Below are 57,671 nucleotides of genomic sequence, written 5' to 3'. Positions count from 1 at the left end.
TGGAGGGTAATGACATTCGCTTTTTATCGCCGGGACAACACGGCCTTTTTGCAGTAGTGGAAAAAGTAATTCCGTTTCAATCCATGCATTTTGTGCATTTCGGACTGGTGCTCGACGGGATTTCCCAGGGAAAAACTTTCTCTGAAAACTCTATTGAATACTACGATTTATATGAAACGGAGCAGGGCACCAAATTAACGGTGACCATCAATACCGAAGAAGAATACGTTACCTATTTTTCCAACAGTTTCCCGCGCGCATTGCATGCAGTTAAAGAACTCGCAGAATCTTAGTGATTACCTTCATCCTTTTTTATTTGCTCCATAACCCATTCTAACTGGAGGTCTTTTTTCTGTAAAACCTGCTGTAAAGTCGGGATGATTTCGTAGTCGGGAAGAACGCCTTTTTTTGTTTCTGTAAACTGAATATTGGGCTGAACCAGCATTAGTCCAATAGGTAATTTTAATTTTGAGTGTGGTAATTTTTCAGTAGAATATCTTCCGGCGACCGTTCCGTCATTGGCGCCACCGGTTTCTTCACCTACCAGGAAAGCTCTTTTTGCATCCTTTAATTTTGAGGAAATTATTGACGATGCCGAGAAACTGCTTCCATTAATCAAAACATAGATCTTTCCATCGAAGTGGTTTTTTTTTGGTTTTTTTAGAGCGAAAATTCCATTGTTTTTTAAATAAAAGTGATCATCTTTCTTTTTAACAGATAAAGCGGTTCCCAGTAAATAAACAGGATAAGTAACTGCAGCTAAAGGTTGAACTAGTATTGGGATTTCATTGAAATAATTCGCATGAAACATCGATGTACGCGAGGTTACTTCCATGTCATTAATGAATTTAAAATCTTCAGAAACGAGGTAGGAATATAAATTATTAATTTCAGATAAAGAACCGCCGAGATTATCCCGGACATCTAAAATCAAATATTTCGCAGGTGATTTCTTTAATGCTGCAAAACTCTGTTTATAAAATTTCCGTGAAAAAGTTCCTGAAAAGGTTTTTATTTTCATGTACGCAACTGTAGAATCTTTGGTTGGAAACTGTAAATCACGGTTGAAACTTTTGGTGACAATATTGTAATCTTTTGTTTTTCCGGTTTCGCTTTTAGTCAGTTTTTTATTTTCCTGTTCCGTCTTTTTCTTTTCTTCTCTGGAGATTTTTTCCCGATGGATATAAAATGCTTTGACTTCATTTTGATACTTGACTTCGATTTTTACAGAGTCTAAAATTCCATATTCTGCGGTAAAAAAGGAAGGCCATCGTCGCGCCATCGAATATTTTTGAAACGTTGTATTATCGCCGTCACTGTTCACGATTGGTTTGTATTTTTCGAGTAAATCTTTTACCGGAATATCTTTAATTTTTAAAATTTCCGTTCCCACATTCATATTTGGGATTTTTGCAGGATTATCTTTAACAAAGATTCTGTCACGATCAATCACGAAATTATAGCGGCTTAACAAACCTTTTTGATTTTTAAGATTTTTGATTTCATTTTTGGTCAGTCGTTTGTCATAAGGATATAATCTCAGGTGTCCTTCTTTTATTCTCGCAATGACTGGCGCTAGTTTTTCATAAAATTCATTCGGTTTTAATGGTTTCTGAATCGTCATTTTTAAACTGTCGAATTGATAATCAAGTTCTTTTTTTGAAATATACCAATACAGTTTTGGGTGAAGTTCTTCTAATTTATGTTGAGTGAAATCAACATCTTTTTTTAAGTTTTCAGCAGAAACAGGAATCTCTGATTTCGCATTGTACTTTTTTACGGAAACACAGGAGGAGATGACTAAAAACAGCGAAAAGAGGATGATTTTTTTCAAAGTATAATTTTTGCTAAAAATAAAATTTTATAATGAAATAAACGAACAAAAAAACTTCCCATTAAAAATGAGAAGTTGTTGTTGTTTCAAGTGCGCGTTATTTTATCCTAAAATCGTTACTGTATTTTGCAGCATTTCAAAAATGGCGTCTCTGCCGCTTTCCGGTTTTACGTTGACCGCACGTGTTCCATTAAAATGTAAACATGTTACATATCCTAATTTTGCTGCATCTAAACAAGTATATTTCACACAATAATCCAAAGCTAAACCAACGATTTCTAGCAATTGAATATCGTGGTATTTTAAGAAATCATCCAGACCGGTTTTCATAAACTGATTGTTATCCTGAAAACCACTGTAGCTGTCAAACTCTGCATTGGTTCCTTTTTGAATGATGTGCGTCACTTTATCTCTGTTCAGATCTTTATGAAATTCCGCACCGAAAGTTCCCTGTACACAATGATCCGGCCACATATGTTGTGGGATCCCGTTGAGAATAATATTGTCGCCTACTTTTTTTCCATTATTAGAAGCGAAACTTTTATGATCAGCAGGATGCCAATCTTGGGTGAGCACAATTTGGTCATATTCATTTTCCAACATCAGCGAGTTAATATAAGGAATAATTTCATTGGCTCCAGGAACTGCAAGTGCACCTCCTTCGCAAAAATCATTCTGTACATCAACGATAATCAGGGCTTTTTTCATATTCTTAATTTTTTTTAAGTTGTATTGCATTCAACTTATTTTGTAGTAAATTTACAACGTAAAACGCAAAAGTTCAGCCAAATTAAGTGACAGGCCAAATCGTCAAAAAACACAAATAATATGGACAATTTAGAACATAAAAAATATCCGATTGGGAAATTTGAGGAGCCTGATACAATTACAGATCAAGATATTGACCGGCATATTAAAACATTAAAAGATTTTCCGGCAGGGTTAAAAAACCTGGTTCAACACTGGAACGCAGAGCAACTGGATACCCAATACCGGAACGGAGGCTGGACAATCCGGCAGTTGATTAATCACCTTTCGGACAGCAGCATGAACAGTTATATGCGGTTTAAACTCGCTTTAACCGAAAATAACCCTACGATAAAAACCTATGATGAACAACAGTGGGCGGAGTTGCAGGACAGTTTCAGCATCGATATAAAACCAGCTTTTCAAATGTTGAAGGGAATTCACAAACGATGGGTGTACGAACTGAAATCGCTGACGAACAAAGAATATGAAAGTACATTTCATCATCCGGAACAAAACCGCGATATCACTTTAAAAGAGAATCTGGCGTTTTGTGCCTGGCATTGTGACCATCATTTTGCGCATATTAATAATTTGAAATTAGAAAACAACTGGTAAAACAAAACTGAGTATATTGGTTTTTAAAACACGATAAAATATGAGTTTTTTTAATAAAATATTTGGCAGTGATGAGCCCCAAAAATCATCTTCAACGTTCTGGAATACAATTGAATCCGAAGAGGATTTACAAGAAGCTATCGGTCAGTCCTTTGAAAAGAAAGTGGTTGTTTTTAAACATTCTACGAGGTGTCATATCAGTAAAATGGTTCTGAAAAATTTTGAAAAGGAAGTAGCTGGTGCAGAAAATGATGCAGTATATTATTTTCTGGATTTAATTTCATACCGGCCGATTTCTAACAAAATTGCTGAAGATTTAGGCGTCACACATCAAAGTCCGCAAATGATTGTTTTAGAAAATGGAAAAGCAGTGAAAAACGCTTCCCATCAAAGTATTTCTGTTAATCTTATTTAAAGACTGAGTATGGATTCTCTTCAAAATATCAATAATTATTTGTCTGAAATTCTGGAAGTTCCTATAGAGGCAATTTCTGGATGCAGTAATTTTTACACGTTGAAAAAAGTTGCGAAAAATGAATTTCTGCTCAGTGAAGGTGAAGTTTGTCTGGATACTTTTTTTGTAGAAAAAGGATTGCTCAGAATGTACTCTCTCGATCGGAACGGAAAAGAACATATCATTCAGTTCGCGCCTGAAAATTGGCTTATTTCTGACCGGAGCTCGCTTAATTTTAATGAGAAATCAAAATATTATATTGAAGCAGTTGAAGATTCAGAGGTCTTTGTTTTGACCAATGATTTCTTCATTAATATGATTGAAAAATTTCCGCAAACTGCCGAAAACAATGATATGCTTTTGCAGAAACACATCCGGAATTTACAGAATCGGGTGAATTCGCTTTTGGCAGATACCGCCGAAGAAAGGTACATGAGTTTTATCAAAATGTATCCCAATATTTTACTGCGCGTTCCGCAATGGATGGTTGCATCGTATTTAGGTATTACACCGGAAAGTTTGAGCAGAGTCCGAAAAGAACTGGCCCGAAAAAATTTCAAAACTTCATAAACAAAAAGGAACTCGCCTGGAGTTCCTTTTTTTTTAAGAATGCTTTTCAGTGCCAAATTAGGAATTACAATAATTACTATTCGTGCATTAGCGGCATTTTATTTACCCAAATACGATTTCAGAATCTTACTTCTCGTATTGTGTTTCAATCTTTTAATCGCTTTTTCTTTAATCTGACGGACTCTTTCTCTTGTCAGATCAAAAGTTTCACCGATTTCTTCCAGAGTCATCGGATGTTTTCCGTTCAGTCCGAAATATAAACGAACCAAATCAGCTTCTCTTGGAGTCAAGGTTTGCAACGCTCTTTCGATTTCGATTTGCAGTGATTCCAACATCAGATCTTTATCCGGACTTGGGGATTCACCGGAACGCAAAACGTCGTATAAGTTAGAATCTTCACCTTCTACAAGAGGTGCATCCATCGACAGGTGTCTTCCGGAGTTTTTCATTGATTCCTTGATGTCGTCTTCGCTCATGTCCAAAACTTCCGCTAATTCCTCTGGAGATGGCGGTCTTTCGTTTTCCTGCTCCAAATGCGCGTACGCTTTGTTGATCTTGTTAATCGATCCGATTTTATTCAGTGGCAATCTTACAATCCTAGACTGTTCTGCCAATGCCTGTAGAATCGACTGACGGATCCACCAAACTGCATAAGAGATAAATTTAAAACCTCTTGTTTCATCATATCTTTTCGCAGCTTTCATCAAACCTAAATTCCCTTCGTTAATTAAATCGGGTAGGGAAAGTCCTTGGTTTTGGTATTGTTTAGAAACAGATACCACGAATCGGAGGTTGGCTTTAATTAGTTTTTCCAACGCCACTCTGTCTCCGGCGCGTATTTTTTGTGCCAATTCAACTTCTTCGTCGGCTGTAATCAAATCAACTTTTCCAATCTCCTGCAAATACTTGTCGAGAGAGGCGGTTTCTCTGTTGGTAACCTGTTTGGTAATTTTTAATTGTCTCATATAAAATAAGGTCCACTTTAGGACTGCATTATATTATACGATCACAAATATCAAAAGGTTACAAAAATTGGTAAATAAATCGCATCATCTTTTTTGGGCGATAATTTCTATAGATACATGTTGAGAATTTTTAAATAGTAAAGTTGATCGATTAATTTTTTATTTTTGAGGAAATTATAAATAAAATGAATTTTTCACCCATTATTATAGGAACTATGCGCTGGGGAATTTGGGGCGCCAATCATTCCCAAAAAGAAGTGCAGAAACTCATTGAAGTTTCTCTCGATGAAAAGCTCTATACTTTCGATCACGCAGATATTTATGGAGACTACACAACTGAAAAACTCTTCGGCGATGCTTTTGTACAAATGAATTTGAAGAGGGAAGAGGTACAGTTTATTTCAAAATGCGGAATTGAAATGCCGTGTTCCAACCGAAATTACACTGTGAAATCCTATAATTATTCGCAGGAACATATTTTAAAATCGGTGGATCAGAGTTTAAAAAATTTAAAAACTGATTACCTTGATTTATTGCTTCTTCACCGGCCATCACCATTGATGAATCCAGCTGAAATAGCGGATAGTTTCGCGATTTTACGTGAACAGAAAAAAGTTCGCCATTTCGGCGTGTCTAATTTTTCACCTTCACAGTTTGATCTGATCAATGATGCTTTTCCTGTAATTACGAATCAGGTTGAAATTTCTCTCAATCACACCAATTCTTTTTTCGACGGAACTTTGGATCAAATGATGCTTAAGAAGCTTCAGCCAATGGCCTGGTCAGTCCTGGGAAATTATTTTACGGAAAAATCTGAGGCCAACGAAAGAATAAAAAAAGTACTCGGGCAACTTTGTCAAAAATATGCTGCGGAAGAAAATCAGATTCTTCTCGCATTCATTTTAAAACATCCAGCCAACATTCTTCCTGTTATAGGTACTTCACGTGTGGAAAATATTAAAAAACTTAACGAAAGTTTTTCTATTAATTTGGAGCACGAAGATTGGTTTAAACTCTTACAGGCCAAAAACGGAAAAGAAATAATGTGAAATATTATATAAAAAACTTGCAGGTTTAAATTATAATTGTAACTTGCACTCGTTTTTATATCCGAAGTCAATCATTGTTCATCGCATTCATTGAGTTTCATTTATAATTTCAACAGTATTAATAATTAATTTTTTTTTAAGATGAACATTTTTGTTTCAAACATTAACTATGCAACCCAAGAACAGTCGTTGCAAGATTTATTTTCAGAATTTGGTGACGTATCGTCTGCCAAAATTATCACTGACAGAGAAACCGGTAGATCAAGAGGTTTCGGTTTCGTAGAAATGAGCGATGAAGATGGCAAGAATGCTATCGAAGCTCTAAACGGAAAAGAATTGGATGGTAAAGAACTTAACATTTCTGAAGCTAAGCCAAGAGAAGACAAACCAAGAAGAAGCTTTGACAACAACCGTTCAGGCGGTGGTGGTTACGGAGGTGGAAATCGTGGTGGTGGAAGCGGATACAGCGGCGGAGGTCGTAGTGGCGGTTCTAACTGGTAAGATTTTACCTGAATAATTTAAGCGACTTTTTTTAAAAAGTCGCTTTTTTTGTGTTTAAAAATTAGATATCTTATATCTTTCCGCAATTAGTAATAATTGTGAAACCTTTGCAAACTGTACTAAGCGAAACGCCTTTGCGATCCTAAAAAGCAAAAAAAAGGTGGTTGTAAATAAAAAATTTTTGCGCCCCTTGGATTAAAAATTTACATGATGATCGAAAACGGATATCCATTATTTTACTGCAATCACTTCTGTTTAAATACTTATTTTGTTTTTTAATTAATGAAAATTGCACCTTCCTGGCTTTTAGGAAAATATCGCAAACAGGATTCGCTGGGAATTAAAGGTATTCTTTAAATATGAAAATCCTAATCGACCTTAATTAAAATTAAAACCGATTCCGAATTGATAAGAAATTGGGGTTCTTTGTCTGCAGATTTTATTAGAATCAACGTATCAAACATAATTTTAAATTCATAATTCGCGATTTTCTTGGTGATAAAAAGTTGATTAACTTTTATTTCTCCGCTGTTTGGATAATTTGCAAACAATTTTTGTAAATCTGGAACCAGATTAACTTTCTGATTATTAAAAATTAAAAATAATTCAGATTTGAATTGGCTTATCGGCATCTTTAATTCAACAATATTATGATCGAATTCAAAGAAATTGTCTTTGTAATTATACGCTTTGAAGAGATAGTGGTAACCGGTGAGATCGGCATTAAAGTCTTTTGCAATTAAAGTGATATTTTGGGAAACAGGATTTGCTTTTTTATCCGAAAGGTTATAAGTCACATTTTTGAACTGATCGTGGATGACATTTCTAACTTCATTGAAATTACCGTTATCGGTTGTTTTTGCAAGTTGCGCCTGACCTTTTTTCTGAAGGAGCGGCAAGAGGAATTCTTTTTCATTCCTTTTAGCCAGAAATTGAAATTTGTCAGAAAGCTCCATTGCCACGCTGTCAGAAACTTTTTTATTGAAATTGATCTTTCCATTTTCCAATAAATTATTTGCACCCAAGGTTTTCATCAATTCATTTTTCTGGCTTCTTTTGGCTACCGAGAAGGTATTCAGATAGGGGAAAGTCAAAGAAAATAATCCGAACGCAAATAAACTGACAGGTACAAATTTGATGGTTTGTTTACGAATGAAAATAAAATAAAAAACAACCGTTGTGAGCCAAAGAGCCAGCAATAAAACGAAATATCGCGGTTCGGTGTAGCCGTATTCTAAAATCCTCGTAAATATCGCAATAAACAAAAGGATAATTAAAGGTGCCAGAGCATAATAGAAAATTTTAGAAAAGATCCTGACCCACGATTTGGTCGAATCTTCTTTCAATGGATGCACCAAAAGGATGGCTAAAATTCCGACTACAGAATAGGCGAGAATCAAATAAGAAACCCAACCTCTCGGTAATTCCCAGTTAATAAGGATTTTTGCGGAATAAAAATAAAGAATGACCACATAAATAAGAAGCAGTGGAACCAAAACATACTGCGTGAAAAACTTCAGAATCACAGGATAATCACCATTTTTTTCTAAATAAAACAGTCCTTTTTCATTAAATAAGAGAAAAATAAAACAACTCCCGAAAATGGTTAATAAACTGAAAGTATAGGAATAGTAACGGTTGTTAAAATTAAAATCAAAAAGATGGTCTACTGCTAAAATCGCAAGCATAATTCCGGCGGTTAAAATACCAGTAAATACGACGGTCAGGAATAAGTTGATGAAGAGATTTTTATTGTACTGCCAAAAATTAAGTTCGCGGTTCTTTCCGATAAACGCAATGAAGGAAACCAAAAGATGCGATAATAAAAAAGTGGGTACGAGTAAGAAAGCGTAAACTTCTGTAAATTGCTTTTCCCCTGGCGGCAGTAGAAAATAAAAAATGATTAGAAAGAGAATTCCTGATACCTGCAGCAGAATTTCTTTCCCAATTCTTTGCGAAAGCATCTTTAAAGCAAACATTAGCGAAATTCCAAGTGACGCAACCAGTCCAGATTTTAAGTAGACAAATGAATATTCCCGGCTATAATCATGATTAATATAAAAGATCGTTGAGGCTGCAGCGATTAAAGCCATGACTAAAATCATTGGGTATTCCCGGATTATTGCACCGGCTTTCCCGAATACTTCTTTGAATTTTTCAACCATTTTGGATTTTTAATTTAAAGTTCAAGAATGAAGACTATAATAAAGCCGTTTGATATAGCTATTTATTCTTCTTTTTCTTTTTATCGTCCTTTTCTTTTTTCTTTTTTTTCTTTTTCGGAGCGGTAATCTCATTGAGAAATTCACTGAGTTCTGAATCCTCTTCTTTCTCCTGATTAGAGATTGCTGTCCCATTTTCTTCGAAGAACTGTTTTAAATCGGAATCTTTTAGAAGGTGTTCTTCACGTAATAATTTTACGAGTTCGGAAGGGGAATTATTAAAATAATCTTCCAGGAAAATCTTCAATAAATATTTTTTATAGTCGTCAAAAGGAATCGCAACAGTATATTGAAAAACACGCCCCTGTTTGTCAGTAGTAAGAAATTCTTTTTCGACCAATATTTTTAGAAAAGTTGAAATGGTATTAGGGTGCGGTTTTGGTTCAGGATATTGCTCAATAATCTCGCGCATATAAGCCGAATCAAGCCGCCACAAAACATTCATTAGAATTTCTTCTCCGGGAGTCAAATGACTTATTTTCATAATATATTATTGAATTTGAATAGTTGTATAAAGGTAAATAAAAGAAACGATACTCGCGATAACCGCGCCGCTGAGGACTTCTGCGGGGCTATGTCTTTTTAAAATGATTCTGCTGTATGCAACGGCGATAGAAATTGCAAGCCAGGCAAATCCATAAAAAGGATTCAAGGTAAACATCAAAGCAGCCACAAATATATTAATAGCAGTGTGCATCGAACTTTTGATGAAATAATTACTCACCTGCATTACGATTAATAATATCAAAAGAAATAACAGAACAAAATCAACTCTTGAGGATTGCCAATAGAAAAACGTTAAATACGCAACTATACTTCCTGCAAGAAAAAAGTAAAGACCTGTTCTTTGTTTGCGGTCAGAGACATCACTATCGGTATATTTTTTTGTTTTTACATGATAGAAAATCCAGAATGAAACAGGAATAATCATTATTAATAAAATCGGTAAAAAATGAGATAGTGTTTCTTTTAAGGAAAAATTCTGAGCACAGTATAAAATGAAATAGATGATTAAAGAATTCATAGGATTAAAAAAATCCGACAGATATTTTGAGATTTTTAACAAGACAGATGAGGGAGTTTTTAACATAAATTGTATTATTCTTTCAAAAGTAATATTTTTTAATGACTAAAATCAGAACAATGTTTTCTTATGCTACCAATAAAGACAAAGTTTTTTATTATTTTTGCTAAATATTTCCAACAAACATGAAACCGAGCGGTTCCATGCTGTTATAAAAAAGCAATAGTTATCACATGAAAGAATTTTCGAAAGAGGTGTACCTGAAGTGGTACGAAGAAATGACAATGTGGAGAAGGTTTGAAGACAAATGCCGTTCTCTTTATCTAAAACAAAAAATCAGAGGATTTTTACATTTATATAACGGTCAGGAAGCAATACCAGCTGGTTTTACACATGCGATGGATCTATCCAAAGACAGCATGATTACGGCGTATCGTTGTCACATTCATCCAATGGCAATGGGCGTAGATCCCAAAAGAATTTTAGCGGAACTTTGTGGGAAAGCCACTGGAACTTCTGGCGGAATGGGTGGCTCTATGCACATTTTCAGCAAAGAGCACCGTTTTTATGGTGGCCACGGAATTGTAGGCGGACAGATTCCATTAGGAGCAGGAATTGCTTTTGGCGATAAATACTTTGACAGAAAAGCGGTAAATATCTGTTTCTTCGGAGATGGAGCTGCAAGACAGGGATCTCTTCATGAAACCTTCAACATGGCGATGAACTGGAAACTTCCAGTGGTTTTCGTTGTCGAGAATAATGGATATGCAATGGGAACTTCTGTAAAAAGAACAGCCAATCATGAAGATATCTATAAATTAGGATTGGGTTACGAAATGCCTTGCCTTGCGGTGGATGCAATGGATCCTGAAAAAGTTGCTGAAGCAGCTTTTGAGGCAATTGAAAGAGCGAGAAGAGGAGACGGACCGACGTTCATCGAGGCGAGAACTTATCGTTTCAGAGGTCACTCTATGTCTGATGCAGAACCTTACAGAAGCAAAGAAGAAGTTGCTGAGTATAAAAAAGAAGACCCTATCGAAATCGTTAAGAAAAGAATCTTAGATAATAACTGGGCTACTGAAGACGAATTAACAGCAATGGAAGATAAATCCAAAGACTTCGTTGAAGAATGTGTCGAATTTATGGAGCAGTCTCCTTATCCGGATCTGGATAAAGTTTACGACTACGTTTATGCGCAGGAAGATTATCCTTTCATCAATAAATTAGAAAATAACTAAAAATAATTCATTTGAAATCTGATTTTTTATTAAAGTCAGATTTCATCTATTGAATCTAAAATAACAGAATATTATGGCAGAAGTGATTACAATGCCCCGTCTTTCAGATACGATGACGGACGGTAAAGTGGCGAAATGGCACAAGAAAGTAGGAGATGCAGTAAAAGAAGGAGATATCTTGGCCGAAATCGAAACTGACAAAGCCGTACAGGATTTCGAATCAGAATTTAACGGTACATTATTATTTATCGGTACAGAAGAAGGTGGCTCATCACCTGTTGATTCCGTATTGGCTATTATAGGAAACCCAGGTGAAGATATTTCTGCATTAACAGGCGGAAAAACCGAGACCGCAGTTTCAGAAAAAGCAGAAGAAAAGAAAACAGACGAACAACCCTCCACAGAAACGCAGTCTGCAGGCACCCAAGAAATTCCTGCCGGTGTTGAAGTAATCACAATGCCACGTCTTTCTGATACAATGACAGAAGGAAAAGTGGCAAAATGGCATTTCAAAGTTGGCGATACTGTAAAAGAAGGTGATGTTTTAGCAGAGATTGAAACCGATAAAGCCGTTCAGGATTTCGAATCAGAAGTGAATGGAACTTTACTTTACACCAGCGTTGGCGAAGGTGAAGCAAGTCCCGTTGATACTGTTTTAGCAATCATCGGACCTGCAGGAACTGATGTTTCCGGTCTAACTTCCGGTGGAGCGAAAAAAGCAGATTCAAAACCTGCTGCTGAAAAATCTTCAGAAAATGCTTCCGTTTCAGAAAATACATCTGCACAAACCGTTGCAAATTCTTCTACCGAAAGACTGGCCATTTCTCCTTTAGCTAAAAAAATGGCTGAAGACAAAGGAATTGATGTTCATTCTTTAAAAGGAACAGGTGAAAACGGTAGAATTGTAAAAAAAGATATTGAGAATTATCAGCCAGGTGCTGCTGCATCAGCTAAACAGGAAGTTTCAGCTTCGGCTGCAGTTGCTGCTCCGGCGCAGGTTGCTGTGAATTTCGTTCAGGGTCAAGATTCTGAAACTCCAAATTCACAGGTTAGAAACATTATTGCAAAACGTCTTTCTGAAAGTAAATTCACGGCGCCGCATTATTATCTGATCGTTGAAATCAATATGGATAAAGCGATTGAAGCCAGAAAAGAAATCAATTCTTTACCGGATACCAAGATTTCATTTAATGATATGATCATTAAAGCGACAGCGATGGCTTTAAGAAAACATCCGCAGGTGAATTCTACCTGGAAAGAAGATAAAATCATTCACCACGGAAATATCAACGTAGGTGTTGCTGTGGCAATTCCTGATGGATTAGTGGTTCCTGTGTTGAAAAATGCAGATCAGATGAATTACAATCAAATTTCTGCCGGCGTAAAAGATATGGCAGGAAGAGCGAAATCTAAAGGTTTGAAAGCTAATGAAATGGAAGGTTCTACTTTCTCAGTTTCTAACTTGGGAATGTTCGGCATTGAAACTTTCACCTCAATTATCAACCAACCAAACTCCGCAATTCTTTCAGTAGGAGCAATTGTTGAAAAACCAATTGTAAAAAATGGTCAAATCGTGGTTGGAAATGTCATGAAACTTTCATTGGCATGTGACCATAGAGTAGTTGACGGTGCGACAGGAGCGCAGTTTTTACAGACATTAAGAACGTATTTAGAACAACCTTTATCCTTGCTTCTGTAAGGCAAAAGTGGCTCTATTTTAATATAAACCTTTCAGCATTTATGTTGAAAGGTTTTTTAATTCTAAAACTGCGGGAAATTTGCAATAAATTAAAGCAAATTCACTATTTTTGAAACCATGATTAAAGCGCGTAATATTCATAAGTCCTACGGTGATTTAGAAGTGTTGAAAGGAGTTGATGTTCACATTTTAGAAGGCGAAGTCGTTTCCATTGTCGGCGAATCCGGCGCCGGAAAATCAACGTTACTTCAGATTTTGGGAACCCTTGATAAGCCCACTGATATTAAACATTTTGACACCCAAATCGAATTGGCAGGGCAGTCTTTCATTAATATGAGTGACCGGCAACTGTCGAAATTCAGAAATGAAAATATTGGGTTCGTCTTTCAGTTTCATCAGCTTTTACCTGAGTTTTCAGCCTTGGAAAATGTTTTGTTACCAACGAAAATAGCCGGTAAAAACGAGAAGGAATCGATAGATAAAGCTTATTCCCTTTTTGAAGATTTGAATATTGCCCACAGGATTCACCACAAACCGAATCAAATGTCCGGTGGTGAAGCGCAGAGAACAGCGGTCGCAAGAGCGTTGATTAATTCTCCTAAGATTATTTTCGCTGATGAACCAACCGGAAATTTAGATTCTAAAAATGCTGACGATTTACATCAGCTTTTCTTCGATTTACGGGACAAGTATAATCAAACCTTTGTAATTGTAACCCATAACATTCATCTTGCAGACACAACCGACCGTAAATTGGTAATGAAAGACGGCCAGATTATTTATTAAGATCTGTTTGTAAGAAAATCGCAATCGGTTTATTTTGCTTAAATTTAAAAGTTAATTCTGAAAATCCTTTGAAATGTCTATTAAATTTCTTGCAGAAGACGACCGGCCGAGAGAAAAGTTTTTACTAAAAGGTAAAAATGCACTTTCGGATGCGGAGCTGTTGGCCATCATTATGGGAAGCGGCAACAGAGAAAATTCTGCCGTAGAATTGGGAAGAAAAATTCTAAATTCTGTGGGGAATAACTGGCATAATTTATCACTTTTGCAAATTTCTGATTTAATGAAATTTAAAGGAATAGGAGAAGCCAAAGCCATCTCAATCGCCACTGCACTGGAAATTGGCAGAAGAAGAGCCGCTCAGGAAGTTCCTGAAAAAATACAAATCAGCAGTAGCAATGAAAGTTATAAAGTCTTACTTCCGTATTTATCAGATCTGCATACAGAAGAATTTTGGGCAATTTATCTGAATCAGAATAACAGAATTGTAGGCAAAGGCAGATTGTCTTCCGGAGGAATTAATCAGTCGGTGGTTGATATCAGAATTCTTTTTAAAATCGCTTTTGAACATCTTGCCACCGGAATTGTTATCGCTCATAACCATCCATCGGGCAATCTGAAACCCAGTTCAGAAGATTTAAGAATTACCAAACAAATTGCAGAAGCAGGCAAAATATTAAATATCCAGTTGCTGGATCATTTGATTATTGCGCAAAACTCTTACTTAAGTTTTGCAGACGAAAATTTATTATGATTAAAAAACTGAAGTATAACGAAATTGATTTTCAAAAATACCAAAACTGTTTGGAAAACGCCTGTCAAAATGCAGATTTTGCGGACCGGCAATTTTTAGATAGGGTATCGAACCGCCAATGGTTTCTTTTGGTTTACGGAGATTATGAAGCGGTAATGCCGGTTTCTTACGTTCGCAAATTTGGGTTTACTTTTATTCTGATGCCAAAAATCTGTCAGCAGTTAGGCGTTTTTTCTAAAGTAGATCATCCTGAAATCAATGAGCAGTTTTATGATTTTTTAGAGAAAAATTTTCTGGTTTTGATTTATGCTTTTAATGGTGAAAATCAGTTTAACAGATCTCTACAAAAGAAAACTTCATATCTTTTAAAGAAAGAAAACTATCAAACCGCTAAGAAAAATTACAGCAGTCACCGGAGAAGAAATGTACGGATCATCGGTGATTTGGCTGGGAATATTCATTTTAAAAAAGATTGGAACGGGAAGGATAAAGAGTTCTTTTTGAAAAATATAAAAGGGACAAATAAGGAGAAGGACAAGCATGCTTATTTCAAAATATTTGGTGAACTTTTGCAAAAAAACATTGGTCATCTTAGAATTCTCGAATTTAAAAAAGACATTCAGTCTTTTGTTTATTTATATGAAGGGAAAAATCGGCGGTATTTGAGTCTGTTTATTAATGGATATCCCCTGATTAATCCTAATTTTCCCTCAATTATGATTGATCATTGTCTGCAGGAGTTCATTGAAGGCAAAGATTTCGACTTTATGGGCAGTGATGTTGAGAATGTGGCAAAGTTTAACGAAAGATTTGGCGCTGTTGCTTACCAATATCCACTTTTAACCAATACCAGAATTACTTTATTGAAAAATTTATGGAAGAAATACAGAATTATCACTAATTTTGCACCGTAGAAAAAACCAATGATAGAATCGCCTTATTTTCCCTACGCATTTGCGCTACTGATTGCAGTTCCATTTTTGATATATACCAGACAGTTTGTGTACAGCTATATCAAATTCAAAAAACAGGAACTTAATTTTTTAACCGTAAAAGGACAATCCGAGCAGCGAATTCATGCATATGAAAGAATAACCCTTTTCCTGGAAAGAATAAAGCCTGCGAATTTGGTGACCAAATTTGATGAGAATTTAGCAACTCACGAATACTTGTTTTTGATTGAAAAAACCATTAACGAAGAATTTGATTATAATGCATCTCAACAGCTTTATTTAACTAAAAACTCCTGGAATAAAGTCGTAAACTGTAAAAATAATACGCTGCATTTGCTCCATAAAACCTACGAAAATCTGAGCAATGAAAGTACACTGCAGGATTACAAAACAGTTTTTTTGATGAATTACATGAACGGAGAGGATTATATTTCGACCTGTATAGAAGACCTGAGAAAAGAAAACTTAATTATAAATTAAAATAAAATAAAATAATGATACCGAATTTTAAAGCACATCCATGGCACGGGATTCCTGTTGGAGATGAAGCGCCAAATGTTGTAAATGTCTTTGTGGAAATTGTACCAAGTGATACCATAAAATATGAAATCGACAAACAGAGTGGTTATTTAAAAGTTGACCGTCCACAGCAGTTCTCCAATATCATTCCTGCTTTATACGGATTCATTCCGAGAACTTACTGTCATGATGAAGTATTGAAACTTGCCCTCGAAAGCGGTGCAGAAAACGTTACTGCGGGTGATTTAGACCCGTTGGATATTTGTGTATTGAGCTCTCACAATATTCACTCCGGTGGAATGCTGATGGAAGCTTTGCCGATCGGTGGTTTTAAAATGATTGATAAAGGGGAAGCTGATGACAAAATTGTTGCGGTAATGAAAGGCGACCATGCTTTTGGGCATTTCAGAGATATTACCGAATTGCCTCAGGCAGAAGTAAAGCGGTTAATGCATTATTTCCTTACCTACAAAAACCTTCCGGATGAGCCTGCAAAATGCACCATCCACGAAGTTTACGGTGCGGAACATGCGAAAAAAGTGATTCAGGCCTCACAGAAAGATTACGCAAATAAATTTGGTGGTTAATCCCTCAAATTGATTCAAAATTTAATAGACAAATGTTTTCATTTGTCTATTTTTATTTGAGTGAAAACATGAAAAACCTTGTGCTTGAATTTTTTAAATTTTTCATTTGTTTAAAGAAAAAAACAGTTTACGGTAGAACGAAAATCAATAGCTTTCTTCTACCCTAAAATGTTTCAAATGAAAATATTTGATACTTATGCGTCTCTTACAGGTTCAGCACAAATTTAAACATTCCCTAAAGCTGAACTTTTATTTTAAAGCCAGCATTCATTTTCATCTTAATTTGATCCGCCGTAATCCTGCTTGCCTGAATCTCGATGATTAAGGAATTTTGGTTGGTCCGGAAATATTCTAAAAGCTCTGTATTCTCTAATGTAAAAGAAATCGAGTTGGGATTGGTATTATCATAAGCTGTGGCGATTAACCGCTCCGTTTGATTAGGAGATTTCACATAGATTCTGGCGTTTTTGATGACATCTAATTTGTTGCCTCCTTGGGAACTTACATAATCCAGACTCAATGTATTGATCTGTACCGATTTCAGATTATTGATGGAAAAATTGGGATTATTTTCTTTAATCTTCGCATTTAAATCAATATTCATCGGGATTTCCGGAGTTCTGGTATAAGTTGCTGTACTCACAGCTGCAAACGGAACGTCTACTGTTGCACCAAACGGAACATCAAATGGCGGCAAGACATCTAAAACCGAATTCACAATGTCCCGACAACTTGTTGTAAAAAGCAGTACGAGTATTCCGGTGAGCAATGATAATTTTTTCATAATAATAAATTTTGATTTTTTTTAAAGCATTGCATTTATCATTCCAATCACCATTTTCAATGTAAAATTTCTATATTTGTTTTGACTTATAAATTTCATTTAAAGATAAATGGAGTACTGGTAACTAAAAAAATCCTGTTATGAGAAAAATTTCTATTTTACTGTTACTGATGATGGGCAGTTTCGGTTTTGCTCAAACTTACCAATTCGATTTTCTTACCAAATATGTGAGTACGAATCTTCAAAATAAACGGTCTAATGAGTTTGTTAGTTATAACAATTCAGATGATTTTTCTTATTATTTAAAGTTAAGAAAGAGTGATTCAGATTTTACGGCAACACTTTATGACCATGAAAGGAATTTAGCCCATCACTTTTCAGTAGTAGAATCTAAAGTTGGGAACGAAATTCAATTCCAATTTTTATATGTCAATACTTCTAAGTTGCAAAATATCATTAAACATGAAAATTACCGGTACGAATTTTCTGAAATCTCAGCTGATTCTCCAAAAATTATTTCTTTGAAAATTTACGCTTCAAAACGAGCAAAAAAACCAAGGGTTGAGAAGGAACTTACTCTAAAAAAGGCCAATAAAAATTTAATTCAATTATACCGTTCAGACTGGCTTCATTGGTCTGACAGCACTTATGACCTTTCTAAAATTGGAAATTACATCGTAGCAGAAAGTATAGAAAAATTTAACAATAATATTTGTCAAACTAATTTAAAGGAATACAAAAATGTGGACCTAAAAATTACGATTCCTAAAGAATTAAAATTCTAGCCTTTTAATTCCTTGACGATTATATCCACTTTAAAATTTTAATTATTGATATTAATAGAAAGTTAATAGCCCTAATAGAGCAAGAATGTTTTTAAAACCATCATATACTTGACTTTGCCTTTTCAATGTCGTATATTTGCACTCCGGAAATTTTTGTTTTTCGGATCTAATTTTTAAACCGTAATTTAAAAAGATGAAAACATCCCATTTTAACTTTGACTTGCCAGAAGAGCTTTTGGCAGAACATCCATCAGAACACAGAGACGAGGCAAAACTCATGGTCCTTAACCGAGCTACTCAAACCATTGAACATAAATTATTTAAAGATGTCGTAGATTATTTCGACGAACATGATCTTTTTATCTTTAATAATACCAAAGTTTTTCCAGCAAGATTGTATGGAAATAAAGAAAAAACAGGAGCCAAAATCGAAGTTTTCTTATTAAGAGAACTGGATAAAGAAACCCGCGTTTGGGACGTATTGGTAGATCCGGCCCGTAAAATCAGAATCGGTAATAAATTATTCTTTACCGAAGATGAAGGTTTGGTTGCTGAAGTTATAGACAATACCACTTCCAGAGGAAGAACTTTACGATTTTTATACGATGGTTCTTACGAAGAATTCCGTGCGAAATTAAAAGAACTGGGCGAAACTCCTCTTCCTAAATATTTCAAAAGAGAAGTAGAACCTGAAGATGCTGAACGTTACCAAACGATTTATGCAAAATATGAAGGTGCAGTAGCAGCGCCAACCGCAGGTTTACACTTTTCTAAACATTTGATGAAAAGACTGGAAATCAAAGGAATTGATTTTGCAGAAATTACACTTCATGTCGGTTTAGGTACCTTCAATCCCATTGAAGTTGAAGATTTATCAAAACACAAAATGGAGTCAGAGGAAGCGATTATCACTCAGGAAAACGCAGACATCATCAACAAAGCAGTAGCAGAAGGCAGAAGAGTTTGCGCAGTTGGAACCACGACGATGAGAACGATTGAAACTTCAGTTTCTTCCAACAAAAAAATCGGACCTTATCATGGCTGGACCAATAAATTTATTTTCCCGCCACACGATTTCGGTGTCGCCAACTGTATGATTACCAATTTCCACACCCCAAAATCTACATTAATGATGATGGTTGCAGCATTCGCTGGGAAAGATTTCCTGATGCATGCTTACGAAGAAGCCATCAAGCACAAATATAAATTCTATTCTTACGGTGACGCGATGCTGATCATCTAAGAATTAAGTTAAAAGAGCCAAGTAAAAAAACACATTTGTAAAACTTGGCTCTTTTTACTTTTTACTTGGCTCTTATATCAAATTATGAAAGACATCCGAACTTTATCGCTCGATCAGTTACAGGAATATTTCGTCTCTTTAGGCGAGAAACCTTTTCGTGCAAAACAAGTCTATGACTGGCTTTGGAGCAAAAACATGCATTCGGTCGATGAGATGACGAATCTTTCTAAAGATTTGAGAGACCGTATTTCACAGGAATACATCATCAATCCGATTTCGGTAGATCAGCTTCAAAGGTCGAAAGACGGAACCATTAAAAACGGCGTGAAATTACACGATGGACTTTTGGTAGAATCTGTTCTGATTCCGACTGAAACAAGAACTACAGCCTGCGTTTCTTCACAGGTCGGTTGTTCGCTGAACTGCGAGTTTTGCGCCACCGCACGGCTCAAACGAATGCGGAATCTGGAAGTTGCAGAAATCGTAGATCAGGTGGCCTTGATCGACAGACAAAGTAAATTATATTTTGGGCGGCCACTTTCAAATATCGTGTTTATGGGAATGGGCGAACCGATGATGAATTACAAAAACGTCGTAGAATCGATTAAAAAAATCACGGAACCTGAAGGAATGGGAATGTCTCCAAGACGGATTACCGTTTCAACCTCGGGAATTCCGAAGATGATTAAAATGTTGGCTGACGAAGATATTCGCGTGAAATTGGCGCTTTCTTTACATTCTGCCATTGAGAAAAAACGGAATGAAATCATGCCTTTTTCTGATAAATTCCCTTTAACCGATATTATGGATTCCCTGAAATATTGGTACGAAAAAACAGGAAATATTATCACTTTTGAATATTGTGTCTGGAAAGGAATTAATGATCAGGATGAAGACATCAAAGCTTTGATCCGGTATTGCAAACAGATTCCAAGCAAAGTAAACTTAATTCAATACAACCCAATCGGAGACGGAAAATATGACCAATGCAATAAAGCAGCGGAAGACAATTACGTTCGGCAGTTAGAAAAAGCAGGGATTACCGTGATGATCCGCAGAAGCCGCGGCGGCGATATTGATGCTGCTTGCGGACAACTCGCCAATAAAAGCAGTGAGTAATGTTTTCGCACATCGGCAAAACCAGAACTCCCAGACATAACCTTGGAATCGCTTCGCTACTTTCTTTTGTGGCGGGATTGGTGAATGTGGTAGGCTTTTTTTCCGTTCAGAAACTGACAACCAATGTGACCGGGCATTTTGCTTTTTTTGTAGATGAAGTTTTCAAACTCAATTTCGAAAATGCATTTCATGTCGCGTTGTTTGTTTTCTATTTTTTCTTCGGAGCTTTTTTTGCCAATTTTACGGTCGAAATCTATTCCAGAATCAGGGAAAATGAAACCTATGTTTTCCCCATTATTACTGAAGCTTTAATACTTACAATCATCGCTTTCACAGGAAATTATCTGATAAAGACAAATCCCGATGTCATCGCTTACAGCTTGCTTTTTGCCATGGGAATGCAGAACTCTTTGGTGACTAGTATATCGAAATCGATTGTTCGCACGACTCACCTAACCGGACTTTTCACCGATATGGGCATCGAATTTTCTCAGTTGTTTTTTTATAAAGATCAATTTCACAAACGCAGATTACTGAAATCTATAAAATTAAGAGTTACGATTATCTTCATGTTCTTTGTAGGCGGTGTTTCTGGTGGTATTTTGTTCGAGCATTTTGGCATCCAATCATTAATTCTCGGCTCAGTAATTTTGCTGGGAGGATTGCTTTACGATTTCATCAAAATCAGGCTCCTTTTATTAAAACGAAAAAACGGGTGATTACATGGAAGTATTGTGACTGTTGTGTTTTTTAAACAAATTTAAACAGCCATTTAATAATTAAAAATAGTAAATGAATAAGTTTTTTGTTGTACTCTCGATATTGGGTTCACTGAGTTTTTCTGCTCAACAGGATTATAGCTGGTTCAAAATTAACCGGTACAGAACAGCAGTTTTCAGCGATTCATTAAAAGAAAACTCTGGCTTGGATTTTTTCAACAACCGTCTTTTCACCATCAACGATAGCGGAAACAGTTCCGAAATTTTCGAAATCGACAGAAATTCCGGGAAAATTAAAAATATTTTTAAAACCAATTTAATTAATAAAGACTGGGAAGCAATTGCCTCAGATTCTACCAATTTATACATTGGTGATTTCGGTAACAATGTCGGTTCCAGGAAAGATTTAGTGATTTATAAAATCCCTTTTGACAGCGTTGTTAGCGCTTCAAACGCTGCCAACGCTAAGGAGATTTCCTTCTTTTATCCCGAACAGAAAGATTTCACCGCGAAAAATCTTAACAACGATTTCGATGCAGAAGCCATGATTTTTTTAAACGGAAAAATTCACATTTTCACGAAAGAATGGTTTTCAAAATCTACGACCCATTATACCATTGATCCCGCTATTTTAGAGAATCAGCCTGCACAAAAAACCGAAACCTTTTCAACAGGTTATGTTGTTACGGATGCTGCTTATTTTGATAACAAATTGTATCTGGTAGGGTATACCAAAAAAGCCGAAGTTTTTCTTTCCGTTTTTAATGAATCTGAACCCGGAATTTTCTTTAAAGAAAAACCAAAGAAATATTATCTCGGAAGTTCTTTAAGCATCGGACAAATCGAAGGAATTGCAGTTGATGGGAAAGGAATTTATATTTCAGGTGAGGAATTTAATTTACCTGTTTTTAAAGTAAAACCTTATTTATACTTTATTCCTTTTGAAAAACTGAAATAAATCAATTTGAATGCCCCAATAAATTCTGACATATTCTTTATTTATAATTATCTTTGTGCCTATTCATAAATTCTAATCCTTTATCAATCATTTGTGGCGAACATCGTAGAAGAAATAAAAAAACCGATTAATGCAGAGATGAAACTTTTTGAACAGAAGTTTTACGAATCGATGCAGAGCAATGTGGCACTTTTGGACAAGGTTACGCGATTTATCGTTACAACCAAAGGGAAACAAATGCGCCCGATGTTTGTATTTCTCTGTGCGAAATTAGTAGGCGAAGTGAATGAAAAATCTTTCCGTGGCGCGTCTATGATCGAGCTGATCCATACCGCAACTTTGGTGCATGATGATGTGGTAGATGAAAGTTTCAAACGCCGTAATTTCTTTTCCATCAATGCGTTGTGGAAAAACAAGATTGCGGTTTTGGTTGGTGATTATCTTTTGTCAAAAGCGGTTTTACTGTCGACCGATCACAAAGATTTCGATCTGTTAGCGGTAATTTCCAGAACGATTCGCGAGATGGCCGAAGGTGAACTGTTACAGTTGGAGAAAGCCCGGAAACTTGATATTACGGAAGAGGTGTATTATGAAATTATCCGCCAGAAAACGGCGACACTCATCGCGGCTTGTTGTGAAATCGGCGTGCTTTCTGCAAGCAATGATGAAACTTTAGCCAAAAAAATGATGGAGTTCGGAACGCATACGGGAATGGCTTTTCAAATTAAAGATGATTTATTCGATTACCTGACGACTACAATTATCGGAAAACCTGTCGGAATTGACATCAAAGAACAGAAGATGACTTTGCCCTTAATTTACACTTTAAAAATGGCCAACGAAAAAGACCGTAAGTATTTTTTCACAACCATAAAACGCTACAATAACGATCAGAAAAGGGTTAAAGAACTCATTGAATTTGTGAAAAAATCTGGAGGTCTGGATTATGCGGTAGGCAAAATGAAAGAATATCAGCAAAAAGCAAAAGATATTTTGGCTGATTTCCCTGAGTCCGAAGCAAAGAAATCATTACAGTTAATGCTTGATTACGTTATTGAAAGAAAATTCTAATTCTTTCTGAAATAAACCACTTTTTATTCAGCCGCAAAATCATATTTAACCACTAACCTTCAATTAAGAAGTTAAGATTATTAAGATTTCTTTCAGAAATTATTAGATGTAATCCTTTTGAACGCAGTATTTCGTTAAAAATAATGTGTTGAAAATATTTGTAGCAATAGGGCTTTGTGGTTAATGATATTAATCGATTTTCAAGTGAGTACTGTTCAATCTTAAAGAATTTAAAATCACCGAAAGCGAACTGAAACTCATCGCTGCAGCCGCAATCATCGGACTCATCAGAATACCGAAAACAGGGTAGAGCAAGCCTGCCGCAACAGGAATTCCCAAGGTATTATAAATGAAGGCAAAGAATAAATTCTCTGTGATGTTTTTCAGTAATTTCTCACTTAAAATTTTCGCTTTTGCAACGCCTAAAATATCTCCTTTCAATAAAGTGATTTGGGCGCTTTCGATGGCAACGGCAGTTCCGGTTCCCATCGCAATTCCTACGTTGGCTTGTGCGAGAGCCGGAGCATCATTGATTCCATCGCCCGCCATCGCTACGATTTTTCCTTCGCTCTGAAGCCGTTTAATTTCTGCTAATTTATCCTGCGGAAGACAGTTTGCGAAATATTTTGCAATCCCCAATTCATGCGCAACAGCTTTTGCGGTGTGTTCATTATCGCCGGTCATCATTATCACTTCCACATTATTCTCTTTCAAAAACTGAATAGCGCGTTTCGAACTTTCTTTAATATTATCTGAAAAACTGAGGATTCCTAAAACATGATTTCCTTTTACTAAAAAAGAAATGGTTTTCGCCTGATCTTCATTTTCCTGAATTTTCTGCTCTAAAGAATCTGGAATTTCAATGTTAAACTGTTTTAAAAGAGAATTATTTCCCAACAAAATAGTTTCACCCTTAACTGATCCTTTTACGCCTTTTCCGGAAATGTTTTCAAAGTTTTCAACCTTTTCAAAATCCTGATTTTCTTTTTTAAATTCAGTTAAAACTGCATTCGAAAGTGGGTGTTCAGAATTTTGATTAAGAGAAGCCGCCAATTTCAAAACCCAATTTTTATCATTATTCCCTGACGCAATTACTTCGTCCAGTTTTGGTTTTCCCTCTGTTAAAGTACCTGTTTTATCGGTAATCAGCACATTTACTTTATGCATTTGTTCAAGTGCTTCCGCATTCTTAATGAGAATTCCGTTTTTCGCACCTTTCGCAATTCCGACGGTTAAGGACATCGGCGTTGCCAAACCTAAAGCGCATGGGCAGGCCACAATTAAAACGGCAACAGCGTTGACCAAAGCATAAATCAAGGCATTTTCTCCGCCGAAAATCCGCCAGAATATAAAAGTCAAAATTGAAATTCCGATGACGGTGGGAACAAAAACTTTTGATATTTTATCGGCTAACTTTTGTATCGGAGCTTTACTTTTGGTTGCGTCATTCACCATCTTAATGATTTGCGAAAGCAAAGTTTGGTCGCCTACTTTTTCGGCTTTCATCAGAAAGCTGCCGTTTCCGTTGATCGTTCCGGAGGTCACCATCATTCCCGGGGTTTTCTCTACCGGAACTGGTTCGCCCGTAATCATGCTTTCGTCAACATTCGAATTTCCTTCGGTAATTTTTCCGTCAACCGGAATTTTTTCTCCCGGTTTTACCCGTAATATATTTCCAATTCGAACTTCAGAAAGCGGAACTTTTCGCTCCATATTATTAATGATAAGATTGGCTTCATCAGGAGAAAGGTTCATTAATTCCTCGATCGCTTTTCCGGTTTTCTGGTGCGCTCTGGCTTCGAGCATCTGGCCCATAATCACCAAAGTCAAGATCACAGAAACGGACTCGAAGTAAAGCGGTATTTTTCCGCCATGTGTAATTTCGTGCGGTAAAATTTCCGGGAATAATAAAGCGAGCAAACTGAATATGAAAGCGGCGGCTGCTCCTAATGCTATCAGCGAGAACATATTGAGATTCCAGGTTTTAAAGGAAATCCAGCCTCTTTTTAATAAAAACCAACCCGCATAAAAAATCACGGGAACCGACAGTAAAAGTTCTAGGATTCCCTGCGTTTTATTTGAAAAAGGAAATTCAAACCACATTCCTCCCATCGATAAAATGAAAACAGGAATGGTGAAAACCAGCGCGGTCAGAAATTTAGTTCTTAACAGTTTAAAAGTATCATCACCGGAAGATTTTTCTCCTTTTTCTGGAATTTTAACCAGATCCATTCCACAAACCGGGCAACCTACGTTGGAATCATAGACTTTGTCGCCTTCGCAAAACATTGGGCAGTAATACTTTCCTGCGTTATTTACCTGATCAATCACCGGTTCTGCTTTTTTTTCACTGTTGTGATGATGATGGGATGACGCATTCACCAGATCCTGCGTGATTTCTTCGAGATGCATGTGGCAGACCGGGCAACCTACATCAGAAGGGTAGGTTTTATCGCTTTCGCAAAACATCGGACAAAAATATTCCCCGATTTTATCGCCAAAACTTTCAGGAAGGTTCGTTTTTGAAAAAGTCTGTGGTTTATTTTGATAATCAGCTCTTTCCTCGATAGGAACCAGATACATATTGCAGACAGGGCAACGTTTTCCCGGTGTAAAATACACTTTTTCACCTTCACATTCCATGGGGCAATAATAAACGGAACTTGGCGAAATCCTTTCGGACGGAGGTATGTTTGATGGAGACATTTTTAGGATTTATTTACAAATTTCCAGCTTTTTCTACGAAAGCTGTTATAAAGATAAGGAAGTTTGTTATAAAATTTAGAATAATGAAATTCCGCTGAACTTACTGATCGTTAAATCTGATCGAGAGCAATACGGTTTTTAGATTTCAGTTTTTTAAAGGAAGTAGGATTGAATCCTGTGCAGCTTTTAAACTGAGCAGAAAGATGCTGAACACTTTTGTAGCCTAATTTTTGGGAAATTTCTGTCAATGTAAATTCGTTGTATAAAAGAAGTTCCTTCGCTTTCTCAATCTTTTGCAGAATAAAATACTGCTCCAAAGTGACATTTTCATTCATTGAAAAAGTTTTTGAAAGTAAACTGTAATCTTTTCCAAAATGCGTACTGATGAATTTTGATAAAATAAAATCCTCATCAATATCTAACTTGTTGATTTCTATGATAATGATTTTCTTAATTTGTTCAATTTGAGTTTTTACAGCATCTTCAAGAAGCTCAAATCCCTGTTTTTTCAATTGATCATTCAGGATTGTTAATTCTGATTGAGAAAGTAAATTTACCGTTTCTGCTTCACCCAATTCTAGGGCAGAAATCGGGATTTTCAAATCTTTAAATAGGGTATTGACCGCTGAGATACAGCGGTCACAAACCATATTTTTAATATTGATCTTCATCTTGATTTTTTAACCGGTCGGCAATAAATTCAATTTTGGTTTTACCGTGCTTTGTTGGTTTTCCTTCCATATTAACCCCGACGAATATAATTTTATCAATGGTAATAATAGTTTGTCGCGTCATCATATTCCGGACTTCACACCGTAAAGTGATACTCGTATTTCCGAAATCTATGGCCTCAATCCCGATTTCAATAATATCGCCCTGCTTAGCGGAACTGATGAAGTTAATTTCCGAAATATATTTGGTGACACAACGCGGTGTTTCGAGTTGTACTATCGCATAAAGTGCAGCTTCTTCGTCGATCCACTGCAACAGTCGACCTCCAAATAAAGTATGATTAGGATTTAAATCTTCCGGTTTGATCCATTTTCTGGTATGATAGTTCATTTTTTTTTATTTTTTAATTAATACTTATTATTCCGAATGCAAAGATATTATAAAGTGTTATTATTCAATCGATTACTATGAAAAAACTCTTCTTTTAGCATAGAAAATTTAAACTCCTGTTCAGTTCCAAAAGAAAATCTTAACTGCTCTTCATCTTAATGTTTAAAAATAAGCGGTCAGTTCTGTCTCTTTTCTATCACAAAAGTTTTGATTGCAATAATTCACAAGTTCGTACAGTTTAAGCAACTATTTTCCTTTTTCCAATAAGGGTTTTTAAAATAATCTGCTAAGGAAATTTTAATTACTCTTCATTTCTTAATGTTGAAATAAGACAGTGTTTCTTCCTGCACTCTTTTATTTCATCTTATCTTGTAAAAACAAGTTTTGTTTCTGTGGAAAGTTCTTCAGCAATACGGTAGTTTTCAAGGTTAAATCCTTTTACTTCATCTAATGTTTTTACCTCATTCTGAGCACAATATCTGGTGACTAAACCTCTTGCATGTTTGGTGTAAACCACAATGGTCTTCAGTTTTCCCTCTTTATATTCATAGAAATCAAAATCGATAATCGGTGCTTTTAATTTTGTTTTATCAATGACTTTGAAATATTCTTTACTAGCTAAATTCAGAACAATATCTTTTGATTTTAATTCACTGTTAAGTTGCTCTGTAACTTTGTCTTTCCAGAATTCATAGAGGTTTTTGTATTGGTCAAACTCAAATTTCCGACCCATTTCCAAACGGTAAAGCATTACTTTATCTGAAGGTCTTAACAATCCGTACAATCCTGAAAGTATACGGTAATTTTTCTGGAGATATTTGATTGATTTTTCGTCCAGTGATTTCGCATCTAAACCACGATAAACTTCGCCGCTGAAAGCCATTAAAGCTGGCGCAGATTCTTTGGATGAAGGTTTTGCCTTCCAATTTTGGTTTCGTTCCCAATTCTCATCAGCAAGTTTTGGTGAAATCTCCATGAGCTCTGATAAATATTTGGGAGACTTCTGTTTTAAAGTTTTTAGTATAAAGTCGGCATGGTCAATGAAGTTCGGATGTGTTGGTTTTAGAAATTCACTGGAATTTTCAATGTTCATGAGTTTTGCCGGCGATGTAATGATTTTCATTTTCTGAAATAATTATAATATATTGTTGCTGTTGGAAATGTAGTGTAGTTTACGTTCCTGTCTAATGGGAGTTTTTTTATCGAAAAATCCTGAAGGAAACGTCTTTCATTGATCTCGGGAAAGAGAAGAATAAAACTAAAGAATACCTTTCCCTTGACGAAGAATTTCGGGTTCGCCGCTGGTAAGATCCACAATCGTAGAAGCGACATTATCGCCGTAACCACAATCGATCACGATATCGACCAAATGATCATATTTCTCGGCAATCAGTTCGGGATCCGTGGAATACTCGATTACTTCATCATCATCTTTAATCGAGGTAGAGGCAATCGGGTGGCCTAATTTCTGAACAATCAGCTGCGGGATGATATGGTCAGGAACGCGGATTCCGACCGTTTTTTTTCCTTTGTAAGCAAGCGGTAAGTTTTTGTTGGCTTCTAAAATGAATGTAAATGGTCCTGGGACATTATTTTTCAAATACCGGAAAGTACTGGTGTCAATCGGTCGCGAAAATTCAGACAGGTGACTTAAATCGTTACAGATGATTGAAAAATGGGCTTTTTCCAACTTGATTTTTTTGATCTGCGCGAGCTTTTCCATTGCCCGGATATCAAAAATATTGCAACCCAACGCGTAAACAGTATCGGAAGGGTAAATAATCAATCCACCATTTTTTAACGTACGAACTACCTCGTCGAGCAGGTTTTCCTGTGGATTGTCGGGATATATTTTTAGAATTTTTGCCATATACAAATTTACTAAAAATAGATGAATAAAGTTTTTTCAGATAAAATTTGGAAGTTTAGATAATAGTTGTATATTTGCACCACAATAACGCGGGGTAGAGCAGTAGGTAGCTCGTCGGGCTCATAACCCGGAGGTCGCACGTTCGAGTCGTGTCTCCGCTACTAAGCAAAGAGAATCAAGAAATTGGTTCTCTTTTTTTGTGGGCAATTTTCACGGATAGGGACTCTTTTCGGGGAATTTAAAAGTTTTAAGAGTGCCGTTAAAAAATAGAAATTTCTTTTTTAAAAGTAAATGCTCTAAGTTATGAGGCATCCTTTTCGGTGACTCATTTTTTAAGTCTGGCGACCTGATGGAATTGATCCTATTCTGAAATTCTTCCTTACATTTGAATCATGAAAATTCTGCATACCGCCGATTGGCATTTGGGTAAACGGTTAGACCGTTTTTCGCGTCTGGAAGAACAGGTTTTAGTTTTGAATGAAATAATAGCAATTGCCGATGAACAGAACGTAGATTTAGTTCTTGTCGCTGGAGACTTGTTTGATACTTTTAATCCTAGTGTCGACGCGATTGAATTGTTTTATAAAACGCTGAAACGTTTATCATTAAAGGGAAAACGGCCGGTTATTGCAATTTCCGGAAATCACGATGCTCCCAATTTGATCGATGCTCCCAATCCTTTGGCACGCGAATGCGGTATCATTCTCATCGGACATCCCAATGCTGAAGTTCATCCTTTTGAACTCGAAAATTTTAAAATAACGAATTCTGCCCAAGGTTTTTTAGAATTAAAATTGAACGGTTTTGATTTCCCAATCCGGATTTTGCATACGCCTTACGCTAATGAAATCCGGTTAAAAGAATATTTTGGCGAAAATAAAGAACAGGCGCTTAATCTGGTTTTAGCAGCAAACTGGGCAAGGATTGCCGATGAATTCTGCGATGAAAATGGAGTGAATCTTTTGATGGCTCATTTGTATATGAATAAAAAAGGAACTGAGATTCTGGAAGAACCCGATGGAGAGAAACCTATTAAAATCGGAAACGCAGATTTGATTTTTTCAGAAACCATTCCGCCGCAAATTCAATATACCGCTTTGGGACATTTGCATGGTTTTCAAAATATCGGAACTCCGGAAAAACCGGTCGTTTATTCGTCGTCGCCTTTGTGCTACAGTTTCAGTGAAGCGGGTCAGACCAAATATATTTCCATTATTGAAGCTGAACCGAACAAAGCGGTTTCATTTGAGAAAATTCCTTTGAAAAACGGAAAACCTTTGTTTCGGAAAACTTTCGATTCCGTTGAAAAAACAATTGATTGGCTGACTGAGAATCCAAATTCTCTGGTGGAATTGACTTTAGAAAGTGAAACCTTTTTGAAAGCCGAAGAGCGCAAACAGATTTATCAGTCCCACGGCGGAATTGTTCACTTGATTCCGAAAGTTAAAAGCCAGGAATTTACAGAAAATAACTTGCACGAAATCAATCTCGATCAGGATATTCAGTCTTTGTTTCAGGATTATTTTAAATCCAAAAACAATGGGCAACAGGCTAATGAAGACCTTCTTAATTTGTTAAATGAAATTCTAAATCCTTAATTCATGATTCCAGTTCAACTCACGCTCGAAGGTTTATATTCTTATCAGGAAAGACAGACCATTGATTTTAAAAGTCTTACAGAATCAGGTCTATTCGGCATTTTCGGCTCAGTCGGTTCCGGAAAATCATCCATTTTGGAAGCGATCTCGTTTGCTTTATATGGCGAAACAGAACGGCTGAATGCAAGAGACAAACGGGCTTACAATATGATGAATCTGAAATCAAACCGGTCTTTCATTGAATTTGATTTCTTCAATTTTGAAAATAAGAAATTTCGGGCGACCAGAGAATTTAAACGGAATTCTAAAAACTTTGACGATGTGAAACCATCGAATGTTGTTTTTTATGAATGGAAAGAAAACCGCTGGGAACCTTTGGAACATGTAAATCCGGAAAAAATAATTAATCTTACGTATGCGAATTTTAAACGAACGATTATTATTCCCCAAGGCCAGTTCAAAGAGTTTCTGGAACTGGGCGCGACTGACAGAACGAATATGATGAAAGAGATTTTCAATCTGTATCGGTTTGATCTGCAGAATAATGTTTCAGGTTTGAATGCCAAAAACAAATCTGAACTGGATCAGTTAGAAGGTCAGCTGAAAGGTTTTGAAGAAATAAATGAAGAACAGATTGCTGCTCAGAAAGAAAATTTAACCTTGCTTCAGGTAAAGTTTGAGGAGGCAAAAAATGAATTTAATAAAATTGATAAGAAATATCAGCTTCAAAAGAATCTTAAAACAGATTTTGAACTGTTAAATGAAAAGCAGGAAAGCTTTAAAAAACTTTCGTTTGAAAAAATAGATATTGATTTATTAGAGAAACAAACAGAACGGTTTGAGCAGATTTTCAGATTGTTCAGTCCTTTGATTGGCGAGAAAAATAAACTTCAAAAAGAAATTGATTCTAAAAATCACGAGAAAGAAATTCAGGGTAAAAATTTAGCAGAAACTGAACGGAAATTTAATGTATTGAAAGAAAGCATTACAGCAATTTTGCCTCAATATGAAGTTCTGGAACAGTCTAAAATTAAGGAAAATGATCTGCGTTTGATCCTGCAAATGCTCAGGTTTTCAGCCGAAATAGAAATTCTCAAATCCCGAACTGAAAATGGCGTAAAAGAAGTAGAAAAGGTTTCTGAAAATCAAAAAACAATCAGGAATAAAATTGATGTTTTGGTGAAAAATTCAGAGCTTTTGAAATCGCAAAGATTGGATGCTCAATTATTATTAAATGTCGGAAACTGGTTTTCTAAAAAGAGAAACTTAACGGAAATTCTTCAAGCCCAACTCAAGAAAACAGATGATTTAAATTCAGAAATTCATAACATTTCTGAGGAATTGAAACCTTTTACTATTGATGTTGAAACTTTTAAAAATGATTTTAAACTGAAGAATGATGCTTTAGAAAATCAGAAAAAAAACCTTTCAGAAAAAAGAAATCAGTTGGAAGTTCAGCAGAAACTGGCGCATTTTGCCAATGAACTTCACGACGGAGAATCCTGTCCGCTTTGTGGCGCTTTGGATCATCCGGATATTGTAGAATTTGAAGATGTGAAAAGTGAACTTTCTGCAATTGCTGAGCAAATTATTAAGTTTGAAAACCAGCAGAAAGAGCTGCAACAGACAAGTTCTGAAATTGAAAAGATTCTGGAGAAAAAGAAATTCTTTGAAAGCCAGTTAAAAACAGAAAAAGAAGCTTTTGATCAGATAAAAACGGAAGTTGATACTCATCAAAATAATTTTAGCTGGGAAGAATTTAATGCTGAAAATGAAGCTGATTTTGAATCGAAACGAAACCATTCTTTTGACCTCGAAAAACAAATTGAAGCGCTAAGCCAGGAGATTTCTCAGCAGCAGAAAAATCTTGAGAAAGAGCGTGAAAGCCTGGATAAATTCAATAAAGCGTTAGAAGATTTCAAATTAAAGGAAAAGGAAGTTGAGACGAAATTCAAAACCAATCAGTCAAATTTAAAGAATTTATTATGGGAAGATTTTCGCGAGAAATCTGTGGATGAAGTGGAAGAGCGTTTTCAGAATCTGTCACAATCAAATCTGAAAACGGAACAGGATTACCAAAATTTAATTCAACAGGAAAAAGAACTTTCGCCGAAGTTTGCTGAGCAGAAAGCGGTTTCTGAACAATTGGGAAAACGAATTGCGGAACTTGAAGAAGAAATTTCAGAAAACAGGACTGTTTTAATTCAATACTTAACAGATCAGAAATTTAATAATTTAGAAGAAGTTGAAACCATTTTAGCTCAGGAACTCAATGTTCAGGAGGGAAGAAATCAGATTCAGAAATTTAGAATTGATTTTGAAACTTTGAAAAATGGAGTGGAGGAGTTGTCCTTGAAACTGAAAGGTTTTTCTTTTGATAAAGAACAGTTTGTTGCCCTCGAAATGCAGTTTAAAACGGGTGAAAATGAGCTGAAAACCGCTAATGATAATGTGGTAAAACTGGCTTCGGAAATCGACAGACTTGAAAAAGAATTTAAGAAAAAAGAGGATCTTTTGAAAGAATCAGCGAAACTTCAGAAGCGTGCCGATCATCTGAAAATAATGACCAATCTCTTTAAAGGAGCGGGTTTTGTGCAATATGTTTCTTCGATTTATTTAAGGCAGTTGTGCGATCATGCCAATATTCGCTTTCACCGGATGACCCGAAATCAATTGAGTCTTCAGCTTAATGAAAATAATGATTTTGAAATCGTGGATTTCCTGAATGAAGGCAGAAGCAGAAGTGTGAAAACCTTGTCCGGCGGTCAGTCTTTCCAGGTTTCTTTAAGTCTGGCTTTGGCTTTGGCAGAAAGTGTTCAGGCGAATGCGCAGGCTGAAAAGAATTTCTTTTTTATCGATGAAGGTTTCGGAACTCAGGATTTGGAATCGGTGAATGTCGTATTTGAAACCCTGACCAATTTGCAAAAAGAAAATAGAATCGTTGGCATTATTTCCCATGTTGAAGAACTGAAAGAAAAAATGCCGGTTTCTCTGAATATCATCAAAGACGAAGAAAGAGGGAGTTTGATTTTTTAACCATAAAAGTCATAAAAGATAAATAGCTGCAAAATTTAAAATCTAACTTTCAGAAAAGGACAAAAATGAAAATCTACAGATTTTACTTTGTGCTCTTTTTTTACTGACTTTTTGAATGAAGCTTTTGTGACTTTTGTGGTTTTAATATTGATATTCATTTATCATCCGTTTTTATTTAGCTTAAATCCTCTGGTTTTACTACTATAGCTTCTTCGCGTCATAGTCGCTTTCATTTCCTAGCCGGTCCACCGATTTCAGTGCAATCGTATTCAGTTTTTTTCCATTTTTAGTTAAAGGTAAATTCCTGGAAACGATATCTTTTTCTAAAATTTCAGTTTCCCAGGTGTCACCATTTTTCACATACAGAATCCATTGAAAAACATTCGGAGCATCCAAAGCATTCCATTTGATATTCACAGAATTGCCGTTATTTTCAACAGAAAGATTGGGCTTGTCTAAAGGTTTTGATTTAATCCAAGGTGTTCTGGGAATCAATGCCTGCGTTTGATACGCATTTTTCACCGCGTTGAACATGGCCGCATTTTTTGATAATCCATCGACGCTGTAATGTACCGAGCCCGAATTGTTTTTTAAAATCTGGCGCGTCAGGTTAATTTGGGATACGATTTCTGCCGGACGGTCACTCACACCATTCAGCCCAATCGTGTTCAGACCCGGATAAAGATGACGTTTCTGCGTGTTCTCACTTTCCCACCATTTCAGCAGCGCTGGGAAACTTTGGGGGCCGTCATTTTTCCAGTAGAGTTGGGGCGAGAAATAATCCAGCCAGCCTTGGTTCAGCCATAATTTGGCATCAGCGTATAATTCATCATATTGGGAGGAACCTTTGATTCCTTCCGGAAAACCGGGTTTCCAGATTCCAAAAGGGCTGATTCCAAACTGCACGTAACTTTTTTCGGCTTTGATTTCATCATGAATTCTTTTGATGAATTTATTCACGTTTGCTCTTCGCCAGTCTGCCCGCGAGAGGTTTCCGCCTTGCTTTAGATAATCGTTCCAGGTTTTGTTGTCCGGGAAATCTTTCCCGCCATTATATTCTTTATAAGGATAAAAATAATCGTCGATATGGACTGCATCGATATCATAGCGTTTGACCAGATCTTTAATCACTTTTGAAGCATGATCCTGCGTTTTCCCGTCAGACGGATCCATCCAGTACATCCCGTTGCGGAGTTTGACGATTTGGTCAGGCATTTTCTTAATAACTGATTCTTCGGTAATCGGCCCGCCAGTGGTGTGATGAGCGCGGTAGGGATTTAGCCAGACATGCAGTTCCATTCCCCGCCGGTGGGCTTCTGTAATCCAGAATTCTAACGGATCATAAAAAGGAGCGGGAGCTTTTCCTATAGAACCGGTCAGGAAATAAGACCAGGGTTCCAGATCGCTTTTATACATTGCATCTGCAGAAGGACGTGCCTGAAAAATCACCGCATTGAAATTGGCGTCTTTCAACAGATCCAAAATTTTGATGGCTTCGTCTTTTTGTTGCTGACTTGTCAGATTGTTTTTGGAAGGCCAGTTGATATTTGCCACCGTGGCAATCCACGCAGCCCGGAATTCACGGTTCACTTCCGGAAGGTTGAGGGTGATTTTTTTCTCGGAATCAGGCAGAGGTTGGCCAGGTTTTGCGGGCAAAGGTTTCGTGGTCGTCACTGGCTTTTTAGCAACCTGTTTCGCAGGTTTTTGGGTAGAACAGGAATTGATGAAAATTGCTGTTGCAACCAGTAGGGTATATTGTAAGTTTCGGATATTCATGGTACAAAAATACTATTATTATAAGAACTGAAAAATCGGCGTTATTGTATGGGGAGAATTCATAAATTAAAATATTACGAAGAGACGCAATGTTTTGCGTCTCCTTTTTCATGTCCTGTTTTTAGTGTTGTAGTGACATTTACATTAACGGAAAAATGAAGAAATAATAGTCGTGGTGTTTTAGAAACCGAGCACAACCTTCAAAATATGGTTCAAAATATAAAAATTTGGAAAGCCTTTAACTTTGCCAAAGTTCTAAACTTTGGCAAAGTTGATTAATGTGCGGCTTTTTTGGACTTTTGACCAACTTAAATTGCATCAATCTTTTGTGGGTTTTGGGGTTGAATAGGATGGAGGCACAGCACATACTGTAACTTTGGCAAAGTTGATTAATGCGCGGCTTTTTTGGACTTTTGACCAATTTAAATTGCATCAATCTTTTGCGGGTTTTGGGGTTGAATAGGATGGAGGCACAGCGCATACTGTTAACTTTGCCAAAGTTCTAAACTTTGGCAAAGTTGATTAATGCGCGGCTTTTTTTAACTTTTGACCAACTTAAATTGCATCAATCTTTTGCGGCTTTTGGGGTTGAATAGGATGGAGCCACAGCGCATACTGTTAACTTTGCCAAAGTTCTAAACTTTGGCAAAGTTGATTAGTGCGCGGCTTTTTTGGACTTTTGACCAACTTAAATTGCATCAATCTTTTGCGGCTTTTGGGATTGAATAGGATGGAGCCACAGCACATACTGTTAACTTTGGCAAAGTTGATTAGTGCGCGGCTTTTTGGACTTTTGACCAACTTAAATTGCGTCAATCTTTTGCGGCTTTTGGGGTTGAATAGATGGAGCCATAGCGCATACTGAGAAAATATTTTACGAAATGTCCCGGTCTCTTAACAGACCGGTTGGAAAACATTTTCTGCTTTACGGTTTCCCTTTTTGCGGGATTCGCTAAAATGAGTATCTTTAAAACTTCACATTTAAATACTATTTATGTCTCTAACATTTCTACTATTGGTGATGATCGCGGTGCTTGTTACCATTGGAGTCATTACAAAAAAACTCAACATCCTAACCTACGCTGAACCGGATAAAAACGGAAATCAAAAACCTGTTGGCGTTAAATGGAAACCGGTTACTTTTATTCTGCTTGCCGTTGTTGCGGCGCTTTTTCAACCCATGAATTACGAAGTCATCAGCGTGGGTCACAAAGGACTTCTCATCAATCTACTCGGCGATAAAAGAGGCGCTTCGAATACCGAAGAAGTTTCGGGAGTCGTGTTTTATAACAAATACACCCAGGAAATACAGGAAGTTCCGCTCGACCAGCGGCATATTGAATATCCGGAATCTATTATCGTGGCGAAAGGCGGGTTCCCATGCCCAATCAAGCCTTCGTTCAACTATTCGGTGAAGGAATCTACGGCGGCGGATATGTTTACCAACCTGAGATCCACGTACAAAAAGGGCGGCCTGGAAGCCATACAGGAAGGCTGGCTGAACAATGCCATCATCGGGGCCATCAATGATGTGGCGAACCGGCATTCGATTGATTACCTGTTCAACAACCGGGAAACTTATGAGGCAGAAATTCTCTCGGAAGTGAATAAAAGAATCGGGAAATGGTTTATGGTTTCTCAATTGAAAACCAATATTCAGCCGCCGAAAGCCATCCGCCAGTCGATTGAAGACAAGGCGACGGCCGATGCTGATGCGATTAAAGCAGAAGCTCAGGCAAGAGTTGCGCAGGCGGATGCACAGAGAAAGATACAGCTGGCGAAAGGAGATTCCGCTTCTGTGGTCATCAGAGCGCAGGCCGAGGCAAAAGCCATCAGCCTGAAACAGCAGGAAATTACGCCTACTTATGTGGAATACCAGCGTGTGCTGAAATGGGATGGCGTGATGCCGAGCACGGTGCTGGGGAGTGGGAGTAATACGCTGTTGAATGTGAAGTAACCAATACATCACACTAAAGCATTTTTGTCTCACCTACTACATAATAGATTTTTTAACAAAAATTGCGCTTGTTACTATGAATACTAATTTTGAAGGTTTTGTAATTTATAATAAAAATGAAAATAAAAACAAAGCATTTGCTGTGGTTTCTGAAAATTATGAATGTAAAGCAGAATCAATAAAAATACCTGAAACGTTTAAGAAATTTATCGTTCCAATTGAAGACAAAAGATTCTACAATCATAGGGGCATTGATTTTAAGGGAACAACAAGAGCACTCCTTAGAAACGTAGTAAATATGAAAATTTTAGAGGGAGGCAGTACTTTATCTCAACAGTTAGCTCGAAATCTTTTAAAAGACAACTCAAAAACATTACATAGAAAAGTTAAAGAAACACTAAAAGCAATTGAACTTGAGCATTATTATTCTAAGGATGATATTCTTAACTTATATTTTAATAATATTTATTTTGGGAGAAATTTGAGAGGAATAAGAACTGCCTCCTTGTATTATTTTGACAAAGAAACTGAAAAACTAAATAACTCTGAGATCCTATTTTTAATAACCATTTTAAGAGGTCCAAATTATTATCTAAGTAATGTTGAAATTACAAATAAAAGAATGCAGATGCTTTCTGACTTATTATTAGAAAACCAAAACATAAATTCTAATCAACATAAAAAATTAATAAAAAGGAAAATTAATATTGAAAATAACAAAATTTCCCTGGTGAGAAAGAGTGTTGTCCCGTTTATTTCTGAAAAAATTGATGTAAATAAGAAGACTATAATTTCAACTCTAACTCAATCCCATCAAAAATTTGCTGAGAAATTTATTCAAGATTCAAAATACCCAACTTCGGTTGTTATAATTAAAAATCAAAAAGTGGTAGGTTTTTCTAGTTATTATGGTTCTGATTATCCTTTTATCTTTAAATCAAATGTAGGTTCTACACTTAAACCATTTATTTATTATCTAGAAAGAAAGGAATTCATAGTTCGGAAAAATTTGATTCTTATAAGAACAATCTGCAATGGAATGTTAGGGAGGCATCTTGGGTAAATCCGAAATTAAATATGGACGATGCTTTATTTCACTCGAATAACAATTCGTTTATTAATATTTCAGATAAAATAGGAATAAATGATACTTTGAATTTTATTTCTGAAACGTTAGAATTACCGTGTGAAGAAGCATATCCATCAACTATTTTAGGAGCCACTAAAAGTGGCATTTCTTTATTTCAATTAACTTTGTCTTATAATAAATTTTTAACTCAGAACATTGATAGCGATAAAAAGGAATTGATGAAAGTGTTGAATAAAATTTTCAGAAATAAACTTAATATAGATATAGAAAACGCTTTTTTAAAAACGGGAACAACCAACAATAATGAAGAGAGATTAGCAATTATTCATCACGCTGATACTACATATGGATTTTTACGAAATGAAAACCCTAAAAATGATAATTCAAAAGAAGGAAATATTTTTAAGCATATAAAAAGAGCTTTTTATTCAATGATAAACCCTCCAAAAGAATATAAATGGATATAATTCAATCAATAAAAAATGCAGATTCAAATTTAATAGTTTTCCTCTTAACTAGTTTAATTGCTTTTATTTCATGGATAATAAAAGCTTCCATAGAAAAACCAATTACCGAATCGAAAGCTACATTTGAAAACACATATAATACTAGAATTGAAATATTAACAGAAATAAAAAATAGACTTACTTTAATTCTATATTTTAACTCAGGGGACGATAATCTAAAATTTAAAGAACAAATACAAGGACTTTTACTTAAGGATGGAAAGTCAGCCTATTTAAGCAAAGAAATTTTAGACAATACTATAAGAATATCTATTGATGAAACCAATAATAAAGATCTTATTTCAGATACCATCTCTAAAATTGATATTGAACTTTACAAGCTTATATCAAAAATTGAAGATGAAATAAATTTTTATAGAAAGTTCTCTAATTACAATCCATTACGAAAACTACTAGGAATAGTTTTTTTAGCTCTGCAAAATATAATAACAATTCTGCTTATCGCACTAATTATATTTATATTGATAAATTTCTATATCCAAAGCGAAACCTGCGGAAAAATATTTATTATCGGAATCTCTATCCTTTTACTCTGGACTTCAAATTGGTATTTATCAACTAAATAATCCCCACTGCACCCCGCTGCCGCGCGAATCCTTTCGCGTGGCCACAATAAGATCGAACAACAATATCAGCAGAATTTAATATTTTTACGTAAAGCATTGTCGCAAATGAGCCGAAACTATAAATTCCATAATCCTGAAGGTCTTTATTTTATCAGTTTCGCAGTTGTGGGCTGGTTGGATGTGTTCATCCGAAACGAGTATAAAGATTTATTTTTAGAAAGTGTAAGGTTTTGCCAGAGAGAAAAAGGTTTGGAAATTCATGCGTGGTGCATCATGTCCAGTCATGTTAATTTGGTTTTCAGGAGTATAAAAGGACAAAAGCCTGAATTGCTGATCGGTGATCTTAAAAGATTTACCAGCAAAGCAATTGTAAAAGCAATTATGGAACATCCTAAAGAAAGCCGGAAAGATTTTCTTTTGGAGGCTTTCAGGAAAGAAGCAGAAAAAAGTTCAAATGTCACTCATTATAAGTTTTGGCGCCACGATAATAACCCCATTGAATTATGGAGCAACCGTGTCATTAAACAAAAAATAGATTACGTACATCAGAATCCTGTGGAAGCAGGTTTGGTTTTCAGAGCGGAAGATTACCGGTACAGCAGTGCCATCGATTATTCGGATGAAAAAGGACTTTTGGATGGTATTGAGGTTTTCAGGATGTTTGATTTTTGATCCTGTTTAATATATTGGGGCCACACGAAAGGATTCGTGCAGCAGCGGGAATTGGAAAGTGAAATTAATTCAAAATAAATAATATGGATACCGTTTTTTGGATATCTGTAAAAATCATGCAGGTAATGAGCAACATGCTTGGGATTACCTATCAGCAATTGAATGTTGTTTTGTTTGTAATAGTTCACCCAGCAATTACTTTAATTTTGTTTTTGAAATTCAGAAAATATAAAAGGCTTTGGACAGAACAACAAAACATAAAAAACACCTAATGAAGGGAATGCTGTGCAAAGACTTTTGATTGGAGCCATCTAAAAAATCCCAGCTGCCGCGCGAATCCCTTCGCGTGGTCACCATAGATCACACAACAATATCCCCATAATTTTCTGTTTTTACGTAAAGCATAACAGCAAACGAGCCGAAACTATAAATTCCATAATTCTAATGGTCTTTATTTTATCAGCTTCGCAGCAGTGGGCTGGTGGATGCAGGAGAAAAACTGAGATAAATCAGTGATTTTTTTTCAGATTACGGAAGCGGCAGGTTTTTTTAAAGCGTAACTTTAAAAGAAATAATTGTCTAACAAAAAATGATAATATTATGAAAGGCTGGAAATTTACCAAAACACATGTGCCGATTGAACTGATCGAAAAACCCGACCCTGTAGCTGCACCCGGTGAGGTCGTCATCGACATTAAGGCTTCAGGACTCTGTCATTCCGATGTGGGAGCGCTTGAAGATGAAGGATGGATGCACATCATTACCGCTGCCCCGCTTATTTTCGGTCACGAATGTGCGGGCGTGATCTCTGAAGTCGGTCAGGGCGTTGAAGGCTACAAAATTGGCGACCGTGTTGGCGTTGCACCCATTCACCCTGAAACAGGAGCTGCAATAGGTTACCAGCGCGATGGCGGTTACGCGACAAAACTCTCGGTTCCGGCAGTGCAGCTGGTGCCAATGCCCGCCGGAGTCACTTTTGCCCAGGGAGCAGCGGCTACTGATGCAGGCATGACCTCTTACCACGCGATCTTCCGTACGGGAGGCGCAAAAGCCGGGATGAAAATCGGGATTATAGGAATTGGTGGACTCGGACAGTTCGGTGCACGCGCAGCCATTGCCGAAGGTGCCGAAGTTTACGCTGTAGATTTAAGTCCTGAAGCCCGCGAACTCGCCATGGAAATGGGCTGCAGGGAGGTTTTTGACAAGGTGATGGACCTCGAACCTGTGGGCTGTCAGCTGATTGTAGATTTTGCAGGTTTCGGAACCACCACCGCTGAAGCCATTGAAGCCATCGCACCCGACGGAACGGTGGTACAGGTGGGCATGGGCAAACTGGAATCGACCATCAATACCAGAACTTTAATCCTGAAAAGGGTAACCCTACGCGGCAGCCAGGGTGGCGACGGACAGGACATTGCGAATGTGTACCGCCTGATGGCAGAAGGGAAACTCGATGCCGATCTTACCGAAATAAAATTTGAGGAAGTGGCGGAAGGCCTCGAAAGACTGCACAAAGGCGGCGTAAAAGGCCGACTGGTTGCAATCCAGGACTGATCATCCATCAAACAAATTGAAAAGGTTCTGCAAATGCGGAACCTTTTTTTTTAGCGATCTCGCCGCTGCCGAATCCTTTCGCATGGCCACCATAAGATCGCACAATTGTATTTTGTCTAAAAAAGCCTCTGCGGTTCAGTAAAGTTCAATTTTGCCTGTTTCGCGTGTTTTTATACGGCATATTTGCCGGTTGCAAAGGAATGTCAAAGGAATGTCAAAGGAATGTCAAAGGAAAGGGTAAGTAATGTCTGCCGCTGCGAAAAGTCTCCTGAGTTTGAGGGTTCTGAAAAATCATTATCTTCGATAAAATACACCCCACTGCACAAAATATCCTGACTCTCAGCTTTCTAAAAAATCACTATCTTTGATAAAACACAACAATGAAAGCCGGGTGCGTCATCAGGGATCAGGAAAAACCACATTTGGTAGCTCCTGCTGTGGTGGATTGTATGTTCACGGGGAAAACCTGTTGCGACCTTCTTACATTTTTCACCCTCACTTTATTGTTTTTAAATACTGTAGCCTGCAATGGCGGCAAATCGGCCGAAACGGTAAACGGAACAGAGAAATCGGAAACCGGAAAAAGGGATTCCGTAGAGAAAAAAACAGTGCACACCATTGATATTGATACGGCCGATTTCAATAAAAGAATTATCGCCTTAAGCAACAGTGACACCAGCGGCAGATGGCCTGTAAAAGCGCCTTATCCTTTGCCCGGAGCGTTATTGCCCTACCATAGAATTGTTGCCTTTTACGGAAATTTATATTCGGCAAGAATGGGAATCCTAGGGGAACTGCCCCGAAAAGAAATGCTGGCGAAACTGGAAAGCGAAATAGCCAAATGGAAAGCGATAGATGCTACGGTACAGACAATTCCTGCTTTGCACTATATTGCGGTTACGGCTCAGGGTGCACCGGGAAAAAATAATATGCACCGCCTGCGAATGCCTTTTAACCAAATCGATACGATTATCAGTTGGGCAAAACCCATCAATGCGCTGGTGTTTCTGGACATTCAGGTGGGACACAGCTCCGTGAAAGCGGAAGTGACAGAACTGGAACAATACCTTTCTAAGCCCAATGTACATCTCGGCATTGATCCCGAATTCTCGATGAAAAACGGAGAGCGGCCGGGTTCCAAAATTGGGTATTTTAATGCCGCAGATATTAATGATGCCATTGATATTCTGGTGAAAATCGTAAGGAAAAACAAGTTGCCTCCAAAAATATTGGTGGTCCACCGGTTTACTCAGGCAATGGTGAAAAATTATAAAGAAATCAAAACCGTTCCCGAAGTCCAGATCGTCATGAATATGGATGGTTTTGGAAGTAAAAGCTTAAAAAAAGACTCTTATGTGAGTTATATTTATAGAGAACCTGTGCAGTTTACCGGTTTCAAGTTATTCTATAAAAATGATGCGAAATTGTACACTCCCGAAGAATTAATGAAATTCACTCCGATACCAATTTACATCCAGTACCAGTAATTTAATTTTTGACTGATGAAAAATATTCTTGAGTCCGTTTTTGTTGGGTTGTTTTTATGGGCCGGCTGTCAACCGGAACCCGGTAAAATAACTGCCGGGATGCCACTTATTGCCGCTCCCGCAAAAACCGCATTGCAAAAAAAAGTCATGGCCGATGCAGCGACTGTTCTGTCGAGAAAAGAAGTGCCTGTTTTATGCTATCATAATATAAAGGATTTCAGTGCCAGCGCGGGTGAAAACACAAAAGTATATAGCGTAAAACCTGCTGCTTTTGCAGAACAGATGAAAGCCTTGGCCGATGCGGGATACCAAACCGTTTTGCCGGAACAGCTGTATAATTATTTAGTTTTTGACGGCCCATTACCCGAAAAACCAATCATGATCACCTTTGATGATACGAGGGAAGCGCAGTTCAGTATTGGCGCTACCGAGATGAAGAAATACGGTTTCAAAGGCGTGTTTTTTATCATGACCGTTTCTATTAACCGTCCCGGATATATGAGCAAAGAGGAAATCAAAAGCTTATCGGACGGCGGCCATGTTATAGGCGCACATACCTGGGATCACCACATGGTCACTAAATACAAGGGAGACGACTGGGTTACACAACTAGTAAAACCAAAGGCTCAACTGGAGGAAATCACAGGTAAACCGGTAACGGATTTTGCTTATCCAAATGGAGTATGGAATACCGCAGCCATCGCTGAAATAAAAAAGAGTGATTATAAAATGGCTTATATCCTGTCTACCAAAAGAGATCCTGCAGATCCATTATACACCATCAGACGTATGATTGTTTCCGGAACCTGGTCAACACAAGGGATGATGAACGCTGTACATTCTTCTTTTCACTGAAACAGATCAGGGTTTAGGAAAGAAGAAAACCCTTGCAGAGGTGTTTTTGCAGCTATTTTGAAGATTCTGTTACGCTGAAATACGCGATATTCCGACATCGCATAATTATTTCATTTACTCATGCTAAATAATAAACAAAAAAAAGCCCCAATAAAACTGGGGCTTTTGCTTATACTATTTTAAGTGACTTATCCTTTTGCGCCTCTTTCAATACGTTTTCTTTCGTTTTCAGAAAGAATTTTTTTACGCATTCTGATGAAGTTTGGAGTTACCTCGATCGCTTCGTCACCCTGGATGTATTCCATACATTCTTCCAGAGAGAACAGTTGCTTTGGAGCGATGCTTCCGTCTTTATCTTTTCCTGATGCACGCATGTTGTTCAGCTGTTTTGCTTCAACGATGTTTACCACCAAATCTCCCGGTTTGTTCTGCTCACCGATGATCATACCTTCGTAGATTTCCTCACCCGGATCAACAAAGAATTTACCTCTGTCCTGAAGTTTTGCGATGGAATATTCAGTAGCCGGTCCCTGACCTTTACTTACCAAAACACCAACCTGTCTTCCAGGGATTGCTCCTTTGAAAGGCTTGTAATCAACAAAACGGTGTGCCATAATCGCTTCACCAGCTGTAGCGGTCAACATTTGAGAACGCAATCCGATCAATCCTCTTGAAGGAATTTCGAATTCCATGTGCTGCATTTCACCTTTGGTTTCCATGATGTGAAGATCTCCTTTTCTCTGAGTAGCCAAATCGATTACTCTTGAAGCAAATTCTTCAGGTACATCAACCACCATTGATTCATAAGGCTCACATTTTACTCCGTCGATTTCTCTCAAGATAACCTGTGGCTGACCAATCGTCATTTCATAACCTTCTCTTCTCATCGTTTCGATCAAAACAGAAAGGTGAAGAATACCTCTACCGAATACCAGGAATGTATTCGCGTCTTCAGTAGGTTCAACTTTAAGGGCTAAGTTTTTCTCTAACTCCTTGTACAACCTTTCTTTCAGGTGATTTGAAGTTACATATTTACCATCTTTTCCGAAGAAAGGAGAGTTGTTAATCGAGAACGTCATGTTCAAAGTCGGTTCATCAATTGCAGTTCTTGGCAATGGTTCCGGATTTTCCAGATCTACGAATGAATCGCCAATCTGAAATTTATCAAATCCAACAATCGCACAGATATCTCCGGCCTGAACTTCCTGAACTTTCTTTTTACCTAAACCTTCGAAAACGTATAATTCTTTTACTTTACCTCTGATAACTTTACCGTCTTCCTGTGCTAAACCGATTGTCTGACCTTCTTTAATAGAATTTCTTCTGATTTTTCCGATAGCGATTCTCCCTAAGAAAGAAGAAAAATCCAATGAAGTAATCTGCATTTGCAGGCTTCCTTCATAAGTTTCCGGTTCCGGTACATATTGAATGATCCCGTCTAATAGCGGTGTAATATCTTCTGCAGGCTCTAAACTCGTGTTGAACCAACCCTGTTTAGATGAACCATAGAAGGTTGGGAAATCCAGTTGCTCTTCTGTTGCTTCCAAGTTAAAGAACAAATCAAAAACTTTATCGTGAACTTCATCAGGACGACAGTTTGGTTTGTCTACTTTGTTGATCACCACGATAGGCTTCAACCCTAATTCCAATGCTTTGTGTAATACAAAACGGGTCTGAGGCATCGGTCCTTCAAAAGCATCTACTAAAAGTAAAACTCCGTCGGCCATTTTCAGAACTCTTTCTACTTCACCACCGAAATCGGCGTGACCAGGCGTATCAATTACATTAATTTTGGTGCCTTTGTACATTACCGAAATATTTTTCGATAAAATCGTAATTCCTCTTTCACGTTCCAAATCATTGTTGTCCATGATCAGATCACCTGAATCTGCCTGATTTTCACGGAAAACACTGGTTGCGTGGATGATTTTGTCAACCAAAGTCGTTTTACCGTGGTCAACGTGCGCAATAATTGCGATATTTCTAATGTTTTGCATATTCGTTTTTTGACGGTGCAAAAGTAATCTTTTTTCGTCAATTTCTTTTATAAGTTGCTTAATTTAATAAAAAAATATGTTAAACTTTATAGAAAATTTAATAATAAGTTTGAAAACACCTTTATTTTAAGCTAAATATTGGCAAAACACAACAATAAAAGCGGCCTTTTCAAGCCGCTTTGAAATAAATGAGTAGGTCAAATTTTAATTCTGTTTTAAATAGGAGTACACATCATCTTTTAAATGAACTCTTTTTTTGCGCAATGCTGTTAAATGTTCATCGGTTGTATGATTCTGTTCGCCTTCTTCGTAATGCTGAATGAGGGCATTTACTTCTTCATAATTCACATACATTTTTTTGAAGATTTCATCATTCAGCTTAAGCACATTGATTTTATCTTCCAGTTCAGGGAATTCGTGGGTAAGGTTGTGATTTTCCATGACTTTAAATATTTAATTTTTTAATACATTAAAGTTAAGGAAATTTTCAATGTTGTAATGATGAAAATGATTCTGAATTTAATGATTTATTTCAGCAGATCGAGTTCAATGATATTATTGTCTTTCGCATTTTTTGCTTTTGCACCTTGCTCTTTGTTTTTAATCATTTCTGCCGTAGAGATATTGTTTCCGTTCTGATCAGTCAGTTGAAAAACAGCTCCGTTTGCCAATGCCTGCTTAATGACTTTTGCAGGATCATTCCGGTCTTCTGAATAGATCTTTCTGTACTGCTTTTGACTGATTTCGATATCTTTCTTTTTCACTCCAAATTCTGAAATTTTTTCTGCTACAGGAGTAAACTTCGAAATACCGACTAACTCAAACTGATGTGTTTTTGTGAGATCTTCAAGTTTTACAATTAATCCCGGTAAACCGTGGAATTTGTAAGGCCCATCCTGGAAAGGGAGTTCATGAGAAAACCACGCCACCCATTTTCTTCCGGCAAAGTCTGTAGTGGCTTTTTGCGCATTGAATTCACCGATTTTTTGTTGATCAGGCAAAATAGTCCAGACCATTTTCCGGTCATCAGAAACCTGATAAGAATCCATTCCCATTTTGATGGATGCAGCTATTTTAAAATCAGGATATTTTTTAAAGATTTTATATCTCACGCTTCCTTTTCTCTGCGACATCATCTTCATATCAACATTCATTGAGCCGGAAGTTTTGATTTGCTTTTCAAAATAAGTATTCATCGTAGAATCTGAAACATGCGTGTCGTGACTGTAAAAACTGGAGCCTTCATTGGTGATATCAAGATTCATCAGTTCTTTGGTAATTTCCTGTTTATTTAAGGTATCTTTTACGAACTGATATTCATAACTGAAACGCTGATTTTGGGCAAAAAAGAAGTTGCAGATTAACAGGAAAAGGGGAAAGTATTTTTTCATAAATGATTTTTTTATAAAAACTGCCAGAGCTTTTGAACTCTGGCAATTGATGATGAGTTATTTCTTTGTAGTGATATGGATTTCTCCCGATTTAGTGCCGTTGTAACCTTTTTTATTCACTTCCATTTTTTCGATTCTGTCTGGAGATAAATTCTCCATTTCTGCTTTGGTTACAGTTTTTCCGTCGATAAAAATCTGGATATTATCAGCATCTGAATTGCCTTTTTTTCCGTTGCTGTTCAAAATGATGATTTTCGAATTTCCGTTTTCGGCAGCCAGCTTTGCGGTTTCTTCAGCCTCCTGAATTCTCTTTTTTAATTCTACGGAATTCACTACTTTATCTGCAGCTTCGTTCGCGCGTTTTTCGGCTTCTTCAATTCTTTTTTTAAACTCCGGAGAATTTATTTTTTTCTCAGCCTGTAAAGCCTGTTTTTCTGCTGCTTTAATTTTCCTTTTAAATGCAGGAGAATTCACCATTTTTTCTGCTTCTTTTGCGCGGGCTTCTGCGTCTTTTATTTTGAGTTTAAACTCATCAGAATTGTAGTATTGATTAATCTTGGAATAGAGTTTATCCATTTCTGCCTGATTGAAATCCAGGTTTTTCATGGAATTTTTGAAGTCTTCGCTTTCGAAGATCAGATTCATTTTGTCCCCCAGTGCATTCATTTCTTTTTCAAGCTTTTTGAATTTAGGGCTGTTAAAATCGTTGTTCTTTACCAGTTTTTCTAACTCCTTATTTTTAAGCTGCATTTCTGCACTGAGTTTTTGCGCTTCTTCGCTTTTTTTGGTGATTGCCTCGTTCATCGGCTTCAGTTCTTTCTCTTTAATCTGAAGCTGCTTTTCTATTTCCTGAAGACCGGGTGGCTCTTCATTAACGGGTGCCGGCGGAGGTGGAGGCGGCGGAATGGTATCTTTTTTAAGAGTGGAGACATAATCTGTTATTTCCTGATTGGTGGCTGCAATCTCTTTATTTTTCGCATTCACCAAATACATAAATGCGAGCGTAAACAATAATGGCAACGCTAGAATCCGCCGCGCATAACTGAATTTTGTTTTTGATTTTTTTAGCATTGTTAATCTTTTTTTGAGGTTAGAACTAAGAAACGGACTGGTCGCCTGAAACTCTTTTCCGGAAAAGTGACTGGCTAAAAGCATCTGCGCAAATGCTTTTGTGTCCGAATTTGTTACGGCTTTTTTATCAGCCAGATATTCGTGTATTAAATTGATTTCTTTTTTAATCAAATAAATGAAAGGATTAAACCAGAAGAGGGCAGTAATGATTTCTATAAAAATTTTGTCCCAGGAATGTCTCTGCTCGATGTGAACCATTTCGTGCTTCAATATTTGCCGTCCTAAATCCGAATGAATGGCAATCGAGTTTTTCCAGAATAAATTTTTGAAATAGGAGAATGGAGCTTCCACCAAATCGGTCTGATAAAAGCTGATACCTTCGAAATTTTCTTTGGTGTATTTCTTTTTAAAAAGGTGAATTTTAGCCAGTCCAACGGTTAATTTCGTTAGAAAAAAGAAAGTAACCAGTCCAGTAAGAAAAGCGCAAATTTGAAAATAATTGAAATCATCGTTTGAATTATCAGGTGAACTTAAATTTTGTAAGCGATTAATTAATAAATACATATTGCTGTTTACTTCAAGTGTAAAATAACTCACTTTCAGTAAAGGCAGCAACAGACTGATCAGCACCGCGGCGAGCAAATAAAACCGGTTGTAATGATGAAAAGTCCTGTCTTTAAGAAACAACCGATAGTACAGAAATGTTACACCGGAACATAAAATAACTTTCCCGAAATAAAAAAACAGCGCTTCCATCAGTCTTTGTTTTTAAGTTCATCGAGTAACATTTCGAGGTCTTCAACGCTCATTTGGTTTTTCTCCACCAGAAAAGAAACGGCGTTTTTATAAGAACCTTCAAAATAATTTTTCACCAGACTTTTCATCGATTTTCCGCTGTATTTTTCTTTGGAAATCAACGGGAAATATTCATGTTGTCTCCCGAAAACTTTGTAATCGACGAAGTCTTTTTCTTTTAAAACTTTCAAAATGGTAGAGACGGTATTGGTGTGCGGTTTGGGTTCCGGAAACTGCTCGAGAACGTCTTTAAGAAAAGCTTTTTTCAAATCCCAAAGGTAGTGCATCACCTGCTCTTCGGCTTTTGTTAATTGAGAAATCTGCATATCACTATTTGTTTAGTGATACAAATGTAGAATTTAATTTTGAATGTACAACTATTTTTGTAGTGATAAGTTTATTATTTATGTACTTAGTTGATTACCAATAACATTAATTACCATTTTAGACTAAAAAACAGATTAGGGCAAGTGAGGACGAAGCAGAAGTGCTGTTTCCGAAAATGCGTCAAATTCTCAAATCCCATTAAATTCACTTTCTTGAAAAGGCAGATTTTTTTATTCTATAACTCACTCAAAATCTTTATCTTTGCGAACTCGCAATTTAATGGGTTTAATGACGACATTAAACCTTGAATTTTAAACTTTGAACTAAAGATATGAAATGTGGAATCGTAGGTTTGCCCAATGTAGGTAAATCAACCCTTTTTAACTGTTTGAGCAATGCCAAAGCGCAGTCTGCCAATTACCCTTTCTGTACCATCGAACCCAATATCGGTACGGTTTCTGTGCCGGATGAGCGTTTGTTTGAACTGGAAAAATTAGTAAAACCCGAAAGAGTTTTACCGGCCGTAGTAGAAATCGTAGATATCGCAGGTTTGGTAAAAGGAGCAAGCAAAGGCGAAGGTTTAGGAAATAAATTCCTGGCAAATATCCGAGAATGTGAAGCGATTATTCACGTTTTAAGATGTTTCGAAGACGGAAATATTATTCATGTTGAAGGAACCGTAGATCCAATCCGTGATAAAGAAATTATCGATATCGAACTTCAGTTGAAAGACATTGAAACCCTGGCTAAAGCAGTGGAGAAAGCGAAAAAATTCATCAAGTCCGGTAAAAAGGATGATGTGATGACTTATGAAACACTTCTTAACCTTCAGAAATTTGTAGAGGAAGGGAACAATGCCCGCGAATTTGCAATGGATGATTTTTCTACTTCAATTATTTCCGAAGTTCAGCTGTTGACCAATAAACCGGTTCTTTATGTTTGTAATGTAGATGAAAATTCCATTAAAAACGGAAACGAATGGATTGCAAAAATCGAAGAAATGGCAAAAAGAGAAAATGCAGAAGTTGTCGTTTTGGCCGCTCAGATCGAAGCTGACATCAATGAACTGGATACTTTCGAAGAAAGAGAAATGTTCCTGGATGAATTGGGTTTAACGGAACCTGGTGTCAACAGATTGATCAGAAAAGCCTACGATTTATTACAGTTGCAGACTTATTTTACCGCAGGAGTAAAAGAAGTCCGTGCCTGGACCATCGGAAAAGGGTGGACCGCACCACAGGCAGCTGGAGTAATTCATACCGATTTTGAAAAAGGTTTTATCCGTGCAGAAGTCATTAAATATGAAGACTTCTTAAAATTCGGATCCGAAGCCAAAGTAAAAGAAGCCGGAAAACTATCTGTAGAAGGAAAAGAATATATTGTTCAGGATGGCGATATGATGAATTTTAGATTTAATGTGTAAAGCATTTTTTGAATAAGATTATTCTTTTAAAACATAGAATATGAAGCGAACTTTGGTTCGCTTTTTTTTGTTCCAGTTTTGTCGGAATGATTAAATTTTTGTTAAAGATTAATTTATAAAACTTCAACCTATTTCGAATGTGTAACTTTATTTAAAATATAAATATGGATAAGAAAATCGCAGTTTTAGTGGGCAGTTTGAGAAAAGAATCATTCAACAGAAAAATCGCCAATGAACTGATTCGCCTTGCTCCCAAAACTTTAAAAATGGAAATGGTAGAAATCGGTAATCTGCCACTCTATAATGAAGATTTAGATATAAATCCACCTAAAGAATGGACTGATTTCCGTGAAATCATTCAAAATTCAGATGCTATACTTTTCGTTTCGCCGGAATACAACCGGACGATTCCCGGAGGTTTGAAAAACGCCATTGATGTCGGTTCCCGACCGCCCGGCAAAAGTGTCTGGAAAGGAAAATCAGGTGCGGTAGTAACTGTTTCTCCGGGTGCTACAGGTGGTCTTGGCTCGAATCATAATATTCGCCAAGCCGTTGTTTTCCTGGATATTCCAATGATGCAACAACCGGAAGCTTATATCGGAAAAGTTCATGAATTATTACGGGAAGATGGAAAAACAGTCATCGAAAAAACGGAGACTTTTCTGAGAGATTATATGCTGGCTTTTGAGAAATGGGTGAACCTTTTTTAAAGTAAAAAGCTGAATTCTTAACCGAGAATTTGACTTCTATAATCATTAATGCTGGAAAGTTACCGAAAACTTTTCCACAAAATTTTAGAAATCAAATTCCTTTCGCTATTTTTGTGAGTTACTGAATTTTAAAGTACTTTCTAAAAAATATGAGCGAAAACAATACGGTCAATTATTCCGAAGACAATATCAGAACCCTCGATTGGCAGGAACATATCCGGCTTCGACCGGGAATGTATATCGGTAAATTAGGCGACGGATCCTCGGCTGACGACGGAATCTATATTTTGCTCAAAGAAATCATCGATAACTCGATCGATGAATTCGTGATGAAATCCGGGAAAAGAATCGAAATAAAAATCGACGATGGTAAAGCAACTATTCGTGATTTTGGACGTGGAATTCCTTTAGGAAAAGTAGTTGACGCCGTTTCTAAAATGAATACCGGTGGAAAATACGATTCTAAAGCATTTAAAAAATCAGTCGGTTTAAATGGAGTAGGAACCAAGGCGGTTAATGCGCTTTCAGAGTTTTTCAAAGTAAAATCGATTCGCGATGGAAAAATGAAAATCGCTCAATTTTCAAAAGGATTAATTACTGACGATTTTGCTGAAGCAGATTCTAATGACCGAAACGGAACTGAAATTACTTTCATTCCCGACACTACTATTTTTACGCATTTTAAGTTTCGAAAAGAATATATCGAGAAAATGCTCAAAAACTATTGCTACCTGAATCCGGGTTTAAAAATAGTTTTTAATGGCGAAACGTATTTCTCAGAAAACGGGCTGAAAGATTTATTGAATGAGGAAATTGAAGGTGAAATTATCTATCCGATCGTTCATTTGAAAGATGAAGATATTGAAGTTGCGATTACGCATTCTGATAAATCACAGTCTGAAACTTATTTTTCTTTTGTCAACGGGCAAAATACCACGCAAGGTGGAACGCACTTAAATGCTTTCCGGGAAGCGTATGTAAAAACAATCCGGGAATATTTTAATAAAAACTTTGAAGCTGCCGATATCCGGAAATCGATTATTGCCGCGGTGGCCATCAAAGTCATTGAACCCGTTTTTGAATCTCAAACGAAAACGAAATTAGGTTCCAATGAAATTGAACCTGGAAAAGAAACGGTAAGATCTTTTATTACGAATTTCTTAAAGAATAAACTCGATAATTTCCTTCATCAAAATCAGGATATTGCCGAAGCGATTCACCGCAAAATCATCATTTCTGAAAGAGAAAGAAAAGAATTATCGGGAATTCAAAAGTTAGCCAGAGAAAGAGCGAAGAAAGTTTCGGTTCACAACAAAAAACTCCGCGATTGCAGACAGCATTACAACGACCAAAAAGCGCTGAGAAAGGCAGAAACCATGATCTTCATTACCGAGGGAGATTCTGCTTCGGGCTCGATTACCAAATCGCGTGATGTAGAAACACAGGCCGTTTTTTCATTGAAAGGAAAGCCTTTAAACTGTTATGGTTTAACCAAAAGAGTCGTGTACGAAAATGAAGAATTCAACTATTTACAGGCTGCTTTAAATATTGAAGATTCTTTGGAAGATTTACGGTACAATCATGTGATTATCGCCACCGATGCCGATGTTGATGGAATGCACATCCGGTTATTGATGATTACTTTTTTCCTTCAGTTTTTTCCTGATTTAATTAAGAACGGACATCTTTATATTTTGCAAACGCCATTATTCAGGGTTAGAAATAAGAAAGAAACCAGATATTGTTATTCAGAACCTGAACGGGTAAAAGCGCTGCAGGATTTAGGAAAAAGCCCAGAAATTACCCGATTTAAAGGGCTCGGGGAAATCTCTCCTGATGAGTTTAAGCATTTTATAGGGAAAGATATCCGGTTGGAACCGGTAGTTATCGGGAAAGACCAGACCATCGATCATTTACTGGAGTTTTATATGGGTAAAAACACGCCGGACCGGCAGTTATTTATTCTGGATAATCTGGTGGTAGAAGATCCCGATATCGATAAAAAAGAAATATTAGAAGAAGCTAAGCCGTAAGTTAATTAAGGAGAATGAGATTAAGAAATACAGACAAAGCGGGCTATTTTAGGTTCTTGAGTATATTGGTCATTATCATTTTTATTTTTGGGATAGCGGCTTTTTTATTAGAATATTTCATTTACGATTATTTAGAATCCATACAATATTTACTTATTGCCATTCCAGTGATGACGGTGTTGATATTTTATTTTAGAGGAAGGCAGATTTTTGAGTATGACAGTGAGGGCGAAGCTTTACATTTTAAAAACAGCAATATCGTTTTATTTTTAAATAAAAGTCTCAGCGATGAGTTTCCAAAATATAAACTTTTAGCATACGATATTGTTAATATTTTTATTTTGAAAAGATTGTACATTACAATCAATAGTAAGAAAGGGAATATTATTCTTAAATATGACGTTTCATATTTGACAAAGAAAGAATTAAATGACTTAAAAATTTCTCTCAGCAAAGTCATTAAAAGTAATAAAGAACAAAAGAGAGCAGATATTAGTTAATGGAAGAGCAAGAAAATCACCGGGAAGAATCGCTGAGAAAAGTTTCCGGTCTGTACAAGGACTGGTTTCTCGATTATGCATCATACGTTATTTTGGACCGTGCGATTCCCTCTATTTTTGATGGATTCAAACCGGTGCAAAGAAGAATCATGCACTCCATGCGGGAGCTGGAAGACGGCAGATATAACAAAGTTGCCAATGTCGTAGGAAATACGATGAAGTACCATCCGCACGGTGATGCGTCGATTACCGATGCAATGGTTCAAATTGGGCAGAAAGAATTGTTGATTGATACACAGGGAAACTGGGGAAATATATTCACCGGAGATTCTGCGGCAGCAGCCAGATATATTGAAGCAAGATTAACCCCTTTCGCTTTGGAGGTAGTCTTTAATCCCAAAACCACAGAATGGGCTAAATCTTATGACGGTAGAAATAATGAACCTATTGATTTACCGGTAAAGTTCCCGCTGCTACTTGCTCAGGGAGTAGAGGGAATTGGAGTAGGACTTTCGACCAAGATTATGCCTCATAATTTCAACGAATTAATCGATGCTTCTATCGCTCATTTAAAAGGGAAGAAATTTCAGATCTTTCCGGATTTCATTACGGGTGGAATGCTCGATGTTTCAAATTATAATGACGGCGAACGTGGCGGAAGAATCCGCGCCAGAGCCCGGATTATTCAGAAAGATAAAAACACGCTTTGCATTACTGAACTTCCTTTTGGCAAAAACACCAGCGATTTAATTGATTCCGTCATTAAAGCCAATGAAAAAGGCAAGATCAAAATCAAGAAAATTGAAGACAATACATCAGACCAGGTTGAAATTAACATCTTCCTTGCTAATGATGTTTCGCCCGATAAAACAATCGATGCCTTATACGCGTTTACCGATTGCGAAATTCCGATTTCACCGAATGCCTGCGTAATTGTCGGTGATAAACCGATGTTCCTGAATGTGTCGGAAATCCTGAGACAGAATACAGATCATACCGTTTCTCTGCTTAAAAAAGAACTGCAGATCGAATTGCATGAACTGCAGGAAAACTGGCATTTTTCTTCTTTAGAAAGAATTTTTATTGAGAACAGAATTTACCACGATATTGAGGAAGTTAAATCCTGGGACGAAGTAATTGCGACCATCGATAAAGGTTTGAAACCTCATACCACCCATTTGTTAAGAGCGGTAACAGAAGAAGATATTTTAAGATTAACCGAAATCCGAATTAAAAGAATTTCGCGTTTTGATTTAGATAAATTCAAGGAAAACATCCTGGCTCTTGAAGGAAAAATTGAGCAGGTTAAATATCATTTAGAACATTTGATTCCGTATGCAATTGACTATTATGTAAATATTCAAAAGAAATACGGAAAAGGAAGAGAACGGAAAACTGAACTCAGAATTTTTGATACGATTGATGCGACGAAAGTTGCGGTGGCCAACGAGAAATTCTACGCCAATTTTGAGGAAGGATTCATCGGAACTTCACTGAAAAAAGATCAGTATTTATTCGACTGTTCGGATATCGACGATATTATTACCTTCCAGAAAGACGGGACGATGCGGGTGGTGAAAGTAGAAGCCAAAACTTTTATCGGTAAGAATATTCAGCACGTTGCCATCTGGAAAAAGAACGATAAAAGAACGGTCTACAATATGATTTACCGGGAAGGAAAAGACGGCCCTTATTATATGAAACGTTTTTCTGTGACCGGAGTTACCAGAAATACCGATTACAAATTAGCTTCGGATAAAAAGGGGTCTGAAATGTTATACTTCTCTGCAAACCCTAATGGCGAAGCCGAGAAAGTAACCGTTTTATTAAAACCAAATGCGCGGGTCAGAAAAAGCAAAATCGATATTGATTTCTCAGACCTGGCGATAAAAGGCCGCGATTCCAAAGGGAATGTGGTCACCAAATATATCGTCAAGAAAGTTGATTTAAAAGAAGAGGGTCACTCGACTTTAGCCCCGAGAAAAATCTGGTTTGATGAAACCGTCCGTCGATTAAATGCCGATGCACGGGGAACTTTACTGGGTACTTTCAAAGGCGATGACAAAATAGTAATTATCAATGCTCACGGGGAAGCCAAGTTGGTGAGTTTCGAACTGGGTAACCGTTTTGATGATGAATATTTGGTCCTCGAAAAATGGAGACCAGAGCAACCAATTACCTGTATTTATTTTGATGGTGAAAAACAGATTTATTTTATTAAAAGATTCCTGCTCGAGAATACGGCGAACGTTCAGAATTTCATGCCGTCTGATCATCCGAAATCATTTGTAGAAAATGTCCTGATTGCCAATAATGCGACGGCCGAAATTATTTTCACCAAAGAGAAAGGCAAAGATAAAGAGCCGGAAACCGTTAATATTGATGAATTCATCTCGGTAAAAGGTATTAAAGCGATCGGAAATCAGTTTATCAAAGACAAAGTGAAATCCATTAATATCATCATTCCCGAACCGGAAGAAGAAGTTATTAAAGAGGAAGAAGAAACAGAGAATACAGAAAATCTTTCGGATGATGAAGTTCCGGAAGAAGGAACAATCGGTGATCTTTTCGATCTTGAATAATAAATAGATACCTGGAACGTGTTTAAAAATGAAAGCCTTAAAAAATATCGCTTTTAGCTTTTTGTTGTTTTAAAACAAATTTAAAGTTTTTAAAAATACCGTCTCAGAAATGGATAGAAATAAGGAGTAAAAACCAGAAGGTTTTTACTCCTTATTTTTTATACATCTAAAAAGGGAAATCTCCAAAAGGGCAAAAAAACGGTAACTTTTGAGGAAACTTTCTCTTTTGATCTTTTGAAAGACTTAAAAAAATATCGCTTTTCTGCCTTGTGATTTTTAAAACAAATTTAAACAGGCTCTTAAAAAGGATAACCGAAAGCAAAATTAACCACCGGTTTCCAGGTACTTCCAAAAACCCAGCGATCGCCCACAGGTTGGTTGGGATCGTAGACTTTGTATGCTGCATCTAACCGCAAAGTAATGTAGGCGATATTAATCCTTAAACCAACCCCGGTTCCGACTCCCATTTGAGAAATGAATTTGTTAAACTTAAACTGGTCACCAAATCCGCTGTCTTTTAAACTCCAGATATTTCCTGCATCTACGAAGGCTGCACCTTCAAACATGTCTGTAAATGGCATTCTATACTCAATATTGGTGGTCAGTTTTATATTGTCCATTACGTAAGAACGAACTCTTGCATCGAGTTGAGAATCTGCAGGACCCAAACCTCCATACACGCGCCAGGCACGAATATCATTGGAACCACCATTAAAATAAGATCTTACAAAAGGCATTGTCGACGAATTCCCGTACGGAATCCCGATTCCGATAAACTGCCTTAATGCCAGAGTTTGTTTTTCATTATTAAAGGTGAAATATTTTCTGACATCAAAATCAAATTTCACAAACTGGGAATAGGGGATTTTGAAAATGGTCCTGGCGGGGCC

At 36.8% G+C, this 57,671-nt stretch carries 54 protein-coding genes and 1 tRNA gene (2 of these 55 only partly in view); 36 read left to right on the top strand and 19 right to left on the bottom strand.

The features are described from left to right. Positions 1–293, top strand: partial view of an SRPBCC family protein gene (locus QGN23_RS03100; protein ID WP_282905572.1) — the 3' portion only. The gene continues 133 nt to the left of window position 1, outside the view; only the last 293 of its 426 coding nucleotides appear in the window; its start codon lies beyond the left edge, outside the window; it ends in the stop codon at positions 291–293. On the opposite strand, the gene QGN23_RS03095 is transcribed toward QGN23_RS03100, so the two are convergent. Both QGN23_RS03095 and pncA read right to left on the bottom strand, forming a co-directional pair. After that, entirely contained in the window at positions 290–1,834 is a 1,545-nt protein-coding gene (locus tag QGN23_RS03095; RefSeq protein WP_282905571.1) for a S41 family peptidase, read from the bottom strand. The two genes, QGN23_RS03100 and QGN23_RS03095, sit on opposite strands and share 4 nt — an antisense overlap. Positions 1,835–1,936: 102 nt before the next feature. Next, a complete protein-coding gene (gene pncA, locus QGN23_RS03090) occupies positions 1,937–2,542 on the bottom strand; it encodes a bifunctional nicotinamidase/pyrazinamidase (RefSeq protein ID WP_282905570.1) in 606 nt (201 codons plus the stop codon). A 120-nt stretch (positions 2,543–2,662) separates the two neighbouring features. Here pncA and QGN23_RS03085 point away from each other — a divergent pair, with 120 nt between their 5' ends. The 3 genes from QGN23_RS03085 to QGN23_RS03075 are packed head-to-tail and all read left to right on the top strand — an operon-like array spanning position 2,663 to position 4,223. Then, the gene (locus QGN23_RS03085) at positions 2,663–3,199 is read left to right on the top strand and encodes a YfiT family bacillithiol transferase (RefSeq protein WP_282905569.1); all 537 of its coding nucleotides are present in this window, start codon (positions 2,663–2,665) and stop codon (positions 3,197–3,199) included. 40 nt (positions 3,200–3,239) lie between these two features. Next, entirely contained in the window at positions 3,240–3,614 is a 375-nt protein-coding gene (gene ytxJ / locus QGN23_RS03080; protein ID WP_282905568.1) for a bacillithiol system redox-active protein YtxJ, read from the top strand. Between the two features lie 9 nt (positions 3,615–3,623). Beyond that, entirely contained in the window at positions 3,624–4,223 is a 600-nt protein-coding gene (locus QGN23_RS03075; protein ID WP_282905567.1) for a Crp/Fnr family transcriptional regulator, read from the top strand. A gap of 98 nt (positions 4,224–4,321) precedes the next feature. On the opposite strand, the gene QGN23_RS03070 is transcribed toward QGN23_RS03075, so the two are convergent. Beyond that, on the bottom strand, positions 4,322–5,188 hold the full coding sequence (locus QGN23_RS03070) for a sigma-70 family RNA polymerase sigma factor (RefSeq protein ID WP_039344711.1): 867 nt from the start codon (positions 5,186–5,188) through the stop codon (positions 4,322–4,324). A 185-nt stretch (positions 5,189–5,373) separates the two neighbouring features. On the opposite strand from QGN23_RS03070, the gene QGN23_RS03065 reads away from it, so the two are divergent. Then, a complete protein-coding gene (locus QGN23_RS03065) occupies positions 5,374–6,237 on the top strand; it encodes an aldo/keto reductase (protein ID WP_282905566.1) in 864 nt (287 codons plus the stop codon). A 141-nt stretch (positions 6,238–6,378) separates the two neighbouring features. Continuing rightward, on the top strand, positions 6,379–6,738 hold the full coding sequence (locus QGN23_RS03060) for an RNA recognition motif domain-containing protein (RefSeq protein ID WP_125022269.1): 360 nt from the start codon (positions 6,379–6,381) through the stop codon (positions 6,736–6,738). A 368-nt stretch (positions 6,739–7,106) separates the two neighbouring features. On the opposite strand, the gene QGN23_RS03055 is transcribed toward QGN23_RS03060, so the two are convergent. Genes QGN23_RS03055 through QGN23_RS03045 form a run of 3 tightly spaced genes read right to left on the bottom strand, consistent with a single transcriptional unit; the run spans position 7,107 to position 9,891 of the window. Beyond that, positions 7,107–8,903 carry a DUF4153 domain-containing protein gene (locus tag QGN23_RS03055; RefSeq protein WP_282905565.1) on the bottom strand — a complete coding sequence of 599 codons (1,797 nt, stop codon included), beginning with the start codon at positions 8,901–8,903 and terminating at the stop codon, positions 7,107–7,109. A gap of 58 nt (positions 8,904–8,961) precedes the next feature. Then, a complete protein-coding gene (locus QGN23_RS03050) occupies positions 8,962–9,444 on the bottom strand; it encodes a BlaI/MecI/CopY family transcriptional regulator (protein ID WP_282905564.1) in 483 nt (160 codons plus the stop codon). Positions 9,445–9,450: 6 nt separating this feature from the next. Beyond that, a complete protein-coding gene (locus QGN23_RS03045; RefSeq protein WP_282905563.1) occupies positions 9,451–9,891 on the bottom strand; it encodes a phosphatase PAP2 family protein in 441 nt (146 codons plus the stop codon). A gap of 326 nt (positions 9,892–10,217) precedes the next feature. Between QGN23_RS03045 and pdhA the strand changes: the two genes are divergently transcribed. The 7 genes from pdhA to QGN23_RS03010 all read left to right on the top strand — a co-directional run bounded on the left by pdhA (position 10,218) and on the right by QGN23_RS03010 (position 16,517). Further along, positions 10,218–11,222, top strand: coding sequence for a pyruvate dehydrogenase (acetyl-transferring) E1 component subunit alpha (pdhA, locus tag QGN23_RS03040; RefSeq protein WP_282905562.1), 1,005 nt, complete (start codon positions 10,218–10,220; stop codon positions 11,220–11,222). A 73-nt stretch (positions 11,223–11,295) separates the two neighbouring features. Next, entirely contained in the window at positions 11,296–12,921 is a 1,626-nt protein-coding gene (locus QGN23_RS03035) for a pyruvate dehydrogenase complex dihydrolipoamide acetyltransferase (RefSeq protein ID WP_282905561.1), read from the top strand. Between the two features lie 117 nt (positions 12,922–13,038). Further along, a complete protein-coding gene (locus QGN23_RS03030; protein ID WP_282905560.1) occupies positions 13,039–13,707 on the top strand; it encodes an ABC transporter ATP-binding protein in 669 nt (222 codons plus the stop codon). Between the two features lie 73 nt (positions 13,708–13,780). Next, entirely contained in the window at positions 13,781–14,458 is a 678-nt protein-coding gene (gene radC / locus QGN23_RS03025) for a RadC family protein (protein WP_282905559.1), read from the top strand. Beyond that, on the top strand, positions 14,455–15,372 hold the full coding sequence (locus QGN23_RS03020; protein ID WP_282905558.1) for a hypothetical protein: 918 nt from the start codon (positions 14,455–14,457) through the stop codon (positions 15,370–15,372). Before radC ends, QGN23_RS03020 begins: the two co-directional genes overlap by 4 nt. 9 nt (positions 15,373–15,381) lie before the next feature. Next, positions 15,382–15,891, top strand: coding sequence for a DUF7935 family protein (locus QGN23_RS03015; RefSeq protein WP_282905557.1), 510 nt, complete (start codon positions 15,382–15,384; stop codon positions 15,889–15,891). Between the two features lie 14 nt (positions 15,892–15,905). Further along, the gene (locus QGN23_RS03010) at positions 15,906–16,517 is read left to right on the top strand and encodes an inorganic pyrophosphatase (protein ID WP_282905556.1); all 612 of its coding nucleotides are present in this window, start codon (positions 15,906–15,908) and stop codon (positions 16,515–16,517) included. A gap of 235 nt (positions 16,518–16,752) precedes the next feature. On the opposite strand, the gene QGN23_RS03005 is transcribed toward QGN23_RS03010, so the two are convergent. Further along, the gene (locus QGN23_RS03005; protein WP_282905555.1) at positions 16,753–17,301 is read right to left on the bottom strand and encodes a hypothetical protein; all 549 of its coding nucleotides are present in this window, start codon (positions 17,299–17,301) and stop codon (positions 16,753–16,755) included. Positions 17,302–17,441: 140 nt separating this feature from the next. On the opposite strand from QGN23_RS03005, the gene QGN23_RS03000 reads away from it, so the two are divergent. The 6 genes from QGN23_RS03000 (at position 17,442) to QGN23_RS02975 (ending at position 23,196) form a co-directional block, all read left to right on the top strand. Continuing rightward, positions 17,442–18,086, top strand: coding sequence for a hypothetical protein (locus QGN23_RS03000; protein WP_282905554.1), 645 nt, complete (start codon positions 17,442–17,444; stop codon positions 18,084–18,086). Between the two features lie 193 nt (positions 18,087–18,279). Then, entirely contained in the window at positions 18,280–19,329 is a 1,050-nt protein-coding gene (gene queA, locus QGN23_RS02995; protein ID WP_282905553.1) for a tRNA preQ1(34) S-adenosylmethionine ribosyltransferase-isomerase QueA, read from the top strand. Positions 19,330–19,413: 84 nt separating this feature from the next. Then, positions 19,414–20,448, top strand: coding sequence for a 23S rRNA (adenine(2503)-C(2))-methyltransferase RlmN (gene rlmN / locus QGN23_RS02990; protein ID WP_282905552.1), 1,035 nt, complete (start codon positions 19,414–19,416; stop codon positions 20,446–20,448). After that, complete coding sequence (locus QGN23_RS02985; protein ID WP_282905551.1) at positions 20,448–21,167, top strand: YoaK family protein; 720 nt, start codon at positions 20,448–20,450, stop codon at positions 21,165–21,167. The genes rlmN and QGN23_RS02985 overlap by 1 nt, the downstream gene beginning before the upstream one ends. A gap of 73 nt (positions 21,168–21,240) precedes the next feature. Then, a complete protein-coding gene (locus QGN23_RS02980) occupies positions 21,241–22,125 on the top strand; it encodes a hypothetical protein (protein WP_282905550.1) in 885 nt (294 codons plus the stop codon). A 93-nt stretch (positions 22,126–22,218) separates the two neighbouring features. Then, positions 22,219–23,196 carry a polyprenyl synthetase family protein gene (locus tag QGN23_RS02975; protein WP_282905549.1) on the top strand — a complete coding sequence of 326 codons (978 nt, stop codon included), beginning with the start codon at positions 22,219–22,221 and terminating at the stop codon, positions 23,194–23,196. Positions 23,197–23,385: 189 nt separating this feature from the next. On the opposite strand, the gene QGN23_RS02970 is transcribed toward QGN23_RS02975, so the two are convergent. From QGN23_RS02970 to QGN23_RS02950, 5 genes are all read right to left on the bottom strand, one after another. Continuing rightward, positions 23,386–25,902, bottom strand: coding sequence for a copper-transporting P-type ATPase (locus QGN23_RS02970; RefSeq protein WP_282905548.1), 2,517 nt, complete (start codon positions 25,900–25,902; stop codon positions 23,386–23,388). A 110-nt stretch (positions 25,903–26,012) separates the two neighbouring features. After that, positions 26,013–26,573 (bottom strand): helix-turn-helix domain-containing protein, encoded by a 561-nt coding sequence (locus QGN23_RS02965; protein WP_282905547.1) that lies wholly within the window; start codon positions 26,571–26,573, stop codon positions 26,013–26,015. Next, a complete protein-coding gene (locus QGN23_RS02960) occupies positions 26,557–26,964 on the bottom strand; it encodes an acyl-CoA thioesterase (RefSeq protein ID WP_282905546.1) in 408 nt (135 codons plus the stop codon). Before QGN23_RS02960 ends, QGN23_RS02965 begins: the two co-directional genes overlap by 17 nt. A gap of 364 nt (positions 26,965–27,328) precedes the next feature. Then, complete coding sequence (yaaA, locus tag QGN23_RS02955; protein WP_282905545.1) at positions 27,329–28,087, bottom strand: peroxide stress protein YaaA; 759 nt, start codon at positions 28,085–28,087, stop codon at positions 27,329–27,331. Positions 28,088–28,222: 135 nt separating this feature from the next. Beyond that, positions 28,223–28,834 carry an L-threonylcarbamoyladenylate synthase gene (locus tag QGN23_RS02950; protein ID WP_282905544.1) on the bottom strand — a complete coding sequence of 204 codons (612 nt, stop codon included), beginning with the start codon at positions 28,832–28,834 and terminating at the stop codon, positions 28,223–28,225. A gap of 88 nt (positions 28,835–28,922) precedes the next feature. Between QGN23_RS02950 and QGN23_RS02945 the strand changes: the two genes are divergently transcribed. The 3 genes from QGN23_RS02945 (at position 28,923) to QGN23_RS02935 (ending at position 33,468) form a co-directional block, all read left to right on the top strand. Then, positions 28,923–28,995, top strand: a tRNA-Met gene (locus QGN23_RS02945). A 231-nt stretch (positions 28,996–29,226) separates the two neighbouring features. Further along, the gene (locus QGN23_RS02940; protein ID WP_282905543.1) at positions 29,227–30,432 is read left to right on the top strand and encodes a metallophosphoesterase family protein; all 1,206 of its coding nucleotides are present in this window, start codon (positions 29,227–29,229) and stop codon (positions 30,430–30,432) included. 3 nt (positions 30,433–30,435) lie between these two features. Then, positions 30,436–33,468 carry an AAA family ATPase gene (locus QGN23_RS02935; RefSeq protein WP_282905542.1) on the top strand — a complete coding sequence of 1,011 codons (3,033 nt, stop codon included), beginning with the start codon at positions 30,436–30,438 and terminating at the stop codon, positions 33,466–33,468. A gap of 201 nt (positions 33,469–33,669) precedes the next feature. On the opposite strand, the gene QGN23_RS02930 is transcribed toward QGN23_RS02935, so the two are convergent. Next, positions 33,670–35,244, bottom strand: coding sequence for a glycoside hydrolase family 10 protein (locus QGN23_RS02930; protein ID WP_282905541.1), 1,575 nt, complete (start codon positions 35,242–35,244; stop codon positions 33,670–33,672). Positions 35,245–36,238: 994 nt separating this feature from the next. Between QGN23_RS02930 and QGN23_RS02925 the strand changes: the two genes are divergently transcribed. From QGN23_RS02925 to QGN23_RS02885, 9 genes are all read left to right on the top strand, one after another. Then, positions 36,239–37,201, top strand: a complete 963-nt coding sequence (locus QGN23_RS02925) for an SPFH domain-containing protein (RefSeq protein WP_282905540.1) — start codon at positions 36,239–36,241, stop codon at positions 37,199–37,201. Between the two features lie 76 nt (positions 37,202–37,277). Further along, the gene (locus tag QGN23_RS02920) at positions 37,278–38,264 is read left to right on the top strand and encodes a transglycosylase domain-containing protein (protein WP_282905539.1); all 987 of its coding nucleotides are present in this window, start codon (positions 37,278–37,280) and stop codon (positions 38,262–38,264) included. A 14-nt stretch (positions 38,265–38,278) separates the two neighbouring features. Beyond that, positions 38,279–38,758: a hypothetical protein gene (locus QGN23_RS02915; RefSeq protein ID WP_282905538.1), complete on the top strand. Its 480-nt coding sequence runs from the start codon at positions 38,279–38,281 to the stop codon at positions 38,756–38,758. Continuing rightward, positions 38,749–39,384 (top strand): hypothetical protein, encoded by a 636-nt coding sequence (locus QGN23_RS02910; RefSeq protein ID WP_282905537.1) that lies wholly within the window; start codon positions 38,749–38,751, stop codon positions 39,382–39,384. Before QGN23_RS02915 ends, QGN23_RS02910 begins: the two co-directional genes overlap by 10 nt. A gap of 105 nt (positions 39,385–39,489) precedes the next feature. Then, positions 39,490–40,056: an REP-associated tyrosine transposase gene (locus tag QGN23_RS02905; protein WP_282905536.1), complete on the top strand. Its 567-nt coding sequence runs from the start codon at positions 39,490–39,492 to the stop codon at positions 40,054–40,056. Between the two features lie 83 nt (positions 40,057–40,139). Further along, positions 40,140–40,328 (top strand): hypothetical protein, encoded by a 189-nt coding sequence (locus QGN23_RS02900; RefSeq protein WP_282905535.1) that lies wholly within the window; start codon positions 40,140–40,142, stop codon positions 40,326–40,328. Positions 40,329–40,656: 328 nt separating this feature from the next. Next, positions 40,657–41,610, top strand: coding sequence for a zinc-binding dehydrogenase (locus tag QGN23_RS02895; protein ID WP_282905534.1), 954 nt, complete (start codon positions 40,657–40,659; stop codon positions 41,608–41,610). 380 nt (positions 41,611–41,990) lie between these two features. Next, a complete protein-coding gene (locus QGN23_RS02890) occupies positions 41,991–43,097 on the top strand; it encodes a hypothetical protein (protein WP_282905533.1) in 1,107 nt (368 codons plus the stop codon). 15 nt (positions 43,098–43,112) lie between these two features. Beyond that, positions 43,113–43,952: a polysaccharide deacetylase family protein gene (locus QGN23_RS02885; RefSeq protein ID WP_282905532.1), complete on the top strand. Its 840-nt coding sequence runs from the start codon at positions 43,113–43,115 to the stop codon at positions 43,950–43,952. A gap of 188 nt (positions 43,953–44,140) precedes the next feature. Here QGN23_RS02885 and typA read toward each other — a convergent pair whose 3' ends face one another. The 5 genes from typA to QGN23_RS02860 form a co-directional block, all read right to left on the bottom strand. Further along, complete coding sequence (typA, locus tag QGN23_RS02880; RefSeq protein ID WP_282905531.1) at positions 44,141–45,949, bottom strand: translational GTPase TypA; 1,809 nt, start codon at positions 45,947–45,949, stop codon at positions 44,141–44,143. A gap of 204 nt (positions 45,950–46,153) precedes the next feature. Beyond that, positions 46,154–46,390: a YdcH family protein gene (locus QGN23_RS02875; protein ID WP_282905530.1), complete on the bottom strand. Its 237-nt coding sequence runs from the start codon at positions 46,388–46,390 to the stop codon at positions 46,154–46,156. A gap of 86 nt (positions 46,391–46,476) precedes the next feature. Continuing rightward, positions 46,477–47,340: a GLPGLI family protein gene (locus tag QGN23_RS02870; protein WP_282905529.1), complete on the bottom strand. Its 864-nt coding sequence runs from the start codon at positions 47,338–47,340 to the stop codon at positions 46,477–46,479. 57 nt (positions 47,341–47,397) lie between these two features. Next, positions 47,398–49,167 (bottom strand): M56 family metallopeptidase, encoded by a 1,770-nt coding sequence (locus QGN23_RS02865; protein ID WP_282905528.1) that lies wholly within the window; start codon positions 49,165–49,167, stop codon positions 47,398–47,400. Next, positions 49,167–49,532, bottom strand: coding sequence for a BlaI/MecI/CopY family transcriptional regulator (locus QGN23_RS02860; protein WP_282905527.1), 366 nt, complete (start codon positions 49,530–49,532; stop codon positions 49,167–49,169). The genes QGN23_RS02865 and QGN23_RS02860 overlap by 1 nt, the downstream gene beginning before the upstream one ends. Positions 49,533–49,864: 332 nt before the next feature. Between QGN23_RS02860 and ychF the strand changes: the two genes are divergently transcribed. The 5 genes from ychF to QGN23_RS02835 all read left to right on the top strand — a co-directional run bounded on the left by ychF (position 49,865) and on the right by QGN23_RS02835 (position 56,781). Next, the gene (gene ychF, locus QGN23_RS02855) at positions 49,865–50,956 is read left to right on the top strand and encodes a redox-regulated ATPase YchF (RefSeq protein WP_282905526.1); all 1,092 of its coding nucleotides are present in this window, start codon (positions 49,865–49,867) and stop codon (positions 50,954–50,956) included. Positions 50,957–51,120: 164 nt separating this feature from the next. Continuing rightward, on the top strand, positions 51,121–51,666 hold the full coding sequence (locus tag QGN23_RS02850) for an NADPH-dependent FMN reductase (protein ID WP_282905525.1): 546 nt from the start codon (positions 51,121–51,123) through the stop codon (positions 51,664–51,666). Positions 51,667–51,815: 149 nt separating this feature from the next. Then, complete coding sequence (locus QGN23_RS02845; RefSeq protein ID WP_282905524.1) at positions 51,816–53,699, top strand: DNA topoisomerase IV subunit B; 1,884 nt, start codon at positions 51,816–51,818, stop codon at positions 53,697–53,699. Positions 53,700–53,713: 14 nt separating this feature from the next. Continuing rightward, positions 53,714–54,199, top strand: coding sequence for a hypothetical protein (locus tag QGN23_RS02840; protein ID WP_282905523.1), 486 nt, complete (start codon positions 53,714–53,716; stop codon positions 54,197–54,199). Then, positions 54,199–56,781, top strand: a complete 2,583-nt coding sequence (locus tag QGN23_RS02835) for a DNA gyrase/topoisomerase IV subunit A (RefSeq protein WP_282905522.1) — start codon at positions 54,199–54,201, stop codon at positions 56,779–56,781. Before QGN23_RS02840 ends, QGN23_RS02835 begins: the two co-directional genes overlap by 1 nt. 299 nt (positions 56,782–57,080) lie before the next feature. On the opposite strand, the gene tamL is transcribed toward QGN23_RS02835, so the two are convergent. Next, positions 57,081–57,671, bottom strand: partial view of a translocation and assembly module lipoprotein TamL gene (gene tamL / locus QGN23_RS02830; RefSeq protein WP_282905521.1) — the 3' end only. 1,971 nt of this gene lie beyond the right edge of the window; 591 of the gene's 2,562 nt are visible here — the last part of the coding sequence; its start codon lies beyond the right edge, outside the window — the gene reads right to left on this strand; the stop codon is at positions 57,081–57,083.

It is taken from the genome of Chryseobacterium gotjawalense (genome assembly GCF_030012525.1).
Taxonomy (GTDB): domain Bacteria; phylum Bacteroidota; class Bacteroidia; order Flavobacteriales; family Weeksellaceae; genus Kaistella; species Kaistella gotjawalense.
The sequence above is the reverse complement of the archived record's forward strand: the minus strand, read 5'-3'. Positions and strand labels throughout refer to the sequence as shown.

Coding starts and splice junctions, on each gene's coding strand:
- pncA (WP_282905570.1), bottom strand. CDS start 2,542: ATGAAAAAAGCCCTGATTATCGTTGATGTACAGAATGATTTTTGCGAA.
- QGN23_RS03085 (WP_282905569.1), top strand. CDS start 2,663: ATGGACAATTTAGAACATAAAAAATATCCGATTGGGAAATTTGAGGAG.
- ytxJ (WP_282905568.1), top strand. CDS start 3,240: ATGAGTTTTTTTAATAAAATATTTGGCAGTGATGAGCCCCAAAAATCA.
- QGN23_RS03075 (WP_282905567.1), top strand. CDS start 3,624: ATGGATTCTCTTCAAAATATCAATAATTATTTGTCTGAAATTCTGGAA.
- QGN23_RS03070 (WP_039344711.1), bottom strand. CDS start 5,188: ATGAGACAATTAAAAATTACCAAACAGGTTACCAACAGAGAAACCGCC.
- QGN23_RS03065 (WP_282905566.1), top strand. CDS start 5,374: ATGAATTTTTCACCCATTATTATAGGAACTATGCGCTGGGGAATTTGG.
- QGN23_RS03060 (WP_125022269.1), top strand. CDS start 6,379: ATGAACATTTTTGTTTCAAACATTAACTATGCAACCCAAGAACAGTCG.
- QGN23_RS03055 (WP_282905565.1), bottom strand. CDS start 8,903: ATGGTTGAAAAATTCAAAGAAGTATTCGGGAAAGCCGGTGCAATAATC.
- QGN23_RS03050 (WP_282905564.1), bottom strand. CDS start 9,444: ATGAAAATAAGTCATTTGACTCCCGGAGAAGAAATTCTAATGAATGTT.
- QGN23_RS03045 (WP_282905563.1), bottom strand. CDS start 9,891: ATGATTATTCCTGTTTCATTCTGGATTTTCTATCATGTAAAAACAAAA.
- pdhA (WP_282905562.1), top strand. CDS start 10,218: ATGAAAGAATTTTCGAAAGAGGTGTACCTGAAGTGGTACGAAGAAATG.
- QGN23_RS03035 (WP_282905561.1), top strand. CDS start 11,296: ATGGCAGAAGTGATTACAATGCCCCGTCTTTCAGATACGATGACGGAC.
- QGN23_RS03030 (WP_282905560.1), top strand. CDS start 13,039: ATGATTAAAGCGCGTAATATTCATAAGTCCTACGGTGATTTAGAAGTG.
- radC (WP_282905559.1), top strand. CDS start 13,781: ATGTCTATTAAATTTCTTGCAGAAGACGACCGGCCGAGAGAAAAGTTT.
- QGN23_RS03020 (WP_282905558.1), top strand. CDS start 14,455: ATGATTAAAAAACTGAAGTATAACGAAATTGATTTTCAAAAATACCAA.
- QGN23_RS03015 (WP_282905557.1), top strand. CDS start 15,382: ATGATAGAATCGCCTTATTTTCCCTACGCATTTGCGCTACTGATTGCA.
- QGN23_RS03010 (WP_282905556.1), top strand. CDS start 15,906: ATGATACCGAATTTTAAAGCACATCCATGGCACGGGATTCCTGTTGGA.
- QGN23_RS03005 (WP_282905555.1), bottom strand. CDS start 17,301: ATGAAAAAATTATCATTGCTCACCGGAATACTCGTACTGCTTTTTACA.
- QGN23_RS03000 (WP_282905554.1), top strand. CDS start 17,442: ATGAGAAAAATTTCTATTTTACTGTTACTGATGATGGGCAGTTTCGGT.
- queA (WP_282905553.1), top strand. CDS start 18,280: ATGAAAACATCCCATTTTAACTTTGACTTGCCAGAAGAGCTTTTGGCA.
- rlmN (WP_282905552.1), top strand. CDS start 19,414: ATGAAAGACATCCGAACTTTATCGCTCGATCAGTTACAGGAATATTTC.
- QGN23_RS02985 (WP_282905551.1), top strand. CDS start 20,448: ATGTTTTCGCACATCGGCAAAACCAGAACTCCCAGACATAACCTTGGA.
- QGN23_RS02980 (WP_282905550.1), top strand. CDS start 21,241: ATGAATAAGTTTTTTGTTGTACTCTCGATATTGGGTTCACTGAGTTTT.
- QGN23_RS02970 (WP_282905548.1), bottom strand. CDS start 25,902: ATGTCTCCATCAAACATACCTCCGTCCGAAAGGATTTCGCCAAGTTCC.
- QGN23_RS02965 (WP_282905547.1), bottom strand. CDS start 26,573: ATGAAGATCAATATTAAAAATATGGTTTGTGACCGCTGTATCTCAGCG.
- QGN23_RS02960 (WP_282905546.1), bottom strand. CDS start 26,964: ATGAACTATCATACCAGAAAATGGATCAAACCGGAAGATTTAAATCCT.
- yaaA (WP_282905545.1), bottom strand. CDS start 28,087: ATGAAAATCATTACATCGCCGGCAAAACTCATGAACATTGAAAATTCC.
- QGN23_RS02950 (WP_282905544.1), bottom strand. CDS start 28,834: ATGGCAAAAATTCTAAAAATATATCCCGACAATCCACAGGAAAACCTG.
- QGN23_RS02940 (WP_282905543.1), top strand. CDS start 29,227: ATGAAAATTCTGCATACCGCCGATTGGCATTTGGGTAAACGGTTAGAC.
- QGN23_RS02935 (WP_282905542.1), top strand. CDS start 30,436: ATGATTCCAGTTCAACTCACGCTCGAAGGTTTATATTCTTATCAGGAA.
- QGN23_RS02930 (WP_282905541.1), bottom strand. CDS start 35,244: ATGAATATCCGAAACTTACAATATACCCTACTGGTTGCAACAGCAATT.
- QGN23_RS02925 (WP_282905540.1), top strand. CDS start 36,239: ATGTCTCTAACATTTCTACTATTGGTGATGATCGCGGTGCTTGTTACC.
- QGN23_RS02920 (WP_282905539.1), top strand. CDS start 37,278: ATGAATACTAATTTTGAAGGTTTTGTAATTTATAATAAAAATGAAAAT.
- QGN23_RS02915 (WP_282905538.1), top strand. CDS start 38,279: ATGGACGATGCTTTATTTCACTCGAATAACAATTCGTTTATTAATATT.
- QGN23_RS02910 (WP_282905537.1), top strand. CDS start 38,749: ATGGATATAATTCAATCAATAAAAAATGCAGATTCAAATTTAATAGTT.
- QGN23_RS02905 (WP_282905536.1), top strand. CDS start 39,490: ATGAGCCGAAACTATAAATTCCATAATCCTGAAGGTCTTTATTTTATC.
- QGN23_RS02900 (WP_282905535.1), top strand. CDS start 40,140: ATGGATACCGTTTTTTGGATATCTGTAAAAATCATGCAGGTAATGAGC.
- QGN23_RS02895 (WP_282905534.1), top strand. CDS start 40,657: ATGAAAGGCTGGAAATTTACCAAAACACATGTGCCGATTGAACTGATC.
- QGN23_RS02890 (WP_282905533.1), top strand. CDS start 41,991: ATGAAAGCCGGGTGCGTCATCAGGGATCAGGAAAAACCACATTTGGTA.
- QGN23_RS02885 (WP_282905532.1), top strand. CDS start 43,113: ATGAAAAATATTCTTGAGTCCGTTTTTGTTGGGTTGTTTTTATGGGCC.
- typA (WP_282905531.1), bottom strand. CDS start 45,949: ATGCAAAACATTAGAAATATCGCAATTATTGCGCACGTTGACCACGGT.
- QGN23_RS02875 (WP_282905530.1), bottom strand. CDS start 46,390: ATGGAAAATCACAACCTTACCCACGAATTCCCTGAACTGGAAGATAAA.
- QGN23_RS02870 (WP_282905529.1), bottom strand. CDS start 47,340: ATGAAAAAATACTTTCCCCTTTTCCTGTTAATCTGCAACTTCTTTTTT.
- QGN23_RS02865 (WP_282905528.1), bottom strand. CDS start 49,167: ATGGAAGCGCTGTTTTTTTATTTCGGGAAAGTTATTTTATGTTCCGGT.
- QGN23_RS02860 (WP_282905527.1), bottom strand. CDS start 49,532: ATGCAGATTTCTCAATTAACAAAAGCCGAAGAGCAGGTGATGCACTAC.
- ychF (WP_282905526.1), top strand. CDS start 49,865: ATGAAATGTGGAATCGTAGGTTTGCCCAATGTAGGTAAATCAACCCTT.
- QGN23_RS02850 (WP_282905525.1), top strand. CDS start 51,121: ATGGATAAGAAAATCGCAGTTTTAGTGGGCAGTTTGAGAAAAGAATCA.
- QGN23_RS02845 (WP_282905524.1), top strand. CDS start 51,816: ATGAGCGAAAACAATACGGTCAATTATTCCGAAGACAATATCAGAACC.
- QGN23_RS02840 (WP_282905523.1), top strand. CDS start 53,714: ATGAGATTAAGAAATACAGACAAAGCGGGCTATTTTAGGTTCTTGAGT.
- QGN23_RS02835 (WP_282905522.1), top strand. CDS start 54,199: ATGGAAGAGCAAGAAAATCACCGGGAAGAATCGCTGAGAAAAGTTTCC.